52 protein-coding genes and 2 pseudogenes (2 of these 54 only partly in view) are annotated in these 55656 nt (G+C 62.5%); 31 read left to right on the forward strand and 23 right to left on the reverse strand.

Annotated elements, in window-relative coordinates:
* The 7 genes from pseG to N5A93_RS03960 form a co-directional block, all read right to left on the reverse strand.
* On the reverse strand, positions 1-157 hold the beginning of the coding sequence (gene pseG / locus N5A93_RS03930; protein ID WP_268953756.1) for a UDP-2,4-diacetamido-2,4,6-trideoxy-beta-L-altropyranose hydrolase. The gene continues 908 nt to the left of window position 1, outside the view; 157 of the gene's 1065 nt are visible here — the first part of the coding sequence; it begins with the start codon at positions 155-157; its stop codon lies beyond the left edge, outside the window.
* The gene (locus N5A93_RS03935; protein WP_268953757.1) at positions 150-866 is read right to left on the reverse strand and encodes a VOC family protein; all 717 of its coding nucleotides are present in this window, start codon (positions 864-866) and stop codon (positions 150-152) included. The genes pseG and N5A93_RS03935 overlap by 8 nt, the downstream gene beginning before the upstream one ends.
* A gap of 15 nt (positions 867-881) precedes the next feature.
* Positions 882-3155 (reverse strand): HAD-IIIC family phosphatase, encoded by a 2274-nt coding sequence (locus tag N5A93_RS03940; protein ID WP_268953758.1) that lies wholly within the window; start codon positions 3153-3155, stop codon positions 882-884.
* On the reverse strand, positions 3152-3850 hold the full coding sequence (gene pseF, locus N5A93_RS03945) for a pseudaminic acid cytidylyltransferase (RefSeq protein ID WP_268953759.1): 699 nt from the start codon (positions 3848-3850) through the stop codon (positions 3152-3154). Before pseF ends, N5A93_RS03940 begins: the two co-directional genes overlap by 4 nt.
* Before the next feature lie 37 nt (positions 3851-3887).
* On the reverse strand, positions 3888-5066 hold the full coding sequence (gene pseC / locus N5A93_RS03950; protein ID WP_268953760.1) for a UDP-4-amino-4,6-dideoxy-N-acetyl-beta-L-altrosamine transaminase: 1179 nt from the start codon (positions 5064-5066) through the stop codon (positions 3888-3890).
* Complete coding sequence (gene pseB, locus N5A93_RS03955) at positions 5063-6073, reverse strand: UDP-N-acetylglucosamine 4,6-dehydratase (inverting) (RefSeq protein WP_268953761.1); 1011 nt, start codon at positions 6071-6073, stop codon at positions 5063-5065. The genes pseC and pseB overlap by 4 nt, the downstream gene beginning before the upstream one ends.
* 72 nt (positions 6074-6145) lie before the next feature.
* Positions 6146-7282 carry a DUF6716 putative glycosyltransferase gene (locus N5A93_RS03960; protein WP_268953762.1) on the reverse strand — a complete coding sequence of 379 codons (1137 nt, stop codon included), beginning with the start codon at positions 7280-7282 and terminating at the stop codon, positions 6146-6148.
* 353 nt (positions 7283-7635) lie between these two features.
* Here N5A93_RS03960 and N5A93_RS03965 point away from each other — a divergent pair, with 353 nt between their 5' ends.
* The 10 genes and pseudogenes from N5A93_RS03965 to N5A93_RS04010 all read left to right on the forward strand — a co-directional run bounded on the left by N5A93_RS03965 (position 7636) and on the right by N5A93_RS04010 (position 17493).
* Positions 7636-8841: an acylneuraminate cytidylyltransferase gene (locus N5A93_RS03965; RefSeq protein ID WP_268953763.1), complete on the forward strand. Its 1206-nt coding sequence runs from the start codon at positions 7636-7638 to the stop codon at positions 8839-8841.
* Entirely contained in the window at positions 8838-9638 is an 801-nt protein-coding gene (locus N5A93_RS03970) for an alpha-2,3-sialyltransferase (RefSeq protein ID WP_268953764.1), read from the forward strand. Before N5A93_RS03965 ends, N5A93_RS03970 begins: the two co-directional genes overlap by 4 nt.
* Positions 9638-10723, forward strand: a pseudogene (locus N5A93_RS03975) (AGE family epimerase/isomerase). Before N5A93_RS03970 ends, N5A93_RS03975 begins: the two are co-directional and overlap by 1 nt.
* An 85-nt stretch (positions 10724-10808) precedes the next feature.
* Entirely contained in the window at positions 10809-11531 is a 723-nt protein-coding gene (gene mtgA, locus N5A93_RS03980; RefSeq protein ID WP_268953765.1) for a monofunctional biosynthetic peptidoglycan transglycosylase, read from the forward strand.
* Between the two features lie 60 nt (positions 11532-11591).
* Positions 11592-12257 carry an FtsZ-binding protein FzlA gene (fzlA, locus tag N5A93_RS03985; protein WP_268953766.1) on the forward strand — a complete coding sequence of 222 codons (666 nt, stop codon included), beginning with the start codon at positions 11592-11594 and terminating at the stop codon, positions 12255-12257.
* 39 nt (positions 12258-12296) lie between these two features.
* Positions 12297-13346, forward strand: coding sequence for a tRNA epoxyqueuosine(34) reductase QueG (queG, locus tag N5A93_RS03990; protein ID WP_268953767.1), 1050 nt, complete (start codon positions 12297-12299; stop codon positions 13344-13346).
* A gap of 48 nt (positions 13347-13394) precedes the next feature.
* Positions 13395-15398 carry a hydantoinase/oxoprolinase N-terminal domain-containing protein gene (locus N5A93_RS03995; RefSeq protein ID WP_268953768.1) on the forward strand — a complete coding sequence of 668 codons (2004 nt, stop codon included), beginning with the start codon at positions 13395-13397 and terminating at the stop codon, positions 15396-15398.
* A gap of 78 nt (positions 15399-15476) precedes the next feature.
* Positions 15477-15926, forward strand: a complete 450-nt coding sequence (gene msrB, locus N5A93_RS04000; RefSeq protein WP_268953769.1) for a peptide-methionine (R)-S-oxide reductase MsrB — start codon at positions 15477-15479, stop codon at positions 15924-15926.
* Entirely contained in the window at positions 15923-16435 is a 513-nt protein-coding gene (gene msrA / locus N5A93_RS04005) for a peptide-methionine (S)-S-oxide reductase MsrA (protein ID WP_268953770.1), read from the forward strand. Before msrB ends, msrA begins: the two co-directional genes overlap by 4 nt.
* 134 nt (positions 16436-16569) lie before the next feature.
* A complete protein-coding gene (locus N5A93_RS04010) occupies positions 16570-17493 on the forward strand; it encodes a DMT family transporter (protein WP_268953771.1) in 924 nt (307 codons plus the stop codon).
* 9 nt (positions 17494-17502) lie between these two features.
* On the opposite strand, the gene N5A93_RS04015 is transcribed toward N5A93_RS04010, so the two are convergent.
* The 5 genes from N5A93_RS04015 to N5A93_RS04035 form a co-directional block, all read right to left on the reverse strand.
* A complete protein-coding gene (locus tag N5A93_RS04015; protein WP_268953772.1) occupies positions 17503-18828 on the reverse strand; it encodes an NAD(P)/FAD-dependent oxidoreductase in 1326 nt (441 codons plus the stop codon).
* On the reverse strand, positions 18825-19640 hold the full coding sequence (locus tag N5A93_RS04020; RefSeq protein ID WP_268953773.1) for an ABC transporter permease: 816 nt from the start codon (positions 19638-19640) through the stop codon (positions 18825-18827). Before N5A93_RS04020 ends, N5A93_RS04015 begins: the two co-directional genes overlap by 4 nt.
* Positions 19637-20527 (reverse strand): ABC transporter permease subunit, encoded by an 891-nt coding sequence (locus N5A93_RS04025; RefSeq protein ID WP_268953774.1) that lies wholly within the window; start codon positions 20525-20527, stop codon positions 19637-19639. Before N5A93_RS04025 ends, N5A93_RS04020 begins: the two co-directional genes overlap by 4 nt.
* Before the next feature lie 3 nt (positions 20528-20530).
* Positions 20531-21655 carry an ABC transporter ATP-binding protein gene (locus tag N5A93_RS04030; RefSeq protein ID WP_268953775.1) on the reverse strand — a complete coding sequence of 375 codons (1125 nt, stop codon included), beginning with the start codon at positions 21653-21655 and terminating at the stop codon, positions 20531-20533.
* A gap of 64 nt (positions 21656-21719) precedes the next feature.
* The gene (locus N5A93_RS04035; RefSeq protein WP_268953776.1) at positions 21720-22805 is read right to left on the reverse strand and encodes a polyamine ABC transporter substrate-binding protein; all 1086 of its coding nucleotides are present in this window, start codon (positions 22803-22805) and stop codon (positions 21720-21722) included.
* A 148-nt stretch (positions 22806-22953) separates the two neighbouring features.
* On the opposite strand from N5A93_RS04035, the gene N5A93_RS04040 reads away from it, so the two are divergent.
* The gene (locus N5A93_RS04040) at positions 22954-23649 is read left to right on the forward strand and encodes a GntR family transcriptional regulator (protein WP_372920893.1); all 696 of its coding nucleotides are present in this window, start codon (positions 22954-22956) and stop codon (positions 23647-23649) included.
* 90 nt (positions 23650-23739) lie between these two features.
* Positions 23740-25137 carry an aspartate aminotransferase family protein gene (locus tag N5A93_RS04045; protein ID WP_268953778.1) on the forward strand — a complete coding sequence of 466 codons (1398 nt, stop codon included), beginning with the start codon at positions 23740-23742 and terminating at the stop codon, positions 25135-25137.
* Positions 25138-25164: 27 nt separating this feature from the next.
* On the opposite strand, the gene rfbA is transcribed toward N5A93_RS04045, so the two are convergent.
* The 5 genes from rfbA to doeA all read right to left on the reverse strand — a co-directional run bounded on the left by rfbA (position 25165) and on the right by doeA (position 29827).
* Positions 25165-26034 carry a glucose-1-phosphate thymidylyltransferase RfbA gene (rfbA, locus tag N5A93_RS04050; protein ID WP_268953779.1) on the reverse strand — a complete coding sequence of 290 codons (870 nt, stop codon included), beginning with the start codon at positions 26032-26034 and terminating at the stop codon, positions 25165-25167.
* Complete coding sequence (gene rfbD, locus N5A93_RS04055; RefSeq protein ID WP_268953780.1) at positions 26031-26888, reverse strand: dTDP-4-dehydrorhamnose reductase; 858 nt, start codon at positions 26886-26888, stop codon at positions 26031-26033. Before rfbD ends, rfbA begins: the two co-directional genes overlap by 4 nt.
* Complete coding sequence (rfbB, locus tag N5A93_RS04060; RefSeq protein ID WP_268953781.1) at positions 26885-27925, reverse strand: dTDP-glucose 4,6-dehydratase; 1041 nt, start codon at positions 27923-27925, stop codon at positions 26885-26887. The genes rfbD and rfbB overlap by 4 nt, the downstream gene beginning before the upstream one ends.
* The gene (gene rfbC / locus N5A93_RS04065; RefSeq protein WP_372920895.1) at positions 27922-28500 is read right to left on the reverse strand and encodes a dTDP-4-dehydrorhamnose 3,5-epimerase; all 579 of its coding nucleotides are present in this window, start codon (positions 28498-28500) and stop codon (positions 27922-27924) included. The genes rfbB and rfbC overlap by 4 nt, the downstream gene beginning before the upstream one ends.
* Positions 28501-28642: 142 nt before the next feature.
* Positions 28643-29827: an ectoine hydrolase DoeA gene (doeA, locus tag N5A93_RS04070; RefSeq protein WP_268953968.1), complete on the reverse strand. Its 1185-nt coding sequence runs from the start codon at positions 29825-29827 to the stop codon at positions 28643-28645.
* Between the two features lie 163 nt (positions 29828-29990).
* Here doeA and eutB point away from each other — a divergent pair, with 163 nt between their 5' ends.
* The 9 genes from eutB to N5A93_RS04115 all read left to right on the forward strand — a co-directional run bounded on the left by eutB (position 29991) and on the right by N5A93_RS04115 (position 40967).
* Positions 29991-30992, forward strand: coding sequence for a hydroxyectoine utilization dehydratase EutB (eutB, locus tag N5A93_RS04075; RefSeq protein ID WP_268953782.1), 1002 nt, complete (start codon positions 29991-29993; stop codon positions 30990-30992).
* A complete protein-coding gene (locus N5A93_RS04080; RefSeq protein ID WP_268953783.1) occupies positions 30982-31974 on the forward strand; it encodes a cyclodeaminase in 993 nt (330 codons plus the stop codon). Before eutB ends, N5A93_RS04080 begins: the two co-directional genes overlap by 11 nt.
* A complete protein-coding gene (locus tag N5A93_RS04085) occupies positions 31971-32444 on the forward strand; it encodes an Lrp/AsnC family transcriptional regulator (RefSeq protein ID WP_268953784.1) in 474 nt (157 codons plus the stop codon). Before N5A93_RS04080 ends, N5A93_RS04085 begins: the two co-directional genes overlap by 4 nt.
* Positions 32445-32552: 108 nt before the next feature.
* Complete coding sequence (locus N5A93_RS04090; protein ID WP_268953785.1) at positions 32553-34028, forward strand: NAD-dependent succinate-semialdehyde dehydrogenase; 1476 nt, start codon at positions 32553-32555, stop codon at positions 34026-34028.
* 77 nt (positions 34029-34105) lie between these two features.
* Entirely contained in the window at positions 34106-35476 is a 1371-nt protein-coding gene (locus N5A93_RS04095; protein ID WP_268953786.1) for an aspartate aminotransferase family protein, read from the forward strand.
* A gap of 230 nt (positions 35477-35706) precedes the next feature.
* The gene (locus N5A93_RS04100; RefSeq protein WP_268953787.1) at positions 35707-36810 is read left to right on the forward strand and encodes an ABC transporter ATP-binding protein; all 1104 of its coding nucleotides are present in this window, start codon (positions 35707-35709) and stop codon (positions 36808-36810) included.
* 110 nt (positions 36811-36920) lie between these two features.
* Positions 36921-38033: an extracellular solute-binding protein gene (locus N5A93_RS04105; protein WP_268953788.1), complete on the forward strand. Its 1113-nt coding sequence runs from the start codon at positions 36921-36923 to the stop codon at positions 38031-38033.
* 86 nt (positions 38034-38119) lie between these two features.
* A complete protein-coding gene (locus tag N5A93_RS04110) occupies positions 38120-39787 on the forward strand; it encodes an ABC transporter permease (protein WP_268953789.1) in 1668 nt (555 codons plus the stop codon).
* Positions 39788-39791: 4 nt separating this feature from the next.
* Complete coding sequence (locus N5A93_RS04115) at positions 39792-40967, forward strand: ABC transporter permease (RefSeq protein ID WP_268953790.1); 1176 nt, start codon at positions 39792-39794, stop codon at positions 40965-40967.
* A gap of 482 nt (positions 40968-41449) precedes the next feature.
* Here the strand turns inward: N5A93_RS04115 and N5A93_RS04120 are convergent, their stop codons facing one another.
* Positions 41450-42313: a universal stress protein gene (locus N5A93_RS04120; RefSeq protein WP_268953791.1), complete on the reverse strand. Its 864-nt coding sequence runs from the start codon at positions 42311-42313 to the stop codon at positions 41450-41452.
* Between the two features lie 132 nt (positions 42314-42445).
* Here N5A93_RS04120 and N5A93_RS04125 point away from each other — a divergent pair, with 132 nt between their 5' ends.
* On the forward strand, positions 42446-42688 hold the full coding sequence (locus N5A93_RS04125; RefSeq protein WP_268953792.1) for a helix-turn-helix domain-containing protein: 243 nt from the start codon (positions 42446-42448) through the stop codon (positions 42686-42688).
* A complete protein-coding gene (locus N5A93_RS04130) occupies positions 42688-44406 on the forward strand; it encodes a cation:proton antiporter (protein ID WP_268953793.1) in 1719 nt (572 codons plus the stop codon). Before N5A93_RS04125 ends, N5A93_RS04130 begins: the two co-directional genes overlap by 1 nt.
* Positions 44407-44698: 292 nt before the next feature.
* On the opposite strand, the pseudogene N5A93_RS04135 reads toward N5A93_RS04130, so the two are convergent.
* Positions 44699-44824, reverse strand: a pseudogene (locus tag N5A93_RS04135) (branched-chain amino acid aminotransferase); the annotation flags it as partial.
* Between the two features lie 76 nt (positions 44825-44900).
* A complete protein-coding gene (locus tag N5A93_RS04140) occupies positions 44901-45143 on the reverse strand; it encodes a hypothetical protein (protein WP_268953794.1) in 243 nt (80 codons plus the stop codon).
* Positions 45144-45336: 193 nt separating this feature from the next.
* Here N5A93_RS04140 and N5A93_RS04145 point away from each other — a divergent pair, with 193 nt between their 5' ends.
* Positions 45337-45792 (forward strand): DUF4168 domain-containing protein, encoded by a 456-nt coding sequence (locus N5A93_RS04145; protein ID WP_268953795.1) that lies wholly within the window; start codon positions 45337-45339, stop codon positions 45790-45792.
* Between the two features lie 179 nt (positions 45793-45971).
* Here the strand turns inward: N5A93_RS04145 and N5A93_RS04150 are convergent, their stop codons facing one another.
* Entirely contained in the window at positions 45972-46841 is an 870-nt protein-coding gene (locus N5A93_RS04150) for a branched-chain amino acid aminotransferase (RefSeq protein WP_268953796.1), read from the reverse strand.
* Positions 46842-47014: 173 nt separating this feature from the next.
* Here N5A93_RS04150 and N5A93_RS04155 point away from each other — a divergent pair, with 173 nt between their 5' ends.
* The 3 genes from N5A93_RS04155 (at position 47015) to leuC (ending at position 49988) form a co-directional block, all read left to right on the forward strand.
* Positions 47015-47512, forward strand: a complete 498-nt coding sequence (locus N5A93_RS04155; RefSeq protein ID WP_268953797.1) for a MarR family winged helix-turn-helix transcriptional regulator — start codon at positions 47015-47017, stop codon at positions 47510-47512.
* On the forward strand, positions 47509-48210 hold the full coding sequence (locus tag N5A93_RS04160) for a response regulator (RefSeq protein WP_268953798.1): 702 nt from the start codon (positions 47509-47511) through the stop codon (positions 48208-48210). Before N5A93_RS04155 ends, N5A93_RS04160 begins: the two co-directional genes overlap by 4 nt.
* Before the next feature lie 374 nt (positions 48211-48584).
* Positions 48585-49988, forward strand: a complete 1404-nt coding sequence (leuC, locus tag N5A93_RS04165) for a 3-isopropylmalate dehydratase large subunit (protein WP_268953799.1) — start codon at positions 48585-48587, stop codon at positions 49986-49988.
* On the opposite strand, the gene N5A93_RS04170 is transcribed toward leuC, so the two are convergent.
* On the reverse strand, positions 49981-50595 hold the full coding sequence (locus N5A93_RS04170) for an isopropylmalate isomerase (RefSeq protein WP_268953800.1): 615 nt from the start codon (positions 50593-50595) through the stop codon (positions 49981-49983). The two genes, leuC and N5A93_RS04170, sit on opposite strands and share 8 nt — an antisense overlap.
* 133 nt (positions 50596-50728) lie before the next feature.
* Here N5A93_RS04170 and leuD point away from each other — a divergent pair, with 133 nt between their 5' ends.
* From leuD to leuB, 4 genes are all read left to right on the forward strand, one after another.
* Positions 50729-51334, forward strand: a complete 606-nt coding sequence (gene leuD / locus N5A93_RS04175; protein WP_268953801.1) for a 3-isopropylmalate dehydratase small subunit — start codon at positions 50729-50731, stop codon at positions 51332-51334.
* A gap of 373 nt (positions 51335-51707) precedes the next feature.
* The gene (locus N5A93_RS04180; protein ID WP_268953802.1) at positions 51708-52547 is read left to right on the forward strand and encodes a hypothetical protein; all 840 of its coding nucleotides are present in this window, start codon (positions 51708-51710) and stop codon (positions 52545-52547) included.
* 125 nt (positions 52548-52672) lie between these two features.
* Entirely contained in the window at positions 52673-53623 is a 951-nt protein-coding gene (locus tag N5A93_RS04185) for an endonuclease/exonuclease/phosphatase family protein (protein ID WP_268953803.1), read from the forward strand.
* Positions 53624-53695: 72 nt separating this feature from the next.
* Positions 53696-54802, forward strand: a complete 1107-nt coding sequence (gene leuB / locus N5A93_RS04190) for a 3-isopropylmalate dehydrogenase (protein WP_268953804.1) — start codon at positions 53696-53698, stop codon at positions 54800-54802.
* A 50-nt stretch (positions 54803-54852) separates the two neighbouring features.
* Here leuB and N5A93_RS04195 read toward each other — a convergent pair whose 3' ends face one another.
* Positions 54853-55656: the 3' portion of a Na/Pi symporter gene (locus N5A93_RS04195; RefSeq protein WP_268953805.1), read on the reverse strand. The gene runs 249 nt beyond the window's last position; 804 of the gene's 1053 nt are visible here — the last part of the coding sequence; its start codon lies beyond the right edge, outside the window; the stop codon is at positions 54853-54855.

Genomic DNA, 55656 nt, shown 5'->3' on the forward strand with positions numbered 1-55656 from the left:
GATCGGGCGCTTCGGGGTTGCACAAAAGTACGGGAAACAGGCCGCATTCGCGCAGATGACCGGCAAGGATTCCGACGCGGCGGATATGCCCCGACCCGATCATGGGGGTGCCGTCGGCGCGGATCGCAATGACCGGTGCGGTTGCCATGTCAGCCATCCGGAAGGCCCCCGAGCGCGGACAGAAAGGCATCGTAGCTTTTGAGTTCGCCCAGCATCTGCGAGGGCAGCGTCACATCGAAGCGGCGTTCGATCTCCATGATGAGGCGCATGTGCTGAAGAGAATCCCAGTGTTTCATCTCTGTCGCGCGCCATTGCGCCGGATCATTGGGCAAAGCGCCGGGAAAGATGCTGGCGAAAGCCTCCTGCAGCGTCCGGGCCATATCGGTATCGGAACTGGCGGCCGCCGGCGCGGGCGCGGGTGCAATCTGGGATTGCGGCCAAAGGGATCCATACGCCTCGACCAGTTCGAAGAGGCCATGTGCCGGGTGCATCAGGAAGGCGACGCGCCGCCCGTCATAGGCATCGTCGTGTTTCGCTGCCGCAACGACGCGACAACCAGATCGCCCGGCAATGGCCAGCGCGGCATCGAGATCGGCGACGGCATGACAAAGGTGATAGGCACCGCCACCTGAGGCGGCATGGGCCGCTATGGGTGAGTCGCCGTCTTCAGGCAGGCCGAGGATCTCGATGCAGAGGTCGCCCCCGAATCCGACGAAGAGGAAATGCACCTTCTGGGCGGCGTTCCAGCCGGGGCCTCGCAGCACGCGCGCATTGGGCATGGCGAGGTAATGCCGGGAGGTGTCTTCGAAACGGTCGGTGGTGACGGCGACATGGTCGACCCAGAGCGCGCCGATCTCTGCAAACATCGTGAACCTCGTAAACTACACGCTTGAGATGTATTCGAACCAATCCGGAAACGCCACAGGCTTGTCGAGCGCGCACGCGAAGACTCCGTCCGGCTGCGCGGCAAAATCGTGGCGGGCATAGACATCGCGGCAAGGTTGGTTGCGCTCGGTTTCGACAATCGGGCCAAGCAGCGTGGCGCAGCCGCGCGCCAAGGCGCGACGGCATATCTCGGCCAGGATCGCCGTCTCGACGCCGCGTCCGAGGACCCGACAAGACATGACGAAATTCTCGATGCGGGCCGCATCGGGGACCGTGGCCCCATAGGTCACGACCAGCGCCGCGATCACCTCGTCCGAGCCGAATTTGTCTTTGATCCGAACAGTCAGGATATCACCGTTTTCGGCCCGAATAGTATCTAATTTCTGTTCTGAATACCGGATCGTCGTGGTGTTGAACTGATTGGTCTTGGCAAACAGCTGCAGCGCCCGCGCGCGGGTGGCGTCGCGCATGGTGGCGATCTCGATCTTCATGCCGAGTTTGCGCAGAAAGCTCTGTTTGTCGGGTGCGCTTTGCTCGACTTGCAGGATCTGCTGGCGAATCCTGTATTTCGTGGCGCGATCCCTGTCCTGATCCAGCAGTTGCAGTGCGCAAAGTGCGGGGTGGCTGGCAAGGAAGCCGGGCCATTGCGCCACGTCGGCGGGCATTTCGGGGACAATCACACCGGGCAGGTTCTGGCGCACTTCCTCGCGTTCCATCGGGTTGTCGTCGATGAACATGAGCGATCCGGGGCCAAGGTCGATCTCGGCGGCGATCTCGGCGATGTTGGCGGATTTCGCAGACCAGTTGATCCGGTGGGTCAGAAGGTCACTTTCGCACAGGACCATGTCGGGATGATCGCGGAACGCGGCCAGTGCGGTGTTTTCGGTATTCTTGCTGCAAAGCGTCAGGACAAGGCCGCGCCCGGAGAGGGATTTCACGAAATGCTGAAAGGCGGTGAACTGGTTGCCGGGGTAATCGCTGCCAAGCTGGATGCCGAAGGTGCCGTCATCGCCGATCACGCCGCCCCAGAGCGTATTGTCGAGATCGAGTACCAAAGCCCGCGCCGTCAGCCCGTGCAGCGCCATCAGCGCGCCGGTCAGCAGGCGGTGATAGGCCGGGGTGAAGCGCGGGCCATAGGGAAAACGGCCCATTAGCCAGTACTTGCCCGAATCCGCGGCGTCATGGCCGATCTGTTCAATGATTCGTGACACCGGCAGAAGCGTGCAATCGGCCAGTTCGGTGCAGGTTTGCGCCAGTTCGCGGTTCATCCGGTCGATGGCGGCGTTCAGCGGGCCTTGCCGGGCGGTCATGTCATTCAGGCTTTGCACATGCGGACGCACCAGATGCAGGTCATGGACCAGGAAATGCCCGCCATACATTTCGCGCAAGCGGCGGATATCATCCAAGTAGACGTCAAAGCGGCTTTCCATCTCTGAGATCGCGGTTTCTGTGGCGGGTGTCAGGGGCGGCAGGAAGTCCTCGGCCCGGTCGCAGAACACAAGGTAGTCGGGCGGGTTTTCCGCCATATCAGAGCCGGGTGTGAGCAGCTCCAGGACCCCCTGCCCGAACGGGGGCACATGCGTCTTCAGGCGCAGAGGGCAATGAGCCTCGATGCTGCCCGACAGATTGGCGGCGACCTCGTCCCAGTTGGCTGCCCCGATGAACGCGAGCCGGGGAAGTTGAGGCGGATGGGGATCATCGGGCAGGTTGATGGCGGTGATCTGCGGCGCAATCAGATGGTCCTTGCAGCTGTCATAGGTATCGCGGTTGAGACGTTTGACCACAAGATCGTGTTCAACAGCGTTGGCGAAATCATCGGATGGCAGGGTCTCGAAGCCGAACCTGTCATGCAGCATCAGCACGGGCGTATTGGTTGCGCGCGTTTCGCATAGCAGCCAGCGCAGGTTGAGACGTTCGAACGCGTAGCGCAGCGCGATGCTTTCCACCGTCAACCAGATGGTCAGTTCATCGTGATCGGGTGCGGTCTGGTCGGTAAGGTAGAAACCCCACCATGCCGAGCCATCGCTGGTTATGTCGAAGAAATTGAGAACGGCGACCGGCGTGGCGCCGAAACAGAGCAGAAAGACACGTCTGGCCGGATCGGATTTCGTCTTGTCCCACCAGATCATATGCGTCTCGGGCGGTATCTCGTCCTGGTTAATCATCGAGGCGCGCACATGCGGCTGGTTGCGCCAGCGCCTGATATCCTCCTTGTCGCTATCGACCGCGATCCGCAGTGTGAACTGTTCGAGATTCTGATCGAGTCTCATGACGGGGACTCCTGTGAGGCGATGCGGCCGGCCATCAGCGCCCGCGCGATGTCGATATCGGCGGGCAGGTCGATGTCGATGGCCTCGGCCGGGGACAGAGCGATACCGCGCGTGCGGCTGTTCCAGACGGTCTTGCCGTCAAGCCACGCCTGACGGCGCCCGAACACGAATTGCGCCGCGTCATGCAGGCGTGGCGGCAGATCCTGCGTGCGGGTGCGGGCATGTTCGGGGGCGATCATGCGGACGATGCCGCCTTCGAGCGCGACGGCGCGTTGCGGAGGATGCGGAAAGGGAAGGAGCGACATCACGAAATCTTCGCCTTGCGCGGCCTGCCCGGCCAGATCGGCGGCCCGCGCGAGGGTCGCGGGCTCAAGCAGGAGCGCGGTCGCGTAGATCATGCAGATCCAGTCATGACGCTGATCGGTGGTCTGGGCGAAATTGCGCATCACCACATCGAGCGGCGTATGATCATCCGACAGATCCGGCGGACGCAGGCCCGGTACATCGGCGCCGGCGGCTTTTGCGATACCGGCAATGCTGGGGCAATCGGTGCTGACCACGACCTCGTCGAAGGCGTTCGAAGTCAGCGCGTTGGAAATCGTCCATGCGATCATCGGACGACCGCAGATATCCGCGATGTTCTTCTGTGGAACGCGCTTTGACCCTGCCCTTGCCGGAATGACGGCGATTGCCATGATGCACCTATGTCTTTGTTGGCCGGATGCGCCTGCCCTAGGACAACCCGAGTGTCCCGAGGCCGTTGCGCAGGCTTTCGATGACGCGGGATTGTTCCTGCCTGGTGAGTTGCGGATGCAGCGGAAGCGACAGCGCGCCCTCGTAATAGGACTCGGCCTCGGGGCAGTGCCCGTCGCTAAAGCCGAGCCCGCGGTAATAGGGCTGCGTGTGGATCGGGATGTAGTGGACGTTCACGCCGATTCCGTCCTTGCGCAGCATGTCAAAGAGGCGCAGGCGCAGCGAGGCGCGTTCAGGCAGCGCCGGGTCAAGCTGCACGGGATAGAGATGCAGCGCCGAGCGGTTCGCGGTTTCACGCTGCTGTAGGCGCAGGGGCAGCTCTTCAAGCGCCTCGTCATAGCGCCTGGCGCGGTGATGGCGCTGTTTGACGAAACGGTCCAGACGCTCGATCTGGCTGGCGCCGAGCGCGGCTTGCAGGTCTGTCATGCGGTAATTCAGGCCCAGATCAAGCTGCTGGTAATACCAGGGTCCGTGGCCGTCACTGGTCATGCTTCCGGGATCGCGGGTGACACCATGACTTCGCAGCATCTGAAGGCGGGCCGCCAACGCATCGTCGCGCGTGGTGACGATGCCGCCTTCGGCGGTGGTGATGATCTTGACCGGGTGAAAGGAAAATACGCAGGCATCCGAGAATCTGCAATCGCCGACCGGGGCGCCCTCATAACTGGCGCCAATCGCGTGAGAGGCGTCTTCGATCACGTGAAAGCCGTATTCATCGGACAGCGCATGGATCGCGCGCATGTCGCAAGATTGCCCGCCGAAATGCACCGGCATCACGATATGGGGCAGCGTCCCGTCGCGGCGCGCTTGTTCGAGCATGTCGCTGAGGCGCGTCGCACAGAGATTGAGGGTCGCCGGGTCGATATCCACGAAATCCACATCCGCGCCGCAAAGCCGGCCTGCATTGGCCGAGGCAACGAAGCTGTTGGGCGAGGTCCAGAGGCGCTTGCCGGGGCCGAGCCCCAGCCCAAGACAGGCGATATGCAGCGCCGAGGTGGCGCTGTTGACGGCAATGGCATTGGGTACCTTGCAGGTGGCGCGCAAGGCTTGTTCAAAGCGCGGCACCGCCGGCCCCTGGGTCAGGAAATCAGAATGCAGGACATCGACGACCGCGGCGACATCCTTGTCGCTGATCGACTGACGCCCATAGGGTATCACCGCCCGAACCCTGTTTCGTTCAGCAGAGCGACGATTTCCCGGTGATTCAGGAACACCGGATTGTTGCCGGAATTGTATTCGAATTCAGGCCCGACCGGCGCGCCGGTTTCGCCCAGGCGGGTGGTGGCGAAATCGACCCCGGCGTCGTTGAACTTGATGGTCGGGGTGATCGAGAAGAAATCCTGGAACTGGACGGTCTGGTGCGCGTCCTCTTCGGGGCACATGACCTCGTGCAGTTTTTCGCCGGGGCGGATGCCGACGACACGGTGTTCGAGATCGGGGGCCATTGCCTGTGCCAGATCGGTGATCCGCGTGCTGGGGATGCGGGGCACGAAAATTTCGCCGCCCCACATGCGCTCGAACGCCTTGACCACGAAATCAACGCCCTGATCGAGCGTGATCCAGAATCGGGTCATGCGGTCATCGGTGATCGGCAGGAAATTGGCGCCTCCCTCGATCATGCGGTGAAAGAAGGGGATGACCGAACCGCGTGACCCCACCACGTTGCCATATCGCACCACGGCAAAGCGGGTGCGATTTTCTCCGACCGTGTTGTTGGCCGATACGAACAGCTTGTCCGAGACCAGTTTCGTTGCGCCGTAGAGGTTGATCGGTTTAGCGGCCTTGTCGGTGGACAGGGCGACAACTTTCTCGACACCTTGGTCGATGGCCGCGCGGATGACGTTCTCGGCGCCGGTGATGTTGGTGCGGATGCACTCGATCGGGTTGTATTCGGCTGCGGGCACCTGTTTGAGCGCGGCTGCATGAACGACGAAATCGACCTTCTCCATCGCTTCGGTCATGCGCCGCCCGTCGCGTACATCGCCGATGAAATAGCGCAGGCGGGATTCGTCGGGGAATCTTTGCTGCATCTCGTATTGCTTGAGTTCGTCGCGGCTGTAGACGATGACGGCGGAGGGGGAATAGTCGGCAAGCAGGGTCGAGATGAAACGATTGCCGAAGGACCCGGTGCCGCCGGTCACGAGGATGCGTTTGTTGTCGAACATGTCTTACCCGGAACAATCATTAACTGCGCCGGTCCTATCACCAATGCGATAGTATTAAAACCGTAAATCAGGTTAAGGTTGCGTTGCTGTCCGAGACTTCTTGTCATGTGCGGCCGCAGGGCGCGCAGGCGCGTTGAGCATGCTGATGACGCGCAGCACATCCGCCCCCAGATCCGGGGGGCAGAACATCCGTGACAGCCAGCCTGGATCGGGCGGTGAGAAGCGCAGGTGCAGCAGATCGTCCAGTGGCCGGATCAGGTTGCTGTCCGCAAACAGGCGCTGCATCGGCGCGACCAGCGGGTCGAGCGACCGGTCAAGATAATCGAGATGAATGATCGTGGCCACCCCCTCGCGCACGAGGTCGATCGCGGCGGTCGAGGTGCAGGTGATCCCCAGCGCCGCGTTGCGCATCGCCTCGTCCATGGTGCAGGCGGTCAGTTTCAGGTTCGCGGGCAGATCGGGGGAATGTTCTGCAAGCGAAGGATAGTCATGCCTTTCGCGGTGCAGGTGGCGGGTATTCTCGTTGGGAAGGTGGCGCAGCTTGATCCAGACCGTGCGATCCGGATTGCGCCGCGCTATGGCGGCCATGACCTTGAGCATGTGCATCCGCCCGCGCGCGGTCGAGGGGCTGAGCGCCTGGGTGAAGAAATAGATGTCGCCTTTCTCGGGGAGGGTGGCGGTCGGCGTCTTTTGCGGATGCAGGAAGGCGGGGTGGCCGAAGCCGACATGCGGCCATGCCGGGATCTCGGGTGTCGCGGGGCGGACCTCGGTGGCGTGGAACCTGTCGCAGGCACTGCGCGGAAACAGGTAGACCGCATCGCAATTGCGCCGGTTGCGCATGCCGCGATGCGGAAAGAAATCGAGCCCGCCCAGAAATGCGATGACACGTGCGCGTCCTGCTTTCTGGCGGTTGAGCGCCTTGGATAGCATGAAATCCAGATGACCGTAGACGCGGCTTGTCACAATGGCGTCGTAATGGCCTCCCATCAGCGCCTCGGTCAGGGCGGGTTTGTCCAGGATCTCATAGCGGCCGTCGGGAAGAAACTGGCGCAGCTGGCGGTCCGAAAGGGCCGTCTCGGGCAGGTAGGCGCCCATGACGATCTCGGAAGGTGCGTCGGCGTTACGCAGAAGGCCGCGCATCCGTGCGGCAAAGATCAGGGTCGAATCGTCCGAAAAGAGAAGCAGTATGCGAGGGGCGCGTCTGGTCATGGGCGTTTGCCCGTTTCCGCTTCGAAGCGGGCAAGAACTGCCCGCTGCGCGCGGTTGTGGCGCCGGTTGGTCCGTGACCAATAGGCCACATTCGCGCCATCATGGCGCAACAGCCGGACGAGGGCGCGCAGCGGCAAACCCAACAGGGAGTTTCGCGAAAGGCGATAGATCCTCTGAACCAGAAAGGTTTTCTTAAGGTTCTTGATCATTAATCTACTCAGGAGATACAACTTAAGAGATGTATATATCTACGTCACTCTCTTGTAAATTGGGCTGGATTCACCTAAGCCAGTGCATTGTGTGATCAGTTCTGTTCATCGGTTCGCGGCGGCGCGCTGCTTTGGTAGGGTATCATGAACACGGGGATTTCCACCGCTGCGCAACTGCAAACCGCCTGCATCGTGCTGGCGCGTGGCGGCTCCAAAGGGGTTGTCGGCAAGAATCTCCGGCGCATCGACGGGGTGTCGCTGATTGCCCGTTCTGTGCGGGCGGGGGTGGCGGCGCCATCCGTGGGCAATGTTTATGTCTCCACCGACGATCCCCTCATTGCCCTCGAGGCACGCGAGCACGGTGCGCATGTCATCGAGCGGCCCGCCGAACTTGCCGGGGACAGCGCCAGTTCCGAAACGGGTTGGCTGCATGCGCTGACGACCCTGTGCCGTGACATGCCGGGGCTGAAACGTCTGGTATTTCTGCAATGCACTTCGCCCTTCACCACCGGCGATGATATCGAGGCGTGCCTTGCCGCGATGCAGGATCAGGGCGCGGATTGCGCGCTTTCGGTGATCGAGGATCATTCGTTTCTGTGGCATCGCGATGCGCAGGGGTTCGGTATCGGCACCAATCACGCCCATAACCAGCCGCGCCAGCGGCGCCAGGATCTTGCGCCTTCATTCCGCGAAAGCGGCGCGATCTATTGCGTCGATGCTGCGGCGTTTGCCCGAACTGGCCATCGGTTTTGCGGCAAGGTCGCGCTCTGCCAACTGAGCCATCCCCCGGTCGAGATCGACAGCGAGGACGATCTGGCGCTGTGCAACGCGATTGCCCGGCAACGGGGCGGTGCGCCGATCGGGGTTGGCCGGCTAAGGCGGGTGCGCGCGATCGTGATGGATTTCGACGGTGTGCATACCGACAACCTTGTCACCATGGACGAGAACGGCGTCGAAAGCGTGCGCGTCTCGCGCGGTGACGGGCTGGGCCTGTCGATGCTGCGCGAGGCGGGTGCGTGGCGCATGCTGATCCTGTCCAAGGAACGCAACCCGGTGGTGACGCGCCGTGCCGCCAAGCTGAAGCTGCCGGTGATGCAAGCTGTGGATGACAAGCCGGGCGCGCTGCGCACTTGGCTGGCGGATCACGGGCTTGAGCAAAGCGCGCTGCTTTATGTGGGCAATGACGTGAACGACAAGGCGGCGATGCTGGCGGCGGGGCTGTCGGCCTGCCCCAGTGACAGCCACCCCGACATCCTGGCCATAGCCGACTGGGTCCTGCCGCAACCGGGTGGCGCGGGCGCGCTTCGGGCGATCGCGGATGCGCTTCTGGCGGCGGGGCTTGCGCGTTGAGCGCGCCCTTGGCCGTCGTGGGCGGAAACGGCCCGTCGCTGGAAAGGATTGCGCCAGGGCGTGTTCTGGCCGGGGACACGGTGTTTCGGACCAACAATTTCTTTTTCGAGCCCCGGCATTTTCTGGGTCGGCAGGTGGATATGGCGGTGATGGCAGGCGACCCTCGTGTCGCGCCCTTCATGTTCGAAACACTGTGGCGTTGCCGGCATGACTATGACCTGCGCGCGTGGACCAGCCACAACCCGGCGGTGATTCGTGCCGGACGCCGGCGATTCAAGTCTCTGTTCCGGCCCATGGGCTATCGGGACGCACATGTCGGGAAGGTCGTGGACAGCCTCGTCGCACACCATCAGCGCAAGCCGATGACAGGCACATATGCCGTGCTGATGGCGCATGGCCTCGGGATGGACCGTATCGTTCTGGCCGGACTCGACCTTTATGGCGCAACTCAGCGCTATATCTATCGCCCCGGTCCGCAATGCCGTGCCCTTATGGGTCAGGATCTTGGCCAGAGGGGCGCGGATGAAAGGCTGCACGCGCCGGATCTTGATCGCGCCATCCTCGAGGCGTTGATGCAGCGTGGCGATGTCAGCCTGTCGCGTGCAAGCGATGACACGATGCTTGATGACCTGCTGCCGCTGGCGCCTTCGCGCGAGGGGGCGACATTTGCGGCAACGCCCCGGCGGGCGCCAACGGATTGGGCGGCGCGCAGCGGGCTTTACGACATTCGGATGCTGCGTGCATTGCGCCATGTGCGCGGCTGGGCACGCAATCGCAAACAAGGGCGGGGTGGATGATGCTGATCTCAGGGATCGCCGCTGATTACGCCCATTGGCTTGAGGAGGCCGCTTATCCGCTCTGGTCTGGCCGGGGGATCGACCCGGCCACCGGCATTGTCTGGGAGGGGCTGGATCATGCCGGGCGGCCGCTCTTTGGCAGTGATCGCAGGTTGCGCGTGCTGGCCCGTCAGGCCTATTGCTTTGTCACCAGCGGCCAGCCCGCGCTTGTTGATCTGGGTGAACGCCAGTTCCGTCATGCGATGGATCACGGGTTCTGCCCGCAAAGCGGACGGTTGGCGGCGCGTTTCGACAATCGCCTGAATATCCGCAGCGCGCCGCACGATCTGTACGATCTGGCATTCATGCTTCTGGCGGCTTCGGCGCTGCTGCCGCTGGGCCGCTTGCGCGCGGGTGATCTGCCCCGGCTGGAATTCGCGCTTGCCGCTCTGAAGGCGCCGCGCGGCTGGTTCGAAACCGCGCAGCGTGTCCTGCCGCGTCGCCAGAACCCGCATATGCATCTCTTTGAGGCCGCAACCGAGCTTTACCACGTCACCGGCGCGCCGCGGTTCCTGACGATCGCCAAGGAATGCTAGGATCTCTTCTCGACCCTGTTTCTGCAGAATGACGGCCGGATACTGGAGTATTTCGACGCGGATTTCCGCCCCGTGACCGGGGCGCAGCAATCGGTCGAGCCCGGTCATATGGCCGAATGGATCTATCTTCTGCACCGCTATCAGCAGGTGACGGGCAGGTCGCCGGGGGCTGTTCCCGAGCGCCTGTTTGCCGCGCTGGCGCCCCGAAAGACAGCGGCGGGTTTTCTGCCTGATCGCGCGGACCCGCCTGTCGCCACCCGCCGCCTGTGGCCACAGCTGGAATACCTGCGTGCAGCAGTGGTCATGCGCCAGCGTGGCCACGCCCTTGCCGCGCAGGACGCGCCCGAAGCGATGATGGAGCGGATCGCACGGGATTACCTGAACCGCGCCGTGCCGGGCGGCTGGTTCGATACATGCGACGACGCTGGCGCGGTGATTTCGTCCACGATGCCCGCCTCGACGCTTTACCATCTGCAGCCAGCGATCCGGTCGCTCGTCGAGGCGGTCTGACCCCGCGCCGTCAAGGCCCCGTTTTCAGTGCTCTGCGCGGCGTTTCGCTTTACCGGGGGCGGCGCTCCTGTCTATAGCTGGAAAGATGGCAAAGAGCAGATCGACAAAGGCATCGCGCAGGGCCGCATCGGGTTTCCGCCCGGTGCGGGGGCTTCGTCGCTGGAGCGTCAGGCTGAGCCTGATCGCGGGGGTGATCGTGGCCGGCACCGTGGCGGCGCACCGCGAAATCGACCCGCCGCGCAGCTTCTACATGGGGCAGGAGGCGCGACGGCTGGGTGGTATCGACCATCTCTGGGTGCCGCTCGATGCGATGGCTCCCGAGATGGCGCGCTCGGTCGTGGCGGCCGAGGATGCGAATTTCTGCCTGCATTGGGGCTTTGACATGCAGGCCATCCGCACCGCGATCGAGGCGGGCAGTAACCGTGGGGCATCGACCCTCAGCCAGCAGGTGGTGAAGAATGTCTATCTCTGGCATGGGCGCAGCTGGCCGCGAAAGGCGCTCGAGGCCGCGATCACGCCCATAGTCGAGATCATGTGGCCCAAGCGGCGCATCATCGAGGTGTATCTGAACGTGGCCGAGTTCGACGAGGGTGTGTTCGGCGTTGCCGCCGCCGCGCGGCATTATTTCGGCGTCGCCCCATCCGAGCTGAGCGCGGTGCAGGCCGCGCGGCTGGCTGCGGTCTTGCCCGACCCCAAGGGGAGATCGGCCTCGCAACCCAGTGTCTGGCTGCGCAAGCGCGCAGCAGGGATCATGGACGGGGCGGCAACGATCGACCGGGACGGGCGCACGAACTGTTTCGAGGATTGAAAACCCGACCCATTCACGGCATGGAGGGGTATTCAGAATACGAACAGGTTCTCTCGAGACATGGCCAAGCTATATCACGTTCCTTTGTCGCCGTTCTGTCGCAAGGTGCGGCTGAGCCTGGCGGAGAAGAAGATCGAATGCGAGTTGATCGAGGAACGCTACTGGGAAAAGGATCCCGATTTCCTGCGGCGCAACCCGGCCGGCAAGGTGCCGGTGCTCAAGCTCGATGCCATGACCATGGCGGAAAGCGGCGCGATCTGCGAGTATATCGAAGAGAAGTACCCCGACCCGGTGCTGATGCCCAGGGCCCCCGAAGCGCGTTACGAGGTGCGCAGGCTGGTTTCGTGGTTCGATGACAAGTTCCATTCCGAAGTCACCTCGAAACTGCTTTACGAGCGGGTCAACAAGAAGGTCATGGGGCTCGGCTTTCCCGACAGCACCAATGTCAAGGCGGGCGCCAAGGCGATCAAGTATCACCTAGATTACATGACCTGGCTGCTGGACCGTCGCCGCTGGCTGGCGGGTGATGCGATGACGTTGGCTGATTTCGCCGCCGCCGCGCATATCAGCGCGCTCGATTATATCAGCGATGTGGACTGGACGCGCAGCGAGACCGTCAAGGATTGGTATGCCAAGATCAAGTCGCGCCCGGCCTTTCGCGGCATTCTGGCCGATCAGGTGCCGGGATTCCCGCCGCCCGCGCATTATGCCGACCTCGATTTCTGAAGCCGGGGGCATTGGCCCCGCGCCCGGCGCGTTACAGTCATGGATATGCTGAAGGACAAGCTGATCGCTCGGGCCCGGGCCGAAGGCTTCGACATGGCCCGGATCTGCCGCCCCTGGGACGTGCGCCATGTGCCGCCCCGCCTGAAGGCGTTTCTGGACAAGGGCTATCACGGGCAGATGGGCTGGCTGGCCGAGCGCAGCCATTGGCGCGGCGACCCAGCGGCCTTGTGGCCCGAGGCGCGCTCGGTGATCGTGCTGGGCGAAAGCTATACGCCTGACGGCGACCCGCGCGCGACGCTGGCGCAAGGGGATGTCGGGACAGTCTCTGTTTATGCCCGAAACAAGGATTACCACGATATCGTCAAGAAGCGGCTCAAGCGGCTGGCGCGGTGGCTGATCGCCGAGGCGGGCGGCGAAGTGAAGGTGTTCGTCGATACCGCACCGGTGCCGGAAAAGCCGCTGGGGCAGGCTGCGGGCCTTGGATGGCAGGGCAAGCACACAAACCTTGTCAGCCGCGATCTGGGAAGCTGGTTCTTTATCGGCTCGGTCTTTACCACGCTCGACCTCGAAGCCGACATGGCCGAGAGCGATCATTGCGGGTCGTGCCGGGCCTGTCTTGATGTCTGTCCGACCGATGCCTTTCCCGCGCCCTATCAGCTGGACGCGCGGCGCTGCATTTCCTACCTGACCATCGAGCACAAAGGCCCGGTCGATCCAGAACTGCGCCCGTTGATGGGCAACCGGATCTATGGTTGCGACGATTGCCTTGCCGTCTGCCCCTGGAACAAGTTCGCGCAGGAGGCAAGCGAGGCGCGCTATCACGCGCGGGATGATCTTCAGGCCCCCAAGCTGGCCGAACTGGCGGCGCTTAATGATGCCGGTTTCCGCGCGATGTTCTCGGGCTCGCCGATCAAGCGGATCGGGCGCGACCGCTTTGTGCGCAATGTCCTTTATGCCATCGGCAATTCCGCCGACCCGTCGCTGCGCGATGTGGCGCAGGGTTTGCGCGACGATCCCGACGAAACCGTCGCCGATGCGGCCCGCTGGGCTGTGATGCGACTGGCGCATGACGCAAACGGGATGGATTGAACGCGAAAACCCGCTAAACCGCCATTGAAGCAGGCAAGGGGCAGGCGGATGGCGTTGTTGTTGGGTGTGGATACGGGCGGAACCTATACCGATGCCGTTCTGATCGGGCATGATGAACGCGAGATCATCGCGCAGGCCAAGGCGCTGACCACCCGCCACGATCTGGCCGAGGGGATCGGCGCGGCGATTGCCGCCGTCCTTGAGCAGAGCGGCGCCGCCCCCGAAGAGATCGGGCTGGCGTCGCTGTCCACCACGCTCGCGACCAATGCGCTGGTCGAAGGTCAGGGCGCGCGCGCGGGCCTTGTCTATATCGGGTTCGGCGAGAATGACCTTGCGGCGCATGGGCTGAACGAGGCGCTTGCGGGCGATCCGGCTTTGGTTCTGGCAGGCGGTCACAGCCATGCCGGGGTCGAAGCCGCACCGTTGGACGAAACCGCGCTTTGCGCATGGTTAGAGACTGTTTCAGGCATATCCGCCTTTGCCGTGGCGTCGCAATTCGCCACCCGCAACCCGGCGCATGAACTGCGCGCCGCCCAGATCATCCGTGGCGTCACCGCGCGGCCCGTTTCCTGTTCGCATGACCTGTCGGCGCGGCTCAACGGGCCGAAACGGGCGCTGACGGCGCTGCTCAACGCGCGACTCATCGGGATGATCGCGCGGCTGATCGACCGGGCCGAAGGCACGTTGCGCGCGCATGGCATCACCGCGCCGATGATGGTGGTGCGCGGCGACGGCGCGCTGATCTCGGCCCGGCAGGCGCGCGAAAAACCCATCGAGACCATCCTGAGCGGCCCCGCCGCCAGTATCGTGGGGGCGCGCTGGCTGACGGGCGCGGATCATGCGCTGGTATCGGATATCGGCGGCACCACCACCGATGTGGCGGTGTTGCGCGATGGCAAGCCGTTGATCGACCCGGCTGGCGCGCGGGTCGGCCCGTGGCGCACCATGGTCGAGGCGGTGGCGATGCGCACCACCGGGCTGGGTGGCGACAGCGAGGTGCATATCCGCGACGAGGGGCTGAAAGGCGGTCTGGTGCTGGGGCCGCAGCGGCTCGTTCCGGTCAGCCTCATGGCGTGGGAAGCACCCAAGGTGGTGCATGACGCGCTCGACGACCAACTTCGCCGCACGGTGCCCGGCGAGCATGACGCCCGTTTCGTTCGCGCGGTGCGTGGTGCTGAGACCGACGCCCTCTCAGGGCGCGAGGCCGAGCTGTTGGACAGGATCGGCGCGCAGGTCAGGCCCCTTGGCGTGGTGCTGCGCACGCGGCTGGACGGTCAGGTGTTGCGGCGGCTGGTGGCGCGCGGGTTTGTGCAGCTTTCGGGGGTCACGCCCTCGGATGCGAGCCATGTTCTGGGGCAGCTTGACAGCTGGGACGCAGAAGCCGCTCAGAAGGCGCTGGCGCTGACCGGGCGCAAGCGCCTGGGGGATGGGAACATGCTGTCGCCAAACCCGCTGCTTCTTGCGCAGATGATCGTTGAATGCCTGACATATCAGACCGGTTTCGCCTTGTTAGAGGCTGCTTTTGCCGAAGAGGATGATGATTTCGGCCTGCCCCCCGAAGAGCTGTCGCGCCATGTGCTGATGCAGAAGGGGCTGGCCGGGCATCGCGGGTTGGTGCGGCTGGAAACCGGGCTGAACGTGCCGGTTGTCGGGCTGGGCGCGTCGGCCGCCAGCTATTACCCTGCCGTGGGCGAGCGACTGGGATGCAGGATGATCCTGCCGGAACATGCCGGTGTCGCCAATGCCATCGGCGCCGTGGTCGGGCGTGTCATGATCCGGCGCAGCGGCACGGTCACCTCGCCCGATCAGGGCAAGTACCGCGTTCACCTTGAAACCGGACCCGAGGATTACCCGGCCCCCGAGGCCGCGATGCACGCGCTTCAGGCCGCGCTTGAGGCCGAGGCACGCAGTCAGGCGATCGCTGCGGGAGCCGAGGATATCCATATCGAGGCCAGCCGCCAGTTGCGCAGCGCCGAGGCCGAGGGGCGCGAGGTGTTTCTCGAGGCCGAGATCACCGTCGAAGCCACCGGACGCCCGCGAATCGCGCTTTGAGCCGCTCAAACCCAGACAACCCTTTTATCCCGGCGCATTTGCCCCATCTTGTCAAACACAGGACAATGGAGCGCATCAATGGCCAAGTATGAACGAAACCCCGATGCCATCGCCGCGCTGGATCCGGACAGCTATTGGGTGACGCAGGAAAACGGCACCGAGCGCCCCGGCACCGGCAGGTATCTTCAGAACAAGGAGCCGGGCATCTACGTGGATGTGGTGTCGGGCGAGCCGCTTTTCGCATCGGGCGACAAATACGAGTCGGGTTGCGGCTGGCCCAGCTTCACCAAGCCCATCGAACCCGCCCATATCAACGAATTGCGCGACAGCAGCCACGGGATGGAGCGCGTCGAGGTGCGCAGCGCCCATGGCGACAGCCATCTGGGGCATGTGTTTCCCGATGGTCCCGTGGATCGTGGCGGCTTGCGCTATTGCATCAACTCGGCAAGCCTGAGGTTCATCCATCGCGACGACATGGAGGCTGAAGGCTATGGCGACTACCTGGACCAAGTGGAGGACGTGACATGACGGAACGCGCAGTTCTGGCCGGAGGCTGTTTCTGGGGCATGCAGGACCTGATCCGCAAGCTTGACGGGGTGATCAGCACGCGCGTCGGGTATACCGGCGGCGATGTGCCGAACGCCACCTATCGCAACCATGGCACCCATGCCGAGGGAATCGAGATCATCTACGATCCCGCGCGAATCAGCTATCGTGATCTTCTGGAGTTCTTCTTTCAGATCCACGATCCGACCACGCCCAATCAGCAGGGCAACGATTTCGGGATGAGCTATCGCTCGGCGATCTATTACGTCGATGCGGACCAGAAACACGAGGCGGAACGCACCATCGCGGATGTGGAAGCCTCGGGGCAATGGCCCGGCAAGGTCGCGACCGAGATCGAGCCGGTCGGCGATTTCTGGGAGGCGGAGCCCGAACATCAGGATTACCTGAGGCGCTTTCCCAATGGCTATACCTGCCATTTTCCGCGCCCCGACTGGGTGCTGAAACACGCGGCGCCCAAGAAAACCGGCTGATGAAACAGAGCATATCAGGCTGTAACAGAGCCTGATATGCATTCCGCGAAAGCGCGCAATGCACGGGCGCGCGCGGGTGGCAATTGACCTTGGGCGCGCCGCGTCGCATGGATAAGCGGCAAGGAGTCGCGCCCATGAGCCCATTCAAGGGCATCGCCCTGAAACTGATTTCCGTCATCCTGTTCGTCATCATGTCGGCGCTGATCAAGGCGACAGCCGATCATGTGCCGCCGGGACAGGCGGTATTCTTCCGCTCATTCTTCGCCATCCCGGTGATCCTGGGTTGGCTGGCCTTGCGGGGTGATCTGCAAACCGGTCTTCGGGTGAAATCGCCGATGGGTCATTTCTGGCGCGGTTTCGTGGGCACGGCGGCGATGGGGCTGATGTTTGGCGGTCTCGGCCTCTTGCCGCTGCCCGAGGTGACGGCGCTCAGCTATGCCGCACCGCTCCTGACCGTGGTCTTCGCTGCGATGTTCCTTGATGAGCGCGTCGGCGTGTTCCGCTTCGGTGCGGTGGCCTTGGGGCTGGCGGGGGTGCTGGTGGTGCTGTCGCCAAGGATGAGCGCGCTGGCGGGCGAGACCGTCGAGACCGTGCAGGCGGTCGGCGCCGTTATGGTCCTGCTCGGTGCGACCTGCGCGGCGCTGGCGCATATCTATATCCGCAAGATGGTGGCGACCGAACAGACCAGCGCGATCGTGTTCTATTTCTCGCTCACCTCGACCTGCCTGTCGCTGCTGACGATCCCGTTCGGCTGGGTCGTTCCGGGCGGCACCGAGATCATCCTGTTGATCCTTGCAGGGCTTCTCGGGGGGTCTGCGCAGATATTCATGACGGCGGCCTATCGTTTCGCGGATGCCAGCGTCGTGGCGCCGTTTGATTACGCTTCGATGCTGTTTGCACTGCTGATCGGGTATTTCGTCTTCAGCGAGGTGCCAACGATGCAGATGTTGATCGGTGCGGCGCTTGTGATCGTTGCGGGGCTTGTCATCATCCTGCGAGAACGGCATCTGGGGCTGAAGCGCGGGCGCGCCAGATCGGCGCGAACGCCGCAGGTTTAGAGCCTGTTTTCAGTCACCCATGATCCTGGCCACCGCATAGGGTGGCCAGAGCCAGGCGCGCCGGAACCGCCCCAGTGGGAAGCGTCGGGGCGGTTTTCGCATGATCTGGGGCCAGTCGGCATGCGGCGGTCTGCCCTGCGCAAGATCGGCCAGGATCACGCCCGCATGGCTCGCCATCGCCACCCCGTTGCCCTGATAGCTGAGCGCGGTGAAGGCGCCGGGCATCTCGGGGATCGGCCCGGCATAAGGTGTCATGTCGCGCGACAGGCTCAAGAGGCCATTCCAGCTATAGGGTGTGTCCACATGCGCCCAGGCAGGAAACATGCGTTCGAAATGGCTGCGGATGGTGCTGTGCATTCCGGCATCCGCGGCCGCCGAGCTGAAAAGCCCGCCGCGCATCCCGAACAGAAAGCGCCGATTGGGCATCAGCCGGAAATAGTGCAGAAAGAACCGCTCGTCATAAGCCATCTGACCGGTCGACCAGCCCTGTTCGGCGATCTCCGCCTCCGAGAGGGTGCGGGTGACAAGGACGTTGGATTGCGCGGGCAGGTAGCGGGCGCGCATCCAATCTGGAAGATCGTCTGACGAATAGCCGTTGGTCGCCACGATCAGGCGCTTGGCGGTGATCTGTGCGGCGTCGGTATGCAAGGTGAAGCCGTTGCCCTGGTCGATCCGCCTGACCGCGCTGTTGGCGAAGATGCGCGCCCCGGCATCCTGCGCGGCGCGGGCCAGCCCCAATGCGTATTTAGCCGGGTTCAGCGCGAATCCGACCGGAATGGTCATGGCGCAGTGAAACGGGCCGGTCATGCCCTTTTCGGCGAGCCGTTCAGGTGGAGTGATCTCAGGGGTGACGCTCAGATCGGCTTCGATGCGGCGGCATTCGGCCTCGAAACCGATCAGGGATTTCGCGGTGAAGCCCATGACAGACTCGCCGCGCGAATGCCTGTCCACGTCCAGCGCGTGCCGCTCGATGAGCGATTCGACGGTGGCAACGGCGGCCATCTCACCACGTCGCGCCTCCTGGCGCGCGGCATCGCCATGGAGTTTGGCGATCACGTTGTCGGGTGCGCCGAAACCGCCAAGACAGCAAAAGCCGCCATTGCGCCCCGATGCACCCCAGCCTGGGGTTTCGGCCTCGAGCAGGGCGACGTCGGCGCCCGCTTCGGCCAGATGCAGCGCCGCGGACAGCCCGGTAAAGCCCCCGCCGATCACGGCGACATCGCAGGCAAGCGGGCCTTGGGCGGTGGAAAAGGCCGGATTCGTGACTGTATCGGCCCAATAGCAGCTTTCGCGCGGGGCCGCGCCATAGGTATGTTCGGGAAAGATCCGTTTCATAGGCGCTCTGCGGCGCGTTCCTCGGCCTGCTGGCGCAAGGCCGAGCGCTTGGTGATGATCGACGCGGTGATGACCCCGACCGAGACTACGGCAATCAGGATGGTCGAAAGCGCGTTGATCTCGGGGCTGACGCCCAGCCGGATCGACGACCAGATCTTGATCGGCAATGTGGTGGCCGACGGACCGGCGGTGAATGACGCGATCACAAGATCATCAAGCGACAGCGTGAACGCCAGAAGCCAGCCCGAGATGACCGCCGGCGCGATGATCGGCAAGGTGACCAGCCGGAAGGCCTGCATCGGCGAGCAGCCCAGATCCAACGCCGCCTCTTCCAGCGAGCGGTCAAAGCTGACCAGCCGCGACGAGACCACAACCGAAACATAGCACATCGAAAATGTCGTATGCGCCAGGATGATCGTGAGTATGCCGCGATCCAGCCCGATCCCGATGAACAGCAGCAACAGCGACAGGCCTGTTATCACCTCGGGCATCACCAGCGGCGCATAGATCATCCCGGAAAACAGCGTGCGCCCCAGGAACCGCCCGCCGCGCACCATGACATAGGCCGCCATCGTCCCCAGAACCGTGGCGATGGAGGAACTGACGAAGGCCACCTGCACCGTGACCCATGCGGCATCCAGAAACGCCTCGTTGCGCAGCAGGGTGCCATACCACTTGGTCGAGAACCCGGCCCAGACCGTGACCAGCTTGGATTCGTTGAAGCTGTAGACGATCAGAAGCACCATCGGCAGGTAAAGGAAGGCAAAGCCGAGCGTCAGCGAGGTGACGTTGAACCATGTCAGGCGTCTCATCCGTCGGCCTCCCGCTGTTTCTGTTCGTTGCGCTGGAACAGGATGATCGGGATGATCAGGATCAGAAGCAGGATCACAGCCACCGCCGAGGCCACCGGCCAGTCACGGTTGTTGAAGAACTCCTCCCACAGGACCTTGCCGATCATCAGCGTCTGCGACCCGCCCAGAAGCGAGGGAATCACGAATTCGCCGATCGTCGGGATGAAGACCAGGAAACAGCCCGCGATGATGCCGTTCTTGCTGAGCGGTATGGTGATCAGCCAGAAGGCCGTGACCCGTGAACAGCCCAGGTCCTCGGCCGCCTCCAGAAGGGATCCATCCATCCGTTCCAGTGCGGCATAGATCGGCAGGATCATGAAGGGCAGATAGGTATAGACGATACCGATATAGACCGCGACGGGCGTGTTGAGGATGGTCAGCGGCTCGGAAATCAACCCCGTCCAGAGCAGGAACTGGTTGAGATACCCCTCGCCCGAAAGGATCCCCATCCACGAATAGACACGGATCAGGAAACTGGTCCAGAACGGCAGGATCACCAGAAGCATCAGCGTCGCGCGCCAATGTTCGGGCGCGCGGGCCATGCCATAGGCAATGGGATAGCCCACCAGCAGCGTCAGCATGGTGGCGATCAGCGCGATCCTGACCGACGAAAGATAGGCTTTCCAGTAAAGATCGTCGGTGCTCAGGAAGGTGAAATTCTCGAGATCCAGCGCGCCGAGGAAATCCTTGAATCCCTGCCAGCCCGCAGCGAAATCCAGCGTCGGGGTATAGGGCGGAATCGCCAGTGCGGTATCGCTGAGGCTGATCTTCAGCACGATGATGAACGGCACGAGAAACAGCGCCAGCAACCACAGATACGGGGTGAGGATGAGTACCGCGCGCCGCATCGCCTAGTGCTCCAGCAGGACGGCTGCGGTGTCGGTCCAGCCAAGCCAAACCTCGTCCCCCCAGGTGAGGGCACGGCGCGACAGGCGGCGGGTATTGGCGGTCTGGGCCTTGATGATCTGCCCGGTCGGCAGCTCGACGTGATAGGTCGAAAGGTTGCCGAGATAGGCGATATCCAGGATCTTGCCCTTGAGCGCATTGCGCTTGTCTTCGGGCTTTTGCGCCGTGATAGAGACTTTTTCGGGCCGGATCGCCAGGTAGCAGCGCTGGCCTTGCGTTAGCTGCACATCCGACACCGCATGCAGGGCGGGCTGGCCTTCGGCGAAGGTGATGTCATAGCCGTCTGCGGCGCGTTTCGCGGTGCCTTCGATGATCGTCACATCGCCGATGAAATCCGCGACATAGACGGAATTGGGGTTCTCATAGATGCGCGCCGGGGTATCGGCCTGCACGATCCGGCCGTGATCCATGACCGCGACGCGGCTGGCGACGGTCATCGCCTCTTCCTGATCGTGGGTCACGATCACAAAGGTGGTGCCGGTCTTTTCCTGGATATCCATCAGCTCGAACTGCGTGTCCTGGCGCAGCTTGGCGTCAAGCGCGCCCAACGGTTCATCCAGAAGCAGCAGTTTGGGCGCCTTGGCAAGGCTGCGCGCCAACGCCACGCGCTGCCGTTGCCCGCCCGAAATCTGGTGCGGCTTGCGGCGCGCGAATTTCTCGAGCCGGGTGAGTTTAAGCATCTCGGCCACGCGGTCGCCGATGGCCTGCTTGCTCATGCCGTCGCGCTTGAGCCCGAATGCGATATTGTCCCAGACCGACAGATGCGGGAACAGCGCATAGGACTGGAACATCATGTTGACCGCCCGCTTGTTGGGCGGGATCGGCGCGATGTTCTGACCGGCCAGCAGGATCGTGCCCTCGGTCGGGGTTTCGAAACCGGCCAGCATCCGCATCATCGTGGTCTTGCCGCAGCCCGACGGGCCAAGCAGCGCAAAGAACTCCTTCGGAAATATATCGAGTGTCTGGTTGTCGATGGCGGTGAATTCGCCAAAGCGCTTGGTGACGCCCTTGAACTGGATCAGCGGTTTTTCGTTCGGGTCGTTCCACGGCTCGAATACGGTCTGGCCCATGCCTGTCCCACCTGTCGGAGAAAGAAGGCCCGCGCGATCAGGTCGCGCGGGCCATGTAGGGGCGTCAGGTGCCCGATTTGATCTTGGTCCAAAGGCGCGTCACGACGCGCTGCACCTTGGCCGGATAGGGCGTGGTGGTGAACAGGTTGTTCATCGCCTCTTCGGACGGATAGATCGCCGGGTCTTCGATCACATCCTCGACCAGGTATTCCTGCGAGGCCTTGTTGCCGTTGGCGTAATAGACATAGTTCGACGCCGCCGCCATGTTCTCGGCATCCATGATGAAGTTCAGGAATGTATGCGCGCCTTCGGGGTTGGGCGCATCGACGGGAATCGCCATCTGGTCAAACCACATCTGCGCGCCTTCTTTGGGGGCGTTATAGGCGATCTCGACACCGTTGTCGGCCTCGTCGGCGCGGTCGCGCGCCTGAAGGATATCGCCCGACCAGCCGACCGCGACGCAGATATCGCCATTGGCCAGCGCGTTGATGTATTCCGAGCTGTGGAACTTCTGGATGTTCGCGCGGACGGGTGCATAGACCTCCTCGACCTTGGCGATCACGTCGGGATCATGGCTGTCGGGGTCTTCGCCGATATACTTCAGCGCGGCGGGAATCATCTCGGCGGGCGCGTCAAGGAAATGCACGCCGCATTCGGCCAGCTTGTCCATGTTCTCGGGGTTGAAGACCAGCTCCCAGCTGTCGATCGGGGCGTCTTCGCCCAGCAGTTCCGTTACCTTGCCAACATTCACACCGATCCCGGTGGTGCCCCACATGTAGTTGATGGAATAGGCGTTGTCGGGGTCATATTGCGCGGTGCGCTGTTCGACCACGTCCCACATTTTGTCCAGATTCGGCAGCTTCGACGGGTCCAGCTTCTGGAAGGCCCCGGCCGAGATCTGGCGCTGCAGGAAAGTGCCCGAAGGCACGACGACATCGTAACCCGAACCGCCCGCCAGCATCTTGGTTTCCAGGACCTCATTGCTGTCGAACACGTCATAGACCAGCTTCAGGCCGGTCTCTTCCTCGAATTTCTCAAGCAGGTCCTCGTCGATATAGTCGGACCAGTTGTAAACGCGTACTTCCTGCGCCGTGGCGCTGAGCGCACCCAAGGCCAGAGTCGCGGTGGTGGTCAGAATCAGCTTTCGCATTATTGTCTCCCGTTGGTTCGGCGCTTTTTGCAGCCTTGATGGCGGATTTGATCAAAATTTTCCGCTCATGGCAATATAGCAATGTTTCCACGCAGCCGTTAAACTCGCAAGGTCGGTTGTGTCGATAAGGTGGCTGGAGGCCCGAAACATGAACAAGGCTGCCGCTAAAATGACCAGTTCCGCCCCTGACAAGGGGCGGCTGCCCGCGCATGAGCTGATTTACCGCCAGCTGCGCGATCTTGTACTGTTCGGCGATCTGGCGCCGGGGCAGGCTGTGACGATCCAGGGGCTGACCGATCGCCTTGGCGCCGGGATGACCCCTGTGCGCGAGGCGATTCGCCGCCTGATCAGCGAAGGCGCTCTGGAATTCCAAGGCAACCGCCGCGTAAGCGTCCCGCTGTTGAGTGCGGGCAATATCAGCGAATTAATCGTGGCACGTCAGTGGCTTGATCCGCATCTGAGCCAGCGCGCCACCGAACGGGCCGACGCGCATGACCTCGATGAACTGACAGAGATGGACGCGGCGCTCGACGAGGCGATTCGCCGGGGCGATCTGCGCGGATATCTTGAGCGGAACTACCGGTTTCACCAGCGGATCTATGAATTGGCCGATGCCCCGATCCTCGCGGATGTGGCGGACGGTCTGTGGCTGCGATTCGGCCCGTCGCTGCGCGTGGTCTGCGGCAGGATGGGCACCCAGAACCTGCCGGACAAGCACAAGGACCTCCTTGCGGCAATGCGCGCGGGCGATGCCGAGGCCGCGGCGCGGGCAATTCGCGAGGATGTGATTCAGGGCATGGAACAGGTGCGCCAGTCTCTGGGCGCGCCGGACGCGGCGCGCTGATTCGATTGACAGCGGATAATTTGATCATATTCTTGTGACAAGAGCGGTGCGCGGCGGCGCGCCCGCTATCTCATTGCGAAAGGTTCCGTCATGACGCTGATCACGAATCACATGCCCACGGCGCAATTGCAGGCGCTCGATGCGGCGCATCACATGCATCCCTTTACCCGTGGCGACGAGCTGGCCGGGAAGGGCGCACGTGTCATCACCCGCGCCAAGGGCGTCACCCTGACCGACAGCGAGGGTCATGAGATCCTCGATGCGATGGCGGGGCTTTGGTGCGTCAATATCGGCTATGGCCGCGACGAGCTGGCCGAGGCCGCCGCACGCCAGATGAAGGAACTGCCCTATTACAACACCTTCTTCCAGACCACCCATGTCCCGGCCATCGCGCTGGCCGACAAGCTTGCGGAACTGACGCCCTATGACCTCAACCACGTGTTCTACGCCGGGTCCGGGTCCGAGGCGAATGACACCAATATCCGCCTTGTGCGCACCTATTGGGCACAGAAAGGCAAGCCCACCAAGAAGGTCATCATCAGCCGCAAGAACGCCTATCACGGCTCCAGCGTCGGCAGCGCCAGCCTTGGCGGCATGTCGGCGATGCATGCGCAGGGCGGCCTGCCGATCCCTGACATCCACCACATCAACCAGCCCCACTGGTATGGCGAAGGCGGCGACATGTCGCCCGAGGAATTCGGCCTGGCCCGCGCCCGCGAGCTCGAAGACGCGATCCTGGAACTGGGCGAAGACCGCGTCGCCGCCTTTATCGGCGAGCCGGTGCAGGGCGCGGGCGGCGTGATCATCCCGCCCGAGACTTACTGGCCCGAGATCCAGCGCATCTGCGACAAATACGAGATCCTGCTGATCGCCGACGAGGTGATCTGCGGGTTCGGGCGCACCGGCACCTGGTTCGGCTCCGAAAGCTTCGGCATCAAGCCGCATGTCATGACCATCGCCAAGGGGCTCAGCTCGGGCTATGCGCCCATCGGCGGCTCGCTGGTCTGCGACGAGGTGGCCGAGGTGATCAATGGCTGCGATTTCGCGCATGGCTACACCTATTCGGGGCACCCCGTCGCCTGCGCTGTCGCGCTGGAGAACCTGCGCATCCTCCAGGAAGAGGGCATCGTCGATCGCGTCGCATCAAAGACCGCGCCTTACCTGAAGAAGAAATGGGAAACCCTTGCCGATCACCCGCTGGTCGGCGAGGCGCGGATCGCCGGCATGATGGGTTCGATCGCGCTGTCGCCCGACAAGGCGCACCGCGCCGCCTTTGCCGCCGATCCCGGCACCGCCGGGCTGATCTGCCGCGAGGCCTGTTTCGCCAACAACCTGGTGATGCGCCATGTCGGGGACCGCATGGTGATCTCGCCGCCGCTGGTCATCACCCATGAAGAGATCGACACCCTGATCGCGCGCGCCGGTGCGGCGCTGGATCAGGCCCATGCGCGACTCAGCGACCAAGGTCTGATGGTCGCCGCCAGTTGATGAGAAAGCCCCGGAAAGCCGCCTTTGTCAGAGGCGGCTTTTCAGGTAACGGCCATAGTCGTTCTTGGCGAACATCCTGGCGCGTTCGGCCAGGTTTTCGTCACTGATCCAGCCCATGTCATGCGCGATCTCGTCAAGGCAACCGGTCTGAAGCCCCTGCCGCTGGGTCAAAGTGCGCACGAAATTGCCCGCATCCAGAAGGCTGGCATGGGTGCCGGTATCGAGCCACGCATAACCCCGCCCCATGCGCTGCACATCCAGCTTGCCGGCATGCAGGTACATCTCCAGCAAGGTGGTGATTTCAAGTTCGCCGCGCTCCGAGGGTTTCACGTCGCGCGCCAGCCGGGGCGCGTCGCCATCCAGGAAATAGAGCCCCGTGACCGCATAGTTAGACGGCGGCACATCGGGCTTTTCGATGATCTGCTGCGCATGTCCATCGGCGTCGAAGCTGACCACGCCATAGCGCTCGGGATCGGCGACGTGATAGCCGAACACCGTGCCGCCGCTTTCCTGCTTGTCGGCCTCGGCCAGAAGCGCCGACAGGCCATGCCCGAAAAAGATGTTGTCGCCCAACACCATCGCCGATGGCGCGCCATTCAGGAAATCCTCGGCCAGGATATAGGCCTGCGCCAGCCCGTCGGGCGACTCCTGCACGATATAGGTCAGCGACAGCCCCCATTGGCTGCCATCGCCCAGCATCCGCTTGAACTGGTCCTGATCCTGTGGGGTGGTGATCATCGCGATCTCGCGGATCCCCGCCAGCATCAGCACCGACAGCGGATAATAGATCATCGGCTTGTCATAGATCGGCAAAAGCTGTTTCGAAACGCCGATGGTGATCGGGTAAAGACGTGTGCCCGATCCACCGGCAAGAATGATCCCTTTTCGCTGCGTCATGCGCTCAACACTCCCAAATCTTTCAGAACGGCCTTGAGGCCCGCGCGCCAGTCGGGGCGCTCAATGCCGAAAACAGTCTCTGTTTTGGCGCAATCAAGCCTCGAATTGAGCGGGCGGCTGGCCGGTGTCGGGTAATCCGATGTCGCAATACCGCTGACCGCCACAGGGCGCGCGGACATGTCGAAGATCGCTTCGGCAAAGTCCTTCCAACTGGCGTCTGGCGCCCCTGAGAAATGATAGATGCCGCTTTTGGCCGGGTCGGCCTGCAACTGTTTGGCGATGGCAAGACAGGCCGCGGCGATATCGGCGGCCGCGGTCGGCCCGCCGATCTGGTCATCGACAATATTGAGCGCGTCGCGGCTTTCGGAAAGGCGCAGCATGGTCTTGACGAAATTGCCGCCATGGGCCGAAAAGACCCAGCTCGTGCGCAGGATCGCATGGGTGCCGCCCGCTTGAGTGATGGCCTCCTCGCCCGCCAGTTTGCTGCGCCCATAGATGTTTTGCGGTGAAACAGGGTCTGTTGGGGTATGCGGTGCGGTGCCGCTTCCGTCGAAGACGTAATCGGTCGAGATCTGCACCAGCGCAATGCCCATCTCGGCGCAGGCATGGGCCATGGCCGCCGGGGCGATGGCGTTCACCTGATGGGCAAGCGCCTCTTCCTCTTCGGCGCGGTCCACTGCGGTATAGGCTGCGGCGTTTATCACGGCGCTTGGCGCATGGGCGCGGATCGCCTTTTCGCAGGCGGCGGGATCACGCAGATCGGCCTCATCCCGGCCCAGGAACACGGCATCCGGCGCGCGCTTCGCAAGCTCGGTGGCGACCTGTCCGGTCTGGCCGAAAACAAGCAGGCTCATCCCGTGCCCACCCGTGTTCCGACGCCCTCGATCTGCAGCAGGGGTTCCCACCATTCCGGGTTGTCGAGATACCATTGCACGGTCTTTTCCAGACCCTGTTCCACGGTAACCGAGGGCTTCCAGCCCAGCTCGTCGGTGATGCGGTCGGGGTCGATGGCATAGCGGGCATCATGGCCGGGGCGGTCGGTGACAAAGCGGATCAGATCGCGATAAGAGCCGGTTTTGCGCGGGCGCTTTTCATCGAGGCAATCGCAGATCGCATGCACCAGGTCGATATTGCGCCGCTCGTTATGTCCGCCCACGTTATAGCTGCGCCCCGGCTGCCCCTTTTCCACCGCCAGCAAAAGCGCGTCGGCATGGTCTTCGACGAACAGCCAGTCACGCACATTCAGGCCCTCGCCATAGACGGGGATGTCCTTGCCGTGAAGTGCGTTCAGGATGACCTTGGGAATCAGCTTCTCGGGAAAATGATAGGGGCCGTAATTGTTTGAGCAATTGGTCAGCACCACCGGCAGCCCGTAGGTGTGGAACCAGGCCCGCACCAGATGGTCCGAAGACGCCTTTGAGGCGGAATAGGGACTGCGCGGGTCATAGGGGGTTTCTTCGGTGAACAGCCCCGTATCGCCCAGCGAGCCATAGACCTCATCGGTCGAGATATGGTGAAAGCGGAACCCGGCGGGGCGGTCCTTGGCGACCCAATGGGTGCGGGCGGCCTCAAGCATGTTGTAGGTACCGATGATGTTGGTCTCGATGAAATCGCCCGGCCCGTCGATCGAGCGGTCCACATGGCTTTCGGCCGCCAGGTGCATGACCGCACCGGGATCATGCTCCGCAAAGATGCGCGCCAGTGCCGCGCGGTCGCGGATATCGGCATGTTCGAAACTGTAAAGCGGGCTGTCGGCCACTTCGGCGACGTTCTCAAGCCGCCCCGCATAGGTCAGCGCATCAAGGTTCACCACCTCATGCCCGCGTTCCACCGCAAGGCGCACGACCGCCGAGCCAATGAATCCCGCGCCGCCTGTCACAAGGATCTTCATGCCGTGTCTCCGTATGTGAAGGGGCTGTCGAACTCTGCGAACATCTGTGCTGCGGCGTCCTTGTCCGAAAGGACCGGCGCGCCGGAAAGGCCCCAGTCGATCCCGATGTCGGGATCGTCAAAGCGCACCGCGCCATCGCATTCGGGCGCGTAGTAATCCGAACACTTGTAGATGATTTCTGTGTCGGGTTCGCGGGTGGCGAAACCGTGCAGGAAACCTTCGGGGACCAATAGCTGCAAGCCGTTCTCGAAGGTCAGTTCATAGCCGACCCATTGACCATAGGTCGGGCTGCCCTTGCGCGCATCGACCGCAACATCGAACAGCCGCCCGCGCCCGCAGCGCACCAGCTTGGCCTGAGCATGAGGCGGGGATTGAAAATGCAGCCCGCGCACCGTGTCGACCGCCGCCGAGACCGAGTGATTATCCTGTACGAAGTCGATATCGACGCCGTGCTCCAACAGGGTCTTGCGGTTCCAGCTCTCCGAGAAGAACCCCCTGTTGTCGCCAAAGCGGCGCGGCTCGATCAGCAAAACGCCGGGCAGTTTCGTTTCCGTGACCTTCAAAATCGGCTCCATCGTGGCGACCCTGCACCAGCCTTTAGCAAGCCCCGGCAGGATTGTCACCGCCCCAGCGGCTGCGCTTGCGACAGGCGAAGCCACCGCGAGAAATACGGACACGATACCGACCCGATACAGATAGGCCGATTCCATCCTGTGCTCAGTCTTTGATGAACATCTTGCGCGGGCGATTGCAGAAGGTTTCCGCCGGGCCGTCGGGCTTGATCAGGATCGACTCCGTGATCTCGAGCCCCCAATCCGACATCCACAGACCCGGCATGAAATGGAAGGTCATGCCCGGCTCCAAAACGGTTTCGTCCTCGGCCCGCAGGCTGATGGTGCGCTCGCCCCAATCGGGCGGATAGCTGAGCCCGATGGGATAGCCACAGCGCGCGCCCCTTTCGATCCCGGCGCGTTCCAGCGGCGCGGCCAGCGCATTGGCGATGTCGCAGGCGCGATTCCCCGCGCGCGCGGCATCAAGCCCCGCTTCCAGCCCCTCGACCAGAGCCTTTTCCGCATCCAGCAGGAATTGCGGAGGCTTGCCAAGAAACAGGGTCCGGCACAGCGGCGCATGGTAACGCCGGTAGCAGCCCGAGATCTCGAAGAACGTCGCCTCGCCCTCGGCGAAATCGCGGCCATCCCATGTCAGGTGCGGTGCGGCGGCGTCCGACCCCGAGGGCAGCAGGGGCACGATGGCCGGGTAATCGCCCCAGTTGCCATCGGTGCCACGGATGCCGTCGCGGAATATTTCGGCGACAACCTCGTTCTTGGGCACGCCCGGTTCGACCCGTTCCAGCAGCCCGTCGACGATCTTTTCCGAGATCGCGGCGGCCTTGCGGATAAAGGCCAGTTCCTCGCCCGACTTGACCGCGCGCTGCCAGTTCACCAGCGCGGTGGCGTCCACCAGCGTGGCGTTCGGCATCTCGGTCTGCATGACCGTGAAGGCCTTGGCCGAGAAATAGTAGTTGTCCATCTCGACACCGATGCGCGCATTGTCCAGCCCCATGCCTTTCAGGCGTTCGGACAGATCCTGCATCGGGTGGCGGTCGGTGGACTGGACGTAGTTGTCGGGATAGCCGATCACACGGTCGTCGGTCATCCAGACGGTGCGCACGCCGCCATTGGCATCCTGATTGCGGCCCCACCAGATCGGATCGGCGTCGGGCAGGACGATGACACCCTGATGCACATAAAAGGACCAGCCATCATAGCCTGTCAGCCAATTCTGGTTGGACGGGTCGGTCACGAACATCGCGTCGATTCCGGCCCTTTCCATGGCACGGCGGGTTTTTTCCAGCCGGCGCTGGAATTCTGCATCGGAAAACGGAAGGTATTTCTGGATCATCGTCATACCCGAAGTTAAGGAACATTCTTGCGCCTTACTGCGCAGGGAGCCAGCCTGCCCCAAGGAAAACGGCATGAAATGTCGTTTTTGGGAAATTACCTGTCGCGCAGTTGACGCTAGGTTGCCCCGGCGCAAAGCTGTCTTCAGCGATCCGGAGGTTGAAATGCAACTGACCCTCGCCGACATTCATGCCGCGGCCAAGGTGATCCGTGGAGTCGCCGATGGCACGCCCTTGGTTCCGTCCCCATTCATGAGCGCCTGCTCGGGGGCTGAATTTCTGCTCAAGCTTGAGAACATGCAGCCGATCGGCGCATTCAAGCTGCGCGGTGCGCTGAACGCGGTGGCGGGCGTGACCGTGGCCAGGGGCGTTACCTGCTGTTCGACGGGCAATCACGGGCGGGGCGTGGCCTATGCCGCCGGGCAGCGCGGGATGCGTGCGGTGATCTGCATGTCCGAACTGGTGCCGCGGGCCAAGGTCGATGGCATTCGCGCATTGGGTGGCGAGGTGCATATCGCGGGCCGCAGCCAGGACGAGGCGCTGGCCGAATCCCGGCGCCTTGCCCGCGACGAGGGCCTTTACGAAATCTCGCCATTCGACGACCCGCTGGTGATTGCGGGGCAGGGCACGATCGGGCTTGAAATCCTGTCGGCGCGTCCCGACATCACCACCCTGCTTGTGCCCTTGTCGGGTGGTGGGCTGGCGGCGGGGGTGGCGCTGGCCGCCAAGGCGATCAACCCGCAGATCCGCCTGATCGGCATTTCGATGGATCGCGGCGCGGCCATGTATGAGAGCATCCGCGCGGGTAAACCCGTCGAGGTCGAGGAAGTGGCGTCTTTGGCCGACTCGCTTGGCGGCGGTATCGGGATGGAGAACCGCCTGAGCTTTCCGATCTGCCGCGATCTGCTGGACGAGACCTTGCTGGTCTCCGAGGACGAGATTTACCACGCGATGCAGGTGCTCTATTACGAGGACCGGATCGTCGCGGAAGGCGCTTGCGTCGTGGGGATGGCCGCGGTGCTGAGTGGCCGGATCGAACTTAATGGTCCAACGGCAACCATTGTGACCGGGCGCAATCTGGATATGCCGACATTCACCCGTGTCGTCACCGGGCAGGATGTGCAACTGGGCGACATCACCGTGAAAGGGAAACCCTATGCCGCATGATATCAGGATCCTGACCGAAGCAGAGCTGCGCGACACGGTGGCGCTTGATATCGAAACGGTCGACGTGATCGAACAGGCCTTCATCGCGCTGGCCGGGGGGAATGTGGTGATGCCGCCGATCATGTCGATGGATTTGCCCGCCGCCAATGGCGAGGTGGATGTGAAGACCGCCTATATTCCGGGCTTCGACGGGTTCGCGATCAAGGTCAGCCCCGGTTTTTTCGACAATCCCAAGCTGGGCCTGCCTTCGCTCAACGGGCTGATGATCCTGTTTTCGGCCAAGACCGGGCTGGTGCAGGCACTGTTTCTGGACAATGGCTATCTGACCGATATCCGTACAGCCGCCGCCGGGGCTGTCGCCGCGCGGCATCTGGCACCCGAAGAAGTGGGTACCGCGGGCGTCATCGGCACAGGCGTTCAGGCGCGCCTGCAGATGCAGGCGGCGCATCTGGTGCGGCCATTCAGGAAGTTGCTGGTCTGGGGGCGCGATCAAGCCAAGGCGCAGGCTTGCGCCGATGACCTAGCGGCAAGTCTGGGGATTGAGGCCAAGGCCGTTGCCGCGCCCGAGGATCTGGTCGCGCAAAGCCAGCTTGTTGTCACCACGACGCCTGCGCGTGAACCGGTGCTCAGGGCCGAGTGGCTGCATCCGGGGCTGCATATCACTGCGATGGGATCGGATCAGGAAGGCAAGAACGAGATCGACCCCAGAGCACTGACACAGGTCGATCTGTATGTCGCCGACCGCGTCAGCCAGACCGAGATGCTGGGTGAGTTGCGCAGTGCCAAGGCGGCCGGCCTGTGGCAGGCGGGCATCCCGGCCGAACTCGGCCAGGTCATCCGGGGCGATGCGCCCGGACGACGCGGCGCGGATGACATCACCATCGCCGACCTGACCGGCACCGGCGCGCAGGATACGGCCATCGCCAGCCATGTTTTCGCGCTGCTTGGCGATAGCGCCGCAGGCACGGTGATCCGCGCATGAAGCTCGACGCGCGCGATTTGCAGATCCTTCGCGTGTTGTCGCAGGAGGGGCGCATCACCAAGGCGGAACTGGCAACGCGGGTGGGCCTGTCGGCAAGCCCCTGCTGGGAACGCCTCAAGAAGTTGGAACAGGCCGGGTTCATCGACGGTTACGGCGCGCGGATCAACCTTAAGAAACTTGGCTCGCATGTCACGGTGTTCGTGGCGGCGGAACTGGCCGATCATACCCCGGCCAGCTTTCGCGCCTTCGAGGACAGCGTGCGGAATTTTGACGAGATCACCGCCTGTTGGGCCCTGGGTGGCGGGTTTGATTATCTGTTGCAGATCGTGACCACCGATATCGACGCCTATCAGCGCCTGATCGACGAGATGCTCGAGGCGAGCATCGGGTTGGCGCGGTATTTCACCTATATCGTGACCAAGCCGGTGAAATCCCCTTCGCTTCCCCCGCTTGAGATGCTTTTAGGGTGAATCCTCCGAAACTTTGCTCATTGGCAGAAGAATCGTCTGCTATAGCGCCGGAGTTTAGCCCCAAAGCATGTTCCCGAGCAGATATTCTTCCTCAAAAGGAGGATTTGCATGTCTGATTCAGCGATCTGGACCCGCAATGGCGTGAAAGACGCGCGCCTGGTGCGGAATTTTTCATATGTTAACGGCAAGTGGACCGCCGGGGACGATGGCGCGACCGTTGCCGTTACCAACCCGGCGGACGGTGTGACGCTGGGTGATGTGGCCAGCCTGTCGGCGGATCAGGCACGGCTCGCGGTGGACGCCGCGCATGCGGCCTTTCCGGATTGGTCCATGACGTTACCGCAGGACCGCTCAACGATGCTGCGGCGCTGGTTCGACCTGATGATCGAGCACAAGGAGGACCTGGCCCGCATCATGGTGCTGGAACAGGGCAAGCCATTGTCCGAAGCGCGCGGCGAGATCGACTATGCGGCCAGCTTTGTCGAATATTACGCCGAAGAGGCGAAGCGCCCTAACATAGAAGGTGTCACCAGTCACCTGCCCGACGCCGAGGTCGAACTGTGGTTGGAGCCCGTGGGTGTGGCGGCGCTGATCACGCCGTGGAATTTCCCGGCGGCGATGCTGACGCGCAAGGCGGCGGCGGCGATGGCGGCTGGCTGCACTGTGGTTGCGCATCCCTCGAGCGAGACGCCCTATTCCGCGCTGGCGCTGGCCGAGCTGGCCGAGCGTGCGGGCATTCCTGCGGGCGTGTTCAACGTGGTGACAGGCCGGGCCTCGACCATCGTCGAGCCCTGGACGCGGGACGCGCGCGTGCGCGCGCTGTCACTCACGGGGTCTACGGAGATCGGCAGGCTGCTCTATCGGCAATCGGCAGACACGGTGAAGCGGCTGGTAATGGAACTGGGCGGCCACGCCCCGGTGATCGTGTTCAAGAACACCGATATGGACACTGCCATTGAGGAAACCATCAAGGCCAAGTTCGCCACCTCGGGTCAGGATTGCCTGGGTGCGAACCGGATTTACGTGGAGCGCGCGGTTTATGACACCTTCTGCCGCCGCTTCACCGAGGCGACACAGAAGCTCAGCCTCGGGATCGGCATGGACGACCCCGATATCGGCCCGCTGATGAATGAAAAGGCCGTGCAGAAGCAGGAAGAGCATGTGGCCGACGCGTTGGCCAGGGGTGCGAAGCTGGCATGCGGGGGCAAGCGCGACGATCTGGGCCCGCTGTTCTATCAGCCCACGGTGCTGACCGATGTGCCGGACGAGGCGGCGATCATGAGCGATGAAACTTTCGGTCCGGTAGCGGCGATCACGCCATTCGACACCGAGGACGAGGTCGTTGCGCGCGCCAATGCCACCGAGTTCGGGCTTGTCGCCTATCTCCACAGCCACGATCCGCGCCGGATCTACCGCGTGACGCGCGCGCTGCAATTCGGCATGGTCGCGGTCAACCGCACCAAGGTCACCGGCGCGCCGATTCCTTTCGGCGGGGTCAAGCAGTCCGGTCTGGGCCGCGAAGGTGCGCGCAAGGGCATGGAAGAGTTTATGGAAGTGAAATACGTCTGCCGCGATTGGGCATGAGCGGGCAGGCGCAGTGACAGATGCCGGCCCCGCGCCGCTGAACCGGCCGGGCCAGGGAACAAGCGAAAGGAAAGACGATGCTGAAGAACGATCAACTTGACCAATGGGACCGGGAGAATTTCTTCCATCCCTCGACGCATCTGGCGCAGTTCGCCCGCGGAGAGGCCCCCAACCGGATCATCACCGGCGGCACGAATTGCCATATCGAGGACCGTGACGGCACCAAGCTGCTGGATGCCTTTGCCGGGCTTTACTGCGTGAACGTGGGCTATGGCCGCCAGGACATCGCCGATGCGATCGCCGAGCAGGCCAAGGAACTGGCCTATTATCATGCCTATGTCGGCCATGGCACCGAGGCCAGCATCACCCTCTCGAAGATGATCATGGACCGCGCGCCCAAGGGCATGTCCAAGGTCTATTTCGGCCTGTCGGGTTCGGATGCCAACGAAACCAACGTCAAGCTGATCTGGTATTACAACAACATCCTTGGCCGCCCCGAGAAGAAGAAGATCATCTCGCGCTGGCGCGGCTATCACGGGTCGGGGCTGATGACCGGCTCGCTGACCGGGCTCGAGTTGTTCCACAAGAAGTTCGATCTGCCGCTGTCGCAGGTGATCCATACCGAGGCACCCTATTACTATCGCCGCGACAATCTGGATCAGAGCGAAGAGCAGTTCGTGCAGCATTGCTCCGACTCTCTCGAAGCGCTGATCGAGCGCGAAGGCGCAGACACCATCGCCGCCTTTATCGGCGAGCCTGTTCTGGGCACCGGGGGGATCGTGCCGCCGCCCGCAGGCTATTGGGAAGCGATCCAGAAGGTGCTCAAAAAGCACGACATCCTACTGATCGCCGACGAGGTCGTGACCGGCTTTGGCCGCCTGGGCAGCATGTTCGGATCGGATCACTACGGGCTTGAGCCCGACCTGATCACCATCGCCAAGGGACTGACCAGCGCTTATGCGCCGCTGTCGGGTTCGATCGTGGGCGAGAAGATGTGGAAGGTTCTGGAGCAGGGCACGGACGAGAACGGCGCGATCGGCCATGGCTGGACCTATTCGGCGCACCCGATCGGCGCGGCAGCCGGGGTTGCCAATCTCAAGCTGCTGGACGAACTGGACCTGATCTCGAACAACCGCGAGGTGGGCGGCTATCTCAACAAAACCATGACGGAGGCTTTGGGCGATCACCCGAAAGTTGGTGAGGTTCGTGGCGAGGGGATGCTTTGTGCCGTCGAGTTCGTGAAGGACAAGGATAGCCGCACCTTCTTTGATGCCGCCGACAAGATCGGGCCGCAGGTCGCCAGCGCATTGGGCGCCGACGGTGTGATCGGTCGCGCCATGCCGCAAGGCGACATCCTGGGCTTTGCACCGCCCTTCTGCCTGACTCGGCAAGAGGCCGACGAGGTCGTTTCGAAAACCGCCGCGGCGGTGAAAAAGGTGCTTGGCTGACGTTGCGTCATGCCTTGCAGGGCCATGACCGACCCGGTTGGTCATGGCCATTTTGCCTGAATGAACTGCCCATTTTTCCCGAAATGCCGCTTTTGACTGCGCAATGTTCCTTGAGCGTTGCATATTCTGCGGATCAGCGGGAATTCTACTTGCAACAGGTGGCTATTGACGGTTTAGTTCCGCACTGAACGTGGAAATAATCCATGGGTAACAACGACAGGGAGCCACAATTGGCGCAGACTGCGAACAATGATGCGTTCGTTGCATTCGAACGCGTGCAGAAGAGTTATGACGGCGAGACCCTAGTCGTCAAAGACCTCAATCTTTCGATGCCGAAGGGCGAGTTTCTTACGATGCTCGGGCCATCGGGGTCCGGCAAGACGACCTGCCTGATGATGCTGGCCGGGTTCGAGACCGCCACCCATGGCGAGATCAAGCTGGATGGTCGGCAGATCAACAACATTCCGCCGCACAAGCGCGGCATCGGGATGGTTTTCCAGAATTACGCCCTGTTCCCGCACATGACCGTGGCCGAGAACCTGTCCTTCCCGCTGGAAGTGCGCAAGATCGGCAAGTCCGACCGCGAGGGCAAGGTCAAACGCGCGCTGGACATGGTGCAGATGGGCGATTTCGGCGGACGCCGGCCCGCGCAGCTTTCGGGGGGTCAGCAGCAGCGGATCGCCTTGGCCCGCGCTTTGGTATTCGAGCCCGAGCTTGTCCTGATGGACGAACCGCTTGGCGCGCTTGACAAGCAGCTGCGCGAACACATGCAGTTCGAGATCACCAACCTGGCGCATGAGCTGGGGATCACGACGGTCTATGTCACTCATGACCAGACCGAGGCATTGACGATGTCCGACCGTGTGGCGGTGTTCGACGATGGCCGCATCCAGCAGCTTGCGCCGCCCGACGAACTTTATGAAAGCCCCGATAACAGCTTCGTGGCGCAATTCATCGGCGAGAACAATACGCTGGCGGGCACGGTCAAGGAGATCAGTGATGATATTTGCCTGGTCGAGTTGGACGATGGTGGGTTGATTGACGCCAAGCCGGTAAATGTCAGCCAGCCCGGCGAGCGCACGACCATTTCGATCCGGCCCGAGCGGGTCGAGGTCGATATCACCAAGCTGGGCGAGAATGCCCATACGCTCGATGCCGAGGTGCTGGAGTTCATCTACATGGGCGACGTGTTCCGCACCCGCCTGAGGGTGGCGGGGCGCGACGACTTCATCATCAAGACCCGGAATTCGGCGGATCAACGGCGCCTGAAGCCGGGTGAGAAAATCAAGATCGGCTGGTTGCCGCGCGACTGTCGCGCGCTCGACGCGGTCTAGACCATGTGCATTCGTGCCCCTCGGGGCGCGATAAGCCCGAGGCTTCGCCGTTCCCGCCCGTAACGCGGAGCCCAAAGTTCAAAACGGGAAAATAATGTTGGGAGCATGAAATGAAACTAACGACGACTCTTATGGCCTCTACCGCGCTGACGGTTGCCGCTGTCTCAGCGCACGCACAAGACATGGCCGATTCGCTGACGCTCGTTTCTTGGGGTGGCGCTTATCAGGAAAGCCAGATGAAGGCTTACGTTGAACCTTACATCGCCGATAACCCCGGCGTGTCGGTCACCTGGGACGAATCCTCGGCCGAAGCCGTCGCCAAGCTGCGCGCAATGGATGAGGCCGGCAACTTGACTTGGGATCTGGTGGATGTGACCGCCGCGGACGCGATGCGCCTTTGTGATGAAGGCCTTGCAATGGAAGTCGATCACGATGAAATCCTGGCGCCTGCCCCCGATGGCACTTCGGCGTCAGATGACTTCGGTGACATGATTGTCAGCGACTGCTTCATCCCGCAGATCGCCTATTCCTATACCTTCGGCTACCGCAACGACGTGGCCGAGTGGAACGGTCAGGTCCCGACCGAAATCTGCGACGTGTTCGACCTGGAAACTTTCCCGGGCAAGCGCAGCCTCGAGAAGCGTCCGCACAACAACATGGAATGGGCGCTGATGTGCGACGGTGTCGCGCGTGATGAAATCTACGATGCTCTGGAAACCGAAGAAGGCCGGAACCGTGCGCTCGCCAAGCTCGATACCATCAAGGATGAGGTGGTTTGGTGGAGCTCTGGCGCCGACACTCCGCAGCTGCTGGCCGACAAGGAAGTTGTGTTCGGCTCGACCTACAATGGCCGTCTGTTCAGCCTGATTGCCGAGCAGAATCAGCCCGTGGAAATGATGTGGGACAGTCAAGCGTATGACATCGACGGCTGGATCATCCCGGCCGGTCTGGAAGACGACAAGCTGGCACGTGTGCTGGACTTCCTGTACTTCGCCACGGACACGCAGCGTCTTGCAGATCAGGCCAAGTACATCTCCTACGGCCCGGCGCGGAAGTCTTCGGCACCGCTGGTCGGTGAGCACGCGGAGCTTGGAATCGATATGGCTCCGCATATGCCGACGAGCCCGGAAAACTCCGTGAACGCGTTCGTCATGAACTTCGAATGGTGGGCTGACTACCGCGATGATCTGGACGCGAAGTTCCAGTCGTGGCTGGCCAACTGATCGGTCTCGCCGATACCTGACCATGCGGGAGGGCCGTGCGCGGCCCTCCCGACCACAAAGAACAAAAGCATACCGACGGGGACAAGATGAGCGATACCACCGATACTGGCCCGGTTCTGGCCGCTGATGGGACGCCACTCAAGCGCAGCCTGCGGCGCGCGATCCGCGCACAGAAGCTGCGGGCGCTAGCCCTGATAGCACCTTTGCTGATCTTCGTCCTCGTGACTTTCATCGCGCCGATCGCGGACATGCTGTTCCGCTCGGTCGAGAACCAGATCGTCTCGAATACGCTGCCCAATACAGTGGCGGCGCTTGATGACTGGGATGGCACCGGCGATGACCTGCCCGGTCAGGACACGTTCGAAGCACTTTACTACGACATGTTCCTTGCCGCCGAATCCAAGCGCCATACGCGGCTTGGTTCGCGTCTGAACTACGAAGAGTCAGGTATCTCTTCAATGTTCCGCACATCCGGGCGCAAGGTGGATGATATCGGCGAGGACCAGATTGACGCTCTCGAGGATATCGACGCGTCGTGGGAAGATGAAACCTTCTGGTTCAACATGATGAGCGGAGCAGATGACGCGCCAAAGGCATCCGGCATACTTGCGGATCAGCGCGAGCGTCTTGCCAAGCTGAATCAGTCCGGTTTCGACGGCGAAGTGGGCTTTGCTCCGTCGCAGGAAATCGCCGACCTCCTGCCGCGTACCGTGCGCGCTTATACCGCCTTTGCCCTCTTCACAGCCATTGCCGACGAAGATGTCGTGGCCGAGGAAGAACCATGGGAGGCTGTCAAGGTCGCCCTTGTCGAGGATCTGCACTCGGGCGCCGATCTGTCGGGATATGATGGTGCGGGCGCCGAGGAATTACGCGCCGCCCAGTCCGGATTGGCCGACCAGCCCGCGATCGACTACAAGCAGGCGTTCATCGACATGAACGAGGACTGGGGCAACCTTGACAACTGGAAAACCATCAAGATGTTTGCGCCCCCCTTCACGGCGGGGTATTTTCTGAACGCGGTCGATCTGCAGAAAACCCCTGATGGAGTGCAGTCGCGCCCCGAGAACGAACAAATCTACATCATGCTGTTCCAGCGCACGCTGTTCATGTCATTGGTCATCATGGGCAGTTGTATTCTGCTGGGCTATCCCGTCGCCTATCTGCTGGCGACCTTGCCGGCGCGCTCCGCCAACCTTCTGATGATCCTGGTGCTTCTGCCCTTCTGGACATCGCTTCTGGTGCGCACATCCGCCTGGAAGGTGATGCTGCAGCAGCAAGGTGTGATCAACGATACGCTGGTCTGGCTGGGGCTTGTGAATGATGCCGGCCGACTGGTGATGATCAACAACCAGTTTGGCACGATCGTGGCGATGACCCACATCCTGCTGCCCTTCATGATCTTGCCCATGTACTCGGTAATGTCGACCATCCCGCAGACCTATGTGCGTGCGGCCAGATCGCTTGGCGCGACCAACTGGACATCTTTCTGGCGGGTCTATTTCCCGCAATCGGTGCCGGGGATCGGTGCGGGGTCGATCCTCGTGTTCATCCTCTCCATCGGCTACTACATTACGCCCGAGATCGTGGGCGGCACCACCGGCACGTTCATCTCGAACAGGATCGCCTATCATATCTCCAGCTCGCTCAACTGGGGTCTGGCGGCGGCGCTTGGTTCGATCCTGCTGTTCGCGGTCCTCATCCTCTATTGGGCCTATGACAAGATTGTCGGCATCGACAACGTGAAGCTGGGGTAAGGCCATGACAATTACCATCACCCAACCGAAACCCGTTTCCTTCGCCGCCCCCGTGGCGGGATTGGCCGGGGCTTTTGCGGGCCTCTTGGTGGGCACCGCGCATGACAACTCTTTGCTTGGGTTGGTCATCGGCTTTGTGTTGACCGCGGCTCTGGCATTTGTCTGGTTGAGCGTTTTCCGGAAGGAGCGTATAGCACGATGGGTCACTTTTATTGCTTCGGGAACAATGGGTTACCTGTTGGCCGACGCGATGGGGGCGGTTATCGGGTTAGGGTTCGGCTGGCTGATCGGGTGGTTCATCTTCTGGCTGGGCGAGGGGCGTTACCGGGCGAAGCTGCCACCCTATACCACCGGGCAGCAGGTGTTCTACCACTTCGCGTTCCGGGTTCTGTGCGGGATGATCTTCTTTTTCCTGATCACGCCCATCGTCGTCGTGATGCCGCTCAGCTTCAATGCGCAGGACTTCTTCACCTTCACGCCCGAGATGCTGCGGCTGGACCCCGCGGGGTATTCTCTCAAGCATTACAAGGACTTCTTCACCAATGACGACTGGCAGCAGGCGATGTGGAACTCGATTTCCATCGCGCCGGTGGCGACGTTGTTGTCGGTGGGTTTCGGGACTTTGGCGGCGATCGGGTTGAGTGACGAGCATGTTCCGTTCCGGCGGGCGATCATGACGATTCTGATTTCGCCGATGATCGTTCCGTTGATCATTTCGGCGGCGGGGATGTATTTCTTCTACTCGCGACTGGGGCTTCAGGGCACCTATTGGGGTGTCGTCCTGGCCCATGCCGCGCTGGGAATTCCCTTTGTTATTATAACGGTAACGGCCACCTTGGTCGGGTTCGACCGGTCGCTGACGAGGGCGGCGGCGAATATGGGGGCGAACCCGTTGACGACGTTTTTCCGGGTGCAGATGCCGCTGATCCTGCCGGGGGTGATTTCCGGCGGGCTGTTCGCCTTCATCACCTCGTTCGACGAGGTCGTGGTGGTCCTGTTCGTCGGCTCGGCGGGGCAGAAAACCCTTCCGTGGCAGATGTTTACGGGCCTTCGCGAGCAGATCTCGCCGACCATCCTGGCGGTCGCGACGATCCTGGTCGTCATCTCGATCATGCTGCTGACAACAGTCGAGCTCCTGCGCCGCCGCTCCGAGCGCCTGCGCGGCCTGACCCCCGGCTGACGCCCGAAACTTCAGTACAAATCGTCCGTTTTGTACGGCGGTTTTGTACCGAAATCCGGCGGGGCCGTCCTCGTTCTGTACAAATCCCCCGATCAGGTGCTTTTGCGCCGGGTCGGGGTGGGTTTATTTGGAGGGGGGGGTGATTGGGGGTCAGAACCGTGATGGCCGTGTAAGGCCGAAGGAGTCTGATCGGGTCTGAACTGCCCTTGGCCACATCGACAAGCGCTGCACGGCGGAGTCACCGAATCTGCCATTCGCGCGTCGCGCAGCATTTGGACCGATTGAGAGCAGGCCTTTTTCAAGGCTCTCGGAGAGGGAGGATCAAACATGGCCGCGCCCCTCGAAGGGCAGATCATCGCACTGCTTGAAATGCGCGCGGGCGACGGCGTGTCGCAAGCCGAATCTTGCTGGCTTTGGATCATTAATCCCGCATGTTCGGTAACCTGATCTACCGCGGCATCGCGGCCATGCCCCAAGGGCAATCACCTGCTGCGAAGTGGCGGGATCGCAAGAACATCGACGGTTGAACTTCTCAGAACCTGCTCGGTGACGCTGCCTATCATCAGTTTTCCCACTCCACTCCTCCCGTGAGTAGAGAGCACGATAAGATCGGCTTTTTCCGCTTTTGCGGATTTCAGTATCTCGTGCTGTGGCGCTGTCGATTCATAACGTACCACCTGGTGGCACCCGCCGAGCCCGGATGAGACAACGAATTTCGCAAGATCGCGGGCTGCGTCCCGCTTCTCGTCATCGAGGTTGTTCTGCTGATCATCCCTTGGCATAGAGCCGCTGAAGGTCAACCGCAGCGCTGGCGCATCAAACACATAGAGAAGAGAATTTTTTGCTTGTTCGGTGATCCCGAGCGCGGGTAGCCGCCGAAGCGCGTCGCGAGACCCGTCAGAAAGATCAGTTGTCTGCAAAACATGTCTGTAACGCGCCGCCGGCGTCGCGTTTACCATGAGGACGGGACAGGTCACCGATCGGATTGTCCGTTCTGCAGTGGTCCCGATAAAGACATCTCTGAGAACTTGCCGCCGATGTGGTCCAATGACCAGCAGGTCAGGTTCCAGTTCCTCTGCAGCCCTGACAATCCCGGCGAAAGGCGACGCGAGAATGACGCGCGTTTCGCAATCCACGCCATCCACATCCCGAAGCGTTTCGGCCAGCAGCCGCAAAAGCTTGCTCCCCTGATCGTATTCGGCATCGACGACCCGTTTTGGTTGATCATCGTCAACGACGTGGACAACGTGGAGCTTGGCCTCAAACTGTCGCGCAAGAAGTGTCGCGCGTCGAAGCGCCCGATCTGATCGTTCGGAGAAGTCCGTGGCAACCAAGATCATCTCCATCGCATTACGTCCTTTCCGGCTATTTCGATCCGCCCGTTCTTTGAACGTAAAAACGCTCAAAAACCTGTCTGGATCAATAAACTCAGCTAAAATACGGTATAGGAATACAAACGGGGTGAAAAGACGTTCAGCATGTCTCAAGAGCAATATCAAACCGTAAAGGACGTGGCTGAGCTGCTTAAGGTCAGCGAAGTGACGGTTCGACGCTGGATCAAGGACGGCGAGCTTCGCGCAATTGATATCGGCAAGGGATGGCGCATAGGCCCGGGTGATCTTGATGCCTTTCTCGAAGGTCATGCGACACAACCCGCATCAGCAGTGAACGGGGCGGCAGACAAGCCTCGCGCCGGTGACAAGAAGGAGCAGAAGAATTGATGGAAGTGATTGTTCAGTCGCCGTTTGCAGAGATCGCAGCACTTTTGGTGATGGCGGCGGTGATCGGGTTCTTCGGGATCATCCTGCGCCAGCCGCTCATCGTCAGCTTCATCGCGGTGGGCCTCATTGCGGGGCCTTCGGCGCTGGACGTCGTGCGGTCGGACGAACAGATCAGTCTTCTGTCAGAGCTCGGTATCGCCGTGCTTCTTTTCCTTGTCGGCATCAAGCTCGATGTGAAACTCATCCGTTCGCTCGGGGCTGTGTCACTTCTGACGGGTCTGGGCCAGGTCGCTTTTACCTCGATCTTCGGATACCTAATCGGGTTGGCTTTGGGGCTGGGCGCGGTCACAAGCCTCTATGTTGCGGTCGCGCTTACGTTTTCGTCAACGATCATTATCGTGAAACTTCTGTCGGACAAGCGCGAGATCGACAGCCTGCACGGGCAGATCGCACTTGGTTTCCTGATCGTGCAGGATCTTGTCGTGGTTCTGGCCATGATCGCGTTGTCTGCGATCGGAATTGGCGCGGCAGGCGATGGCCATGGCGGCGGGTCGGTGACGATGGTGCTGGGGTCTGGCCTGGCAATGGTGGCAGTCGTTATCTTGTTCGTGCGCTACGTTGCGAATCCGCTGACCGAGCGCCTGGCCCATGCGCCCGAGCTTCTGGTGATTTTTGCCATCGCGATGGCGGCGATGTTTGCGGCGGCCGGAGATATTGTGGGACTGGGCAAAGAGGTCGGCGGGCTTCTCGCGGGCGTAGCACTCGCGTCCACACCTTACCGCGAAACCATCGCGGCCCGTCTTGCACCGTTGCGCGACTTTCTGTTGCTTTTCTTTTTCATCGCACTCGGGTCCGCGCTGGATCTGTCGCTACTGGGGGCGCATGTCACCGGTGCGATCATTTTCTCGCTATTCGTTCTGATTGGGAACCCGCTGATCGTGCTCGTGATCATGGGGGCTTTGGGCTACCGCAAGCGGACTGGTTTTCTTGCCGGTCTGACGGTCGCGCAAATCAGCGAGTTTTCTCTGATCTTCGTCGCCATGGGGGTTTCGCTGGGACATGTGCAGGAAGATGCCCTTGGTCTTGTCACCATGGTCGGCCTCGTGACCATCGCGGCTTCTACCTACATGATCACCTATTCGCACCAGCTTTATGCCGTGTTTGAGCGGTTCTTGGGTGTGTTCGAGCGCAAGGGCACCCCGCGCGAACCCTCCGAGACAGGCGCGCATCGTAACGACGGCCACAAGGTGCTTGTTTTCGGATTGGGGCGGTTTGGAACTGCAATCGGACTTCGCCTGCAGAAACGCGGCATCAAGGTGCTGGGGGTCGATTTCAACCCAATGGCGATCAGACGCTGGCGTGAACTTGGACTTGAGACGGAGTTCGGCGACGCATCCGACCCGGAATTCGTGGCCGAACTGCCCCTGCCGTATGCGGAATGGATCGTCTCCACGGTGCCGATCCATCCCACGGGTCTCAGCCATGAGGACACGCGCACGACGCTGATCCAATTAACCCGCACCTCCGGATTCCGTGGCCGTATCGCGGTTGCCTCGCACCATCCGCGTGATACGGAAGAGCTGTTCGCCTCCGGTGCTGATCTGGTGCTGGAGCCCTTCCAGGATGCCGCTGACCGCGCGGTCGAATTGCTCTGCGGTGCCCCGGAAGAGGAGCGAACCGAAATTCCATCCATCACATCCGAGGAACAGCAGGCATAGGAAACAGCGCTCCGGCGCGTGTTCCTTTGCATGAGGTGGTCATCACAACTGAAACCTGCAGCGTCCAGGGCACAGATAACAATTTGTCCGTAAGCAAAGAGCTCGAATCGACCGCCTGCACCTGCCGGAATTCAGCATCTCCGACCGTCCATTTCGCCCGCAGAGCCGCCTTTCGGCAAGTCGTCTTTTACAACGCTCCCAACCTAACCAGCATCACGCCCAGATCGAAACCGCCCTTGGCGTCAGGCGCATCCCCCGACACCACAAACCCGCGCCGCCGGGGCCGCTTCCCTCACGTCCTCCGAACAAGCCTCTCATACCCTTCCGCAATCTCGCGCGTCGGGGTGCCGACTTCGAAGGTATGGTCTCCGATCTGCCCGACGGGCGTGACTTCGGCGGCGGAGCCGGTGCGCTGGCATGGCGGGGCGCGCCCTGACCTTGACGCCGCGGCGTCACTCGCGACCGGCGCCACAGCTGGGCGATGGAGTTCGAGGTTATTCGGTTCCGGCGCCGGTCGTGCTGGTGATGCTGTCGGGGGCCTCGGTATCGACCGCGGGTGTGGGCGGCTGTGCCGGTGGTGTGCTGAGACTGCTATAGACGATCAGGCCGCTCATCAGCACCACAATGAACAGCAAAACGGTCAGGCCGCCCCAGGATGAGCTGCCTGCTGCGGGTACTTTATCAGGGTCCACGCCGTTGCGGGGATACCGGTGCAGTTCTTCATTGGGTGGATGCATGATGTCCTCCTTTTCGATGACGGAAAGGTAGGTGCGCGCGCCCGGTCAAGAAATGCCCGCGGCCGAGGACGCCGACATCCGGGCGTGAAGATGCCTGTCGGGGCGCGCCGGGTGGGCGGTTAAATGCCTATGACCGGCTTGAGCCGCCCAACCCGCGTGGGGCGACACCCCGCCAGCCCGGGAGGCGCGCGCCATGTCGGCAAATTTCCGCGACCCCGGTTTGCGCTCTGTGAGCGACCCATTAGGTTCTGCGATGCGTCCGAAACTTCAAGAAAGGTTTGAAATGTCCAACGCCAAGATACTTGCCACCGCCATCACCGCTGCGACCTTCGCGTTCGCGCCTGTCGTCGCAGCACCTGCAATGGCACAACAATCAACAGCGCCCGCATCCGTGTCGGAAGATGAGCTCGACGCCTTTGTCGTGGCTTACAAGGATGTCATCGCCATCGAGCAGGAATTCGGGGCGCGCCTTCAAGAGGCTGGCGACGAGGCCGAAGAGCAGGAGATCATCAACGAAGCGCAAGCCGAGATGACCCAGGCTGTCGACGAGGCCCCTGATATCGACGTCGATCGCTACGTCGAGATCCTGCAACTTGCCCAGACCGATGCCGATCTGCAGGCCCAGTTGACTGCCAAGCTTCAAGACTGACCTCCTCCGGCTTGGCTTCATGGCGCTCCCGCAGGGTTCCTCCCACCCCTGCGGGGGCGCTTGGCCATGAACTGGCGCCCGAGCGCCGTTTGATGGCTCCCAAGCCGGCGCATTGATCGACCGTCGGGAATGCCCCGACGCACCCGGCGCCTTGAACCGCGCCGCCGGGTGGCACGCCGTCACAACCCCCGGACGCGCTTTTCGTAGCCTTCGGCGATGTCGCGGGTGAGTTGGCCGACCTCGAACGTGTAGTCGCCGATCTGCCCGACGGGCGTCACTTCGGCGGCAGAGCCGGTGAGCCAGCATTGTTCGAAGCCTTCGAGTTCTTCGGGCATGATGTGGCGCACGTTGACCTTGATGCCGCACTCTTGGAGCATTTCGATCACGGTCTGGCGGGTGAGGCCGTTGAGGATGGCGTCGGGGTCGGGGGTGTGGACCTCGCCGTCCTTGACGAAGAACACGTTGGCGCCTGTCGCCTCGGCCACATAGCCGCGGTAATCCATGAACAGCGCGTCCGAGCAGCCCTTGGCCTCGGCGGCGTGTTTGGACATGGTGCAGATCATGTAGAGGCCGGCCGCCTTGGCGGCGGTGGGGATGGTCTCGGGGCTGGGGCGTTTCCACTTGGCGATGTCGAGTTTCGCGCCCTTCATCTTGGCGTCGCCATAGTAGTTGCCCCATTCCCAGGCGGCGACGGCCATGCGGACCGGGTTGCGGGCGGAGGCGACGCCCATGTCCTCGCCCGCGCCACGGAAGGCGACGACACGCACATAGGCGTTTTCCAGCCTGTTGGCATCGAGCACGGCCTGTTTTGCGGCTTCGATCTGATCAACGCTGTAGGGGATCTCCATGTCCATCAGCGCGCCGGATTTCAGCAGGCGTTCGGAATGTTTGCGCGACAGGAAGATGGTGCCGTCATAGCAGCGCTCGCCCTCGAAGACGGAGCTGGCGTAATGCAGGGCATGGGAGAGGATATGCACATTGGCCGCGCGCCAGTCGACAAGGGTGCCATCCATCCAGATCTTGCCGTCGCGATCATCGTAGCCAGCCATCGTTCTTCTCCTTCAGCGCAGTGGTCAATTTGCATTTGTTGCGCGCGAAACGTCCGAAGTGGACATAATATTGCGTCGAAACTGCGATTCGCTACCAGTTCGTCCTTGGAATGTCAATAAAGCTGACGTAATGTGGCGGCGAGCGCCCCATGCTGCGCGACCGGAGGAGCGACATGCCCGAACGCCCAGGCGGAGAGACCCTGCTGTTCCTGACGGATGAACAGCTGCGACAGGGGATCGAGGCGATGTTCTTTGCCTATCGCGGGTTCACCGCCGATCCCGACAGGATCCTGGCGACGCTGGCCTATGGGCGGGCGCATCACCGGGCGGTGCATTTCATCGCGCGCATCCCGGGCACCACGGTCAACAACCTGCTGGCCATTCTGGGGGTGACGAAACAGTCGCTCAACCGGGTGCTGCGCACGCTGATCGAGGACGGGCTGGTGGAAAGCCGGGTGGGCAATGCCGACAAGCGGGAGCGCCACCTTTACCTGACCGAGGAGGGCGAGGCGCTGGAGCGGCGGCTGTCGGATGCGCAGCGCGCGCGGATGCGGGCGGCCTATCGCGCCGCCGGGCCGGAGGCGGTGGCAGGGTTCCGGCAGGTGCTTGAAGCGATGATGGACCCGGACATGCGGCGCCGTTATCATGCGATAAGGGAAAAGGACACATGAGCGACCCGAGCCCCCATCTCCTGATCGTGGATGACGATGAACGCATCCGGGGCTTGCTGCGCAAGTTCCTGATAAGGAACGGTTTCCTGGTATCGGTGGCGCGCGACGCGGCACATGCGCGCCGGATCCTGTCAGGTCTGGATTTCGACATGATCGTGATGGACGTGATGATGCCGGGCGAAGATGGCGTGGCGCTGACGCGGGCGCTGCGCGAGACATCGGCCATGCCGATCCTGCTGCTGACCGCGCGCGGCGAGACCGAAGAGCGGATCACCGGGCTGGAGGCTGGGGCCGACGATTACCTCGCCAAGCCCTTCGAGCCCAAGGAGCTGCTGCTGCGGATCAACGCGATCCTGCGCCGGATGCCTGAACCCCAGTCCGAGGCGAATGTACCCAAGGTGTTGCAGATGGGGCCGGTGCGTTTCGATATCGAGCGCGCGGAGCTGATGCGGGGCAACGAGCCGGTGCGCCTGACGGCGACCGAGGTGCAGCTGATGCGCATCTTTTCGGAGCATCTGCGCGAGCCGGTCAGCCGCGCCAAGCTGGTCGAGGATCTGGGCCGCGACAAGGGCCAGGCGCAGGAACGTGCGGTGGATGTGCAGATCACCCGCCTGCGCCGCAAGATCGAATCCGATCCCAAGCAGCCGCGCTATCTTCAGACGGTGCGCGGCGAGGGCTACATGCTGGCGCCAGACTGAACCGGCGTGATCCGGATGAGCGCCTGCGGCGCGCGGTTTGCCATTGGGGAAGGGGGCGCGGCCCCCTCTTGGCCCTTGGCCAATTCACCCCCGGAGTATTTGCGGCACGGTGAAGGGCGGCGGCATTGCGGGCTTCATCTTGCAAAAAATACTCATATACCCACGGCGCCGCCGGGCGCGACGCATCCAATCCTCTTGATAGAGTCCGGGATCGGGAGTATCTGACAGGGCATGAAACCTGTATTCGACATGGATGACCGCGCGCGCCTGCCCTGGCGGTTTTTCGGCGCGACGCTTTCGGTGCTGGCCCGTCTATGAGGCCCGGCCTGACCTGTTGAGCTATCCGATACATTCCGCCAAACGGGAGAGAACCCATGTCCCCCAAGACACTCTATGACAAGATCTGGGATGCGCATCTGGTGCATGAAGCCGATGATGGCACCTGCCTTCTTTATATCGATCGCCACCTCGTGCATGAGGTGACCAGCCCGCAGGCCTTCGAGGGGCTGCGCATGGCCGGGCGCAAGGTACGCAAGCCCGGCAACACCATCGCCGTGCCCGATCACAACGTGCCGACGACACCGGACCGGGTGAATGGTATCCAGAACCCGGAAAGCCGTATCCAGGTCGAGGCGCTGGACAAGAACGCCAAGGATTTCGGCATCCATTACTACCCGGTGAACGATATCCGTCAGGGCATCGTGCATATCGTCGGGCCGGAGCAGGGCTGGACCTTGCCGGGGATGACGGTGGTCTGCGGTGACAGCCATACCGCCACGCATGGCGCATTCGGCGCGCTGGCGCACGGCATCGGCACGTCCGAGGTCGAACATGTGCTGGCCACCCAGACGCTGATCCAGACCAAGTCGAAGAACATGAAGGTCGAGATCACCGGACAGTTGCGCCCCGGCGTGACCGCCAAGGACATCACCTTGTCGGTGATCGGGCGCACCGGCACGGCCGGGGGCACCGGCTATGTCATCGAATATTGCGGCGAGGCGATCCGCTCGCTCAGCATGGAAGGGCGCATGACCGTCTGCAACATGGCGATCGAGGGTGGCGCGCGCGCCGGTCTGATCGCGCCGGACGAGACCACCTATGCCTATATCAACGGTCGCCCCCACGCGCCCAAGGGCGCCCAGTGGGAGGCCGCGATGGCCTGGTGGAAGACGCTCTATTCCGATGACGACGCGCATTGGGACAAGGTCATCACCATCAAGGGCGAGGAGATCGCGCCGGTCGTCACCTGGGGCACCAGCCCCGAGGATGTTCTGGCGATCACCGAGAGCGTGCCCGCCCCCGAGGATTTCGAGGGTGGCAAGGTGGATGCCGCGCGCCGGGCGCTGGATTACATGGGTCTCAAGCCCGGCCAGAAGCTGAGCGAGATCGAGATCGATACGGTGTTCATCGGCTCATGCACCAATGGCCGTATCGAGGATCTGCGCGCCGCCGCCGAGATCCTGAAGGGCAAGAAGATCAAGGACGGTCTGCGCGCGATGGTCGTGCCGGGCTCAGGCCTTGTGCGTGCGCAGGCCGAGGAAGAGGGGCTGGCAGACATCTTCAAGGAGGCCGGTTTCGAGTGGCGTCTGGCGGGCTGTTCGATGTGCCTGGCGATGAACCCGGACCAGCTGACGCCGGGCGAGCGTTGCGCGGCCACGTCGAACCGCAATTTCGAGGGCCGTCAGGGCCGGGGCGGGCGCACGCATCTGATGTCGCCGCAAATGGCGGCTGCGGCCGCGGTGACAGGCAGGCTGACCGATGTCCGGGATCTCATGTAGGCCCGTCGCGCCGGATGCTCAGAAGATGGGCGGCGGCGTTGATGGCGACAAGCGCGATTCCCGAGAGTTCGAGAACCCAGTTCATGCGGACTCCGGCGATGCTGTGGCCGATCAGGGCGTCGACATGGTGAAAGCCGACCGCACGCACCAGCACGAAGGCGAGGATCGCCGTCAGGCCCGTCAGCGCGACGGCGTTCTGCCAGAAGGCCTTGCGGATGATCCAGAGCAGGATCAGCCCGTAAAGGCCGGTGAGCAGGATCAGCGACAGGATCGCCGTCACCTGAACGCCGCGTCTTTCGCCGTACCAGCCCTGAAGCTGGGCGGTGCAGCGCGCCGCGGCGGTGGCGAGCGACTGGAGATCGAGCTGCTTGTTCACCGCCAAGAATGCCAGGATCAGCGCCAGAAAGGACCAGAAGAACCGCTGGCCCGACGGGTGGCGCGGCAGGTGGCGGCGCACGGCAATGGCCAGCACGCAGGCCAGGGCATAGGCGAAAACGGTGATCCAGCCCATCAGGTGGGGGTCACCGATCCGCGCCTGCCAGCGATCGGAGGTGCAGGTGGCGATCCACTGAAGATCCGGCCAGGAGATGCGCAAGATGTCGTTCACGATTGCGGAGTCTACGCCAGCTCTCTCTCACTGACCACTGGCTTCGTGGCCTCCGCGCCGCTGGCCGCACAAGTTTCATTCTAGGCGATCCTTGCTGAACAACCCCGGCTCGTGAAGGGCCAAGGAGGACAAGATGGAAAAGTTCGAAAAACTTACCGGCATCGCAGCGCCGCTGCCGCAGATCAATGTCGATACCGACATGATCATCCCCAAGCAATTCCTGAAGACCATCAATCGCACGGGATTGGGAAAGAACCTGTTCGACGAGATGCGGTTTGACGACAATGGCGACGAGATCCCCGATTTCGTCCTCAACAAGCCGAAATACCGCGAGACCGAAATCCTGATTGCGGGCGACAATTTCGGCTGTGGCTCGTCGCGCGAGCATGCACCCTGGGCGATCAAGGATTTCGGCATCCGCTGCATCATCGCGCCCAGCTTTGCGGATATCTTCTACAACAACTGTTTCAAGAACGGCATCCTGCCCGTCGCGCTGCCACAGGAGAAGGTGGATATCCTGATGAAGGATGCCGAGAAGGGATCGAATGCGCGCGTCACCGTCGATCTGGAGAACCAGACCGTGACCACATCGGATGGCGAGGTGATCGCCTTCGAGGTCGATCAGTTCAAGAAGCATTGCCTGCTGGAGGGGCTGGACGATATCGGGCTGACCATGGAAAAGGCGGCCGCAATCGACAGTTTCGAGACGCAGGCCGAGACCGCGCGCCCCTGGGTATAGCCCCGGGCCAAGCCCGGAAATCTGCCCCGTCGCAGGGGGGCGAGCGCCACCGGGTCAACCGCCGGTGGCGTTTTCGTGTCATGGGTCCGGGCGGTGTTGCTCAGGACTAGTGTGCGCGCAGCGTTCATCCACTTGATGTTGTGGTTGCCAACTAGAATGCCAAATTTCCGAACGCGAATTGATGCATTCTCGCACCACCTGCTTCATCAATTCGCCCGAAATGCCGTGTCTTATGAACCTTCAGCTTGAGCCGGGGTCTGAAAGTGGGCAGAAATTGGACAGAAATGAGGCAGTCCGCCACAATTGGCGGTATCAAGTTGGCACAATGGCGCGACAAAGTATCGGGCCGGACCAGTTTGAAGGGACATGGGCAGTGGTTTCAAAGGTAGCACATGCGCTGGTGCGCGCATTTCTGGTCGCGTTGCTGGTAGCGACGCCGTCTCTGCTTTTGCCCGAAACGCCTTCGGATACAGCGCAGCTTGTGCTGGTGCTGGCGATCCTGGCCTCGTTCATGACCTTCCTCGAATATTACGGGCGGTACCCGAGTATCGTCGAGTTCCGCTTTGCGCCGCCATTCAACCGGCTGAAATTCGTGGGGCTGGCGCTGACGGTGCTGCTGCTGACGCTGATCCTGCGCGGCAAGGCCAATCCCACTGAGCTGACCATGTTCCTGACGGTGCTTGGCAATGGTCTGGGAGAGGTGATCGATTTCCCCTATTCGCCGGTGCGGTTGATGGTTCTGATGATGCCGGCCGATGCCGATGCGGCGCTGATCGCCTCGGTGCGCACGGCGGCGGGGCTGTCTTATACGATCTCGATCGTGATGATGTTCGTGTTCCTCACCTATGTGCGCTTCCTGGGCTGGCCGCTGCGGAACGGTGCGTTCAATGTCTGGGTCAACCTGCCGATGTTCGATCCGACGGGCGGAGGCGACGTGCTTCATCGTCTCAAGCGCGATGCCGGTCTTAACATTGTGTTAGGAACTTTGCTGCCATTCTTGATTCCGGCGGCGATCAAGGCGGCATCCGATCTGATCAACCCGGTTTCGATCGCCGACTCGCAGACCATGATCTGGACGGTGACCGCATGGGCCTTTTTGCCTGCCAGCATGTTGATGAGGGGCATCGCGATGTCGCGTATCGCCGAGATGATCGTCGAGAAGCGCCGCCGCGCCCATGCCCGCGCACAAGCCGAGGCGATGCAGGGCGCCTGAGCGCGCTTGCGTTTGCGATTCTGCTGATCGGTCTGGCGCAGGCGGCCGCGGGAGAGAGCCTGCGCATCGCCGGTTTTCACACGGAACTCAAACGAGACGGCCCCGGCCTTTTGCTGCGCGATCTCATGCGCGGCGACGATGCGCAGATCGACGCGGTGGCGGCGGTCATAGCCGCTGCGTCGCCGGACGTTATCGTTCTTCAGGGGGTCGATTACGATCTGGAGCTGCACGCGCTGGGCGCGTTGCGTGACCGGATCGCCGAGGCCGGGGCGGATTTCGGGCATATCTTCGCGCTGCGGCCCAATCGCGGGATGCCGACCGGGCAGGACATGGATGGCAATGGCCGACTTGGCGAACCCGCCGACCGGCAGGCCTATGGCGCGTTCTCGGGGCAGGGCGGGATGGCGATCCTGTCGCGCTATCCGATCGACGCGGCAGGGGTGCGCGATTTCTCGGCGCTTTTATGGAAGGACATGCCGGGCGCTGATCTGCCTGTGGTGGATGGCGCGCCCTTTCCCAATGCGCCCGCACTGGCGGTGCAGCGGCTGTCGTCGGTGGGGCATTGGGTGGTGCCGGTCATCCTTCCGGATGGGCCGTTGCACCTGTTGACCTTTCATGCCTCGACGCCGGTTTTCGACGGGCCGGAAGACCGCAACGGGCGACGCAACCATGATGAGCTGCGGTTCTGGTCGCTTTACCTTGATGGGGCGTTCGGAACGGCGCCGGCGTCGCGCTTCGTGCTGGCGGGTGCGGCCAACCTTGCCCCCGACGAGGGCGAGGGGCGGCACGGGGCGCTGCGGGCGCTGCTGGCGGATGCGCGCCTGCAGGACCCGCGCCCGCGCCGCAGCGCGCCGGTGCCGCGCGACCCGGCGCGCGCCGCCGATCCGGCATTCGATACGGTTCACTGGCCCGCGCCGGGGCCGGGCGGGCGGCGGGTGGATTACATCCTGCCTTCGGCGGACCTTGGGGTGCTGGCATCAGGCGTGCTGTGGCCCGCGCCGGGCGAGACGTTGCATGCGAAAGTCGAGGCGGCCAGCCGGCACCGGCTGGTCTGGGTCGATCTGGCGCGGCGCTGAGCGGGCTTTCTTGACCATTCCCCGGCTTCGGGCTAGGCGAAAGCCGATAGGATCATGCAAAGGAAAACGCCCATGAGCACCCCCTCGCTTCTTATTCTGCCCGGTGACGGGATCGGCCCCGAAGTCATGGCCGAGGTCGTCAAGGTGATCGACTGGTTCGGCGCCAAGCGCGATCTGCCGTTCGAGGTGAGCGAGGATCTGGTGGGCGGCGCGGCCTATGACAAGCACGGCACGCCGCTGCATGACGACACGATGGCGCGCGCGCAACAGGTGGATGCGGTGCTGCTGGGCGCGGTGGGCGGCCCGAAATACGACGATCTGGATTTTTCGCTCAAGCCCGAGCGCGGCTTGCTGCGGCTGCGCAAGGAAATGGACCTGTTCGCCAACCTGCGTCCGGCGCAGTGCTTTGACGCGCTGGCGGATTTTTCCAGCCTCAAGCGCGAGGTGGTGGCGGGACTCGACATCATGATCGTGCGCGAGCTGACCAGCGGGATCTATTTCGGCGAGCCGCGCGGGATCATCAATGAAGGCAATGAGCGGGTCGGCATCAACACCCAGCGTTACACCGAATCCGAGATCGAGCGCGTGGCGCGCTCCGCGTTCGAGCTGGCGCGCAAGCGCGGCAACAAGGTCTGTTCGATGGAAAAGGCCAATGTGATGGAATCCGGTATCCTGTGGCGTGAAGTGGTGCAGAAGGTGCATGACGCGGATTACGCCGATATCGAGCTGAGCCACATGTATGCCGATGCCGGTGCGATGCAGCTGTGCCGCTGGCCCAAGCAGTTCGACGTGATCGTCACGGACAACCTGTTTGGCGACATCCTGTCGGATGCGGCGGCGATGCTGACCGGCTCGCTTGGCATGTTGCCGTCGGCCAGCCTTGGTGCGCCGATGGAAAATGGCCGCCCCAAGGCGCTTTACGAGCCGGTGCATGGTTCGGCCCCCGATATCGCCGGACAGGGCAAGGCCAACCCGATCGCCTGCATCCTCAGCTTTGCGATGGCACTGCGTTACAGTTTCGATCTGGGCGACGAGGCGACGCGCGTGGAGAAGGCCGTTGAAAAGGTGCTGGCCGATGGCAAGCGCACGGCCGATCTGCTGGGTGAGGACGGTGTCGAGCCGGTGTCGACCTCGGAAATGGGCGATGCGGTTCTGGCGGCGCTTGACGCCAGCCTCTGACCGGCGCGCCTTGCGCAAAAGATGGCCCGCGCCGGAATGCGCGGGCTTTTTCATGCGCTGGTGCGGGCCTCGGCGGCATAGTGGGCGAGGCGTTCGGCATGGTCCGCCACGCGTTGCAGCCAGCGGATCGCATCGGTGCGGGCAAAGACCTGATCCACCTCGATCAGCCCGGCATGTTCACGCAAGAGCGCGCCGCGCCGGAACCGTTCGGCGCGATACTTGATCAGCCGCGCCAGGCGCGAGAACCGCGCCGCATCCGCATCGCGCGCCAGCGCCGCGCGGATCGTCGCCACGTCCCGCGTCAGCAAAGGGTCCTGGCGCAGCATGTCGATGCGCCCGCGCTGGTGGCAGCGTTCGAGCAGGCGCTCGAAATGATCGAGCTGGTGGAGCAGGGCGACATAGCGGGCCTGTTGCTGGGATCTGTCCGGGGCGATCTGCACCTTTGCAAGATAGGCGCCCAGCGCCTCGAGCACGGGCGCGCCCTGCGCCGAGACCGACCCCAGCGCCCGCAGGTCGTGATCGGGGCCGATTGCCTTGGCGAGGGCGGTGAAGAGGGTCTGACGCAGCTGGTCGGCGACGCTCTGCGCGGCCTCCATCGCGGCGCCTTCGTCGGCCAGCAGGCGCTTGTCGAGGGGGGCGGCCATATGCATGGGCCGGTCGGGAACCATCGCCTCGACCAAAGCGGCGAAGCGGGCGGTGAGGGGCAGGAAGACCGCCGCGCCCAGCATGTTGAAGCCGGTGTGAAACAGCACCAGCGCGGTCTGATCGTCGGCCCCGAGCCAGGTACCATGAAGGATCGGCGCGATCAGCCCCAGAAGCGGGAAGGCCATGAGCGCCGTGCCGATATTGAACAG

The organism is Roseovarius salincola (assembly GCF_026891095.1).
GTDB classification, from domain to species: Bacteria; Pseudomonadota; Alphaproteobacteria; order Rhodobacterales; family Rhodobacteraceae; genus Roseovarius; species Roseovarius salincola.

What these genes read in the sequence shown, in the direction of transcription:
- N5A93_RS03935 (WP_268953757.1), bottom strand. Translation starts at nt 866, where the DNA reads ATGTTTGCAGAGATCGGCGCGCTCTGGGTCGACCATGTCGCCGTCACC.
- N5A93_RS03940 (WP_268953758.1), bottom strand. Translation starts at nt 3,155, where the DNA reads ATGAGACTCGATCAGAATCTCGAACAGTTCACACTGCGGATCGCGGTC.
- pseF (WP_268953759.1), bottom strand. Translation starts at nt 3,850, where the DNA reads ATGGCAATCGCCGTCATTCCGGCAAGGGCAGGGTCAAAGCGCGTTCCA.
- pseB (WP_268953761.1), bottom strand. Translation starts at nt 6,073, where the DNA reads ATGTTCGACAACAAACGCATCCTCGTGACCGGCGGCACCGGGTCCTTC.
- N5A93_RS03960 (WP_268953762.1), bottom strand. Translation starts at nt 7,282, where the DNA reads ATGACCAGACGCGCCCCTCGCATACTGCTTCTCTTTTCGGACGATTCG.
- N5A93_RS03965 (WP_268953763.1), top strand. Translation starts at nt 7,636, where the DNA reads ATGAACACGGGGATTTCCACCGCTGCGCAACTGCAAACCGCCTGCATC.
- mtgA (WP_268953765.1), top strand. Translation starts at nt 10,809, where the DNA reads ATGGCAAAGAGCAGATCGACAAAGGCATCGCGCAGGGCCGCATCGGGT.
- fzlA (WP_268953766.1), top strand. Translation starts at nt 11,592, where the DNA reads ATGGCCAAGCTATATCACGTTCCTTTGTCGCCGTTCTGTCGCAAGGTG.
- queG (WP_268953767.1), top strand. Translation starts at nt 12,297, where the DNA reads ATGGATATGCTGAAGGACAAGCTGATCGCTCGGGCCCGGGCCGAAGGC.
- N5A93_RS03995 (WP_268953768.1), top strand. Translation starts at nt 13,395, where the DNA reads ATGGCGTTGTTGTTGGGTGTGGATACGGGCGGAACCTATACCGATGCC.
- msrB (WP_268953769.1), top strand. Translation starts at nt 15,477, where the DNA reads ATGGCCAAGTATGAACGAAACCCCGATGCCATCGCCGCGCTGGATCCG.
- msrA (WP_268953770.1), top strand. Translation starts at nt 15,923, where the DNA reads ATGACGGAACGCGCAGTTCTGGCCGGAGGCTGTTTCTGGGGCATGCAG.
- N5A93_RS04010 (WP_268953771.1), top strand. Translation starts at nt 16,570, where the DNA reads ATGAGCCCATTCAAGGGCATCGCCCTGAAACTGATTTCCGTCATCCTG.
- N5A93_RS04015 (WP_268953772.1), bottom strand. Translation starts at nt 18,828, where the DNA reads ATGAAACGGATCTTTCCCGAACATACCTATGGCGCGGCCCCGCGCGAA.
- N5A93_RS04020 (WP_268953773.1), bottom strand. Translation starts at nt 19,640, where the DNA reads ATGAGACGCCTGACATGGTTCAACGTCACCTCGCTGACGCTCGGCTTT.
- N5A93_RS04025 (WP_268953774.1), bottom strand. Translation starts at nt 20,527, where the DNA reads ATGCGGCGCGCGGTACTCATCCTCACCCCGTATCTGTGGTTGCTGGCG.
- N5A93_RS04030 (WP_268953775.1), bottom strand. Translation starts at nt 21,655, where the DNA reads ATGGGCCAGACCGTATTCGAGCCGTGGAACGACCCGAACGAAAAACCG.
- N5A93_RS04035 (WP_268953776.1), bottom strand. Translation starts at nt 22,805, where the DNA reads ATGCGAAAGCTGATTCTGACCACCACCGCGACTCTGGCCTTGGGTGCG.
- N5A93_RS04040 (WP_372920893.1), top strand. Translation starts at nt 22,954, where the DNA reads ATGAACAAGGCTGCCGCTAAAATGACCAGTTCCGCCCCTGACAAGGGG.
- N5A93_RS04045 (WP_268953778.1), top strand. Translation starts at nt 23,740, where the DNA reads ATGACGCTGATCACGAATCACATGCCCACGGCGCAATTGCAGGCGCTC.
- rfbA (WP_268953779.1), bottom strand. Translation starts at nt 26,034, where the DNA reads ATGACGCAGCGAAAAGGGATCATTCTTGCCGGTGGATCGGGCACACGT.
- rfbD (WP_268953780.1), bottom strand. Translation starts at nt 26,888, where the DNA reads ATGAGCCTGCTTGTTTTCGGCCAGACCGGACAGGTCGCCACCGAGCTT.
- rfbB (WP_268953781.1), bottom strand. Translation starts at nt 27,925, where the DNA reads ATGAAGATCCTTGTGACAGGCGGCGCGGGATTCATTGGCTCGGCGGTC.
- rfbC (WP_372920895.1), bottom strand. Translation starts at nt 28,500, where the DNA reads ATGGAGCCGATTTTGAAGGTCACGGAAACGAAACTGCCCGGCGTTTTG.
- doeA (WP_268953968.1), bottom strand. Translation starts at nt 29,827, where the DNA reads ATGATCCAGAAATACCTTCCGTTTTCCGATGCAGAATTCCAGCGCCGG.
- eutB (WP_268953782.1), top strand. Translation starts at nt 29,991, where the DNA reads ATGCAACTGACCCTCGCCGACATTCATGCCGCGGCCAAGGTGATCCGT.
- N5A93_RS04080 (WP_268953783.1), top strand. Translation starts at nt 30,982, where the DNA reads ATGCCGCATGATATCAGGATCCTGACCGAAGCAGAGCTGCGCGACACG.
- N5A93_RS04085 (WP_268953784.1), top strand. Translation starts at nt 31,971, where the DNA reads ATGAAGCTCGACGCGCGCGATTTGCAGATCCTTCGCGTGTTGTCGCAG.
- N5A93_RS04090 (WP_268953785.1), top strand. Translation starts at nt 32,553, where the DNA reads ATGTCTGATTCAGCGATCTGGACCCGCAATGGCGTGAAAGACGCGCGC.
- N5A93_RS04095 (WP_268953786.1), top strand. Translation starts at nt 34,106, where the DNA reads ATGCTGAAGAACGATCAACTTGACCAATGGGACCGGGAGAATTTCTTC.
- N5A93_RS04105 (WP_268953788.1), top strand. Translation starts at nt 36,921, where the DNA reads ATGAAACTAACGACGACTCTTATGGCCTCTACCGCGCTGACGGTTGCC.
- N5A93_RS04110 (WP_268953789.1), top strand. Translation starts at nt 38,120, where the DNA reads ATGAGCGATACCACCGATACTGGCCCGGTTCTGGCCGCTGATGGGACG.
- N5A93_RS04115 (WP_268953790.1), top strand. Translation starts at nt 39,792, where the DNA reads ATGACAATTACCATCACCCAACCGAAACCCGTTTCCTTCGCCGCCCCC.
- N5A93_RS04120 (WP_268953791.1), bottom strand. Translation starts at nt 42,313, where the DNA reads ATGGAGATGATCTTGGTTGCCACGGACTTCTCCGAACGATCAGATCGG.
- N5A93_RS04125 (WP_268953792.1), top strand. Translation starts at nt 42,446, where the DNA reads ATGTCTCAAGAGCAATATCAAACCGTAAAGGACGTGGCTGAGCTGCTT.
- N5A93_RS04130 (WP_268953793.1), top strand. Translation starts at nt 42,688, where the DNA reads ATGGAAGTGATTGTTCAGTCGCCGTTTGCAGAGATCGCAGCACTTTTG.
- N5A93_RS04140 (WP_268953794.1), bottom strand. Translation starts at nt 45,143, where the DNA reads ATGCATCCACCCAATGAAGAACTGCACCGGTATCCCCGCAACGGCGTG.
- N5A93_RS04145 (WP_268953795.1), top strand. Translation starts at nt 45,337, where the DNA reads ATGTCGGCAAATTTCCGCGACCCCGGTTTGCGCTCTGTGAGCGACCCA.
- N5A93_RS04150 (WP_268953796.1), bottom strand. Translation starts at nt 46,841, where the DNA reads ATGGCTGGCTACGATGATCGCGACGGCAAGATCTGGATGGATGGCACC.
- N5A93_RS04155 (WP_268953797.1), top strand. Translation starts at nt 47,015, where the DNA reads ATGCCCGAACGCCCAGGCGGAGAGACCCTGCTGTTCCTGACGGATGAA.
- N5A93_RS04160 (WP_268953798.1), top strand. Translation starts at nt 47,509, where the DNA reads ATGAGCGACCCGAGCCCCCATCTCCTGATCGTGGATGACGATGAACGC.
- leuC (WP_268953799.1), top strand. Translation starts at nt 48,585, where the DNA reads ATGTCCCCCAAGACACTCTATGACAAGATCTGGGATGCGCATCTGGTG.
- leuD (WP_268953801.1), top strand. Translation starts at nt 50,729, where the DNA reads ATGGAAAAGTTCGAAAAACTTACCGGCATCGCAGCGCCGCTGCCGCAG.
- N5A93_RS04185 (WP_268953803.1), top strand. Translation starts at nt 52,673, where the DNA reads ATGCGCGGCGACGATGCGCAGATCGACGCGGTGGCGGCGGTCATAGCC.
- leuB (WP_268953804.1), top strand. Translation starts at nt 53,696, where the DNA reads ATGAGCACCCCCTCGCTTCTTATTCTGCCCGGTGACGGGATCGGCCCC.